The organism is Streptosporangium sp. NPDC050148, assembly GCF_055586505.1.
This window is the reverse complement of record NZ_JBVJIA010000047.1, coordinates 7796-50737: the sequence shown is the minus strand read 5'-3', so window position 1 is coordinate 50737 and position 42942 is coordinate 7796. Positions and strand designations below refer to the sequence as shown.

Here is a 42942-nt window from a genome sequence, read left to right as displayed (position 1 = left end):
CCGGCTGGCTTCGGGCAAACACGCCCCACTACACGAGGAGGACACTTTTTGTCGCCCCAAAATCTCATTGGGCGCCCCCCCCCCCCCCCCCCCCCCCGGCGCCCCCCCCCCCCCCCCCCCCCCCCCCCCCCCCCCCCCCTCGCGGCTACAGAAGACTCATCTGCGCCTGACGCGGCAACGCCAGCGGCAACGGCTGCTCGGGCCGCGCCGGCCCCATCCCGTAACGCGCCGCCAGCTGCAGCACCTGACCGGTCACCGCCCGCACGTACCCCTCCTCGGCGTCGGCCCCACGCCCGTACAGCTCCGCGTACCGCCCCACCAGCGCCGGATGATGCTCACCCAGCCACCCCAGGTACCACTCACGCGCCCCCGGCGGCAGCCGCAGCACGTGCGGCACCAGGCTGACCGCCCCGGCGTCGGCCACCCGCCGCACGGTCGCCGCCAGCTGGTCGGGGGAGTCGGTCAGCAACGGCAGCACCGGCGCCATCGCCACCCCGCACGCCACCCCCCGCTCGTTCAGCTCGGCCACCAGCTCCAGCCGCTTCTGCGGCCCCGGCGCACCCGGCTCCACACTGCGGCGGATACGGTCGTCGACGAACGCGATCGACACCACCACCCCCGCCCCCGGAGCCGCGGCCAGCAGGTCGGCGTCACGCAGGATCGACCGGCTCTTGGTGTACACCGTGAACGGGGCCCCGGCCTCGCGCAGCGCCGCCAGCACCCCCGGCATCAGCCGGTAGATGTCCTCGGCCCCCTGGTAACAGTCACCGCCCACACCAACGCTCACGTGCTCGCCGTCCCAGCGCGACCCCAGCTCGGCCCGCAACCGCCGCACGATGTTGGTCCGCACCACGATGCGCGAATCGAAGTCCGCACCAGCGTCCAGCCCCAGGTAGCGGTGCGCCCGCCGCGCCGAACAGTACCGGCACGCATGCGCGCACCCCCGGTACGGACTGACCGCCCAGCCCTGCGGGGTGCTCTCCAGCGCGGTACGCGCCTGCACCTCGTAGCAGGTCAGCGCCCCGTGAACCCTGGTCAGCGCGGAACGCTCGATCCGCGGCCTGACATCAGGCGGCGCGGAGAGCAGGACGGGCGCATCCCATGGCATACGGCTCAGTGGAACACGCTTTCGACACCACTCGCAAGTGGAGCAGGTCGCGGCCCGGATCCGCGCCGCCACCCCCGCGAGGCCGGACCCCCACGACCCCATGAAAAGGTACTGCTCACACTTTTCACCACTCAGGGGGAGACACCATGGCATGGCTGATCCTGGCCGCCGCGATCATCGTCGAGGTCGTGGCGACCACCGCGCTCAAACTCAGCGACGGCTTCTCCCACAAGGGCTGGGCCCTCGTCGTCGTGGCCGGGTACGCCGCCGCCTTCCTGCTCCTGGCCCAGGTACTGAAACTCCACATGGACGTCGGCACCGCCTACGCCGTCTGGGCGGGCGCCGGAACCGCGGCCGTCGCCGCCATCGGCGTGCTCTTCCTCGGCGAGAGCATCAACCTCGCCAAGGCCGCCGGCATCGCCCTGATCATCGGCGGAGTCGTCGTGCTCAACCTCGCCGGCGGCACCCACTGACACCCGCCCCGGCCCTCCCGGTCACCGGCCCCCGGCCGCCGCGACCGCCGTGACCCTCCCGAGCCACCGCGCCCCCCGGAAATCCGATCGCCTCCGACCACCCCTGACCCCTACCCTGACCCGGTGCTCACCCCCACCTACCCCATCAGGACCGAACGCCTGATCCTGCGCCCCTACACCCCCGACGACCTCGACGCCCTGCACGCCATCCAGCGCCTGCCCGAGGTGACCCGCTACCTGTACTGGGAACCCCACACCCGCCAGGAGAGCGAGAAGTCCCTGCACACCAAGATGACCCAGACCCGGCTGCTGGAGGAGGGACAGACCCTCACCCTGGCCGCCGAACTGGCCGCCACCGGCGAACTGGTGGGCGACGGCATGCTCCACTGGTACAGCCGCCCGCACCGCGGCGCGGAACTCGGCTACGTCCTGCACCCCGACCACCACGGCCACGGATACGCCACCGAGATCGGCCACGCCCTGCTGGCACTCGGCTTCGACGGCCTGGACCTGCACCGCATCATCGGACGCCTCGACGCGCGCAACCACGCCTCCGCCCGCGTCCTGGAGAAACTCGGCATGCGCCGCGAGGCGCACCTGGTCGACAGCGAGTTCGTCAAGGGGGAGTGGGCCAGCGAACTGGTCTACGCGATCCTGCGCCGCGAATGGCACCCCCGCCACTGAAGGCCCCGCCCGGCCGGACACGGCCACCCCGGCGACGACGCGACCACACCCGCCGGGCACCATGTGGCGATGACGATCCTGCACCTGGCCCTGGCCCGCGACTGGGAGAGCGCCCGCCCGACGGGGGAGTACCGCGTCTCCACCCTCGGCCACACCCTCGACGAGATCGGCTTCATCCACGCCTGCACCGGCCACGAACAGCTACGCGGCGTCGTCGAACGCTTCTACCGCGACGTCACCGACCCCCTCGTCCTGCTCACCATCGACCCGACCGGCCTGGACGTGCGCATGGAGGTCCCCCCGGGCTCCGGCGAGGCCTTCCCGCACCTGTACGGACCACTACCGGTGAGCGCCGTGACCTCCGCCGTCCCCTTCCCCCCGCCCGCCACCGCCCCCTGACCACCGCGCCCCCGATCCCCGTCTCCCACGCAATGACCATGAAGCGGTACGCTCTGCGCATGTCCAACCCGATCGTCATCCTCCTGCTGACGGCGGTCGTCGTGGCGGTCGCCATCGCTCTGATCGTCTTCGCGGTACGAGCCGCACAGCGCCCCCGAAACGCCCTGGTCGGCGGCGGCGTCAGCCCCGAACTCGTCGAGCGCATCCTGGAACTGAAGGCCTCCGACCAGTTCGACCAGGCCGTCTTCCTCGTCCGCGGCGAGACCGGCATGAGCCACCGCGCCGCCGCCCGCTTCGTCAGAAGACTCAAGCCCCTCGCCTGAGACCGCCACCTTGACCGGCAAGGGCTGATCCTCGCCGTACACGACCTCCGCGCGCTCCAGGCCGGCAACCCGGGGGAGCGGCCCCGGACCGGGGACGCGGGACGGGCATCGAGACCACCCCCCGGCCGCCCCCGGGGATCAGGGACCCCGCCTCCGCCACGGGCTCCGCAGGGACGACCGGCCAGGGGAGTGCGGTCACCCGACCGGCACCCGACACCCAGGACGACCGCGGCCCCATCCGCCCGGCCCGGTGCCTGACGCTCCGTTCCGTGGCCATGGGCGCCCGGACGCCACGAACAGGCGCCTCGCCGCCCCGTTCTTCAGGAAACGTTTTCACGGCGCTCTGGCCGACCACCGCGACAAGCGGACACCTCAAGGCCCTGGCCCAGGCCCGCACCGTGGCCGATCCGGCCCACCCGGCCGACCGAGGGACGCGCGACGCCGCCACGGACGATCATGCGATGCTCGGCCAGGCCAGAGAAACGGCCGGTGGCGACACGAACCCCGGCCATCCCCGGCCATCCCCGGCCATGACACGACCGCCCGCCCCGGCGGGTGAAACGTTCAGGACACTCCCATCGGCCCGGCCGGTCGGCGGTGGCCTTCGCCATGAGGCCATGACGGACGTTGACAGCCACTCACCCCATATGGTTAAAACGCTTTAACCATATGGGCCCCCTACCGTCACCACGACGAAACAGGTACCGACACACCACACCCTCCATCCGTGGATCACATCCGGCCCGGCCGGAGCACCGGTCGCGGCCCACCCGGCAGGAACCGTCCGCCCGCGGACCATCCCCACCCCGGTGTTCGCCCCCACCCGCACCCGGACGACCGGGACCACCTCCACCCCCACGGTCCCGCTGAACGCCGGCACCACCGTCCGCCTGGAGACCACCGCGGCCGGACCGTCCACCATCGACCACCTCGACGTCAACGGCCGAGCGCACGAAGCGCCGGCGCCACGAAACGAAAGGCGACACCATGATGCGCACCTCGGGCAGGACGTTGAAGCGGGGAGGGGTGGTCGCCGCGGCACTGTTGTTCATGTCGGCGGCACCCGGTGGCGTCGCCACCGCGGCCGGCCCCCAGACGGCCGCGGCCCCCTCCGGCCACGTCTCCGCCACCGCGGCCGCCCCTCGGACGACTCCCTCCGGCCACCTGTCCGGTCACTCCGCCGCGGACTACACCGCCGACTCGTGGGCGGCCTTCGCCTCGACCGCGAACGCGACGGCATCCACGCGACAGGAGGGCCAGGACGCGTCCGCACGCGCCCGACTCCACAAGGCCACCGACGGCCTGGTCATGGTCCGCGGCCTGAAGAAACTGGTCGCCGACTACAGCACCCGCTCCGCGAGCAGGTACACCACCGCCTCCTGGGCACCCTTCGCCAAGGCGCTGAACACCGCGGCCGACGTCACCACCGACGCCTCGGCGACCGCCGCACAGGTCGCCGACGCCAAGACGGCACTGGTGACCACCGCCGGAAACCTGACCGCCGCCGACGAGGGGACGTTCCAGACCATCACCAACGACACCTTCTGGAACGACACCGCCGGCAACCCCATCTACTCCCAGGGCGGAGGCGTCTTCAAGTTCGGCGACACCTACTACTGGTACGGCGTGCACTACACGGGCGCCGAGCTCTACCGCGCCAACCCCACCAGGAAGTACGACGGCGACGTCTCGTTCGTCTCGATCCCCGTGTACTCCTCCAAGGACCTGGTGAACTGGAAGTTCGAAAGCCGCGTCGCCACCCGCTCCACCGGCCTCACCGGCGGAGCCACCCTCGGCCAGGCAGGCTGGGTGGGACGCCTGGGCGTCTCCTACAACGAGAACACCGGCAAGTACGTCCTCCTCGTACAGGCCTACCTCCCGTCGATGGGCGGTGACGGAGTCCTGATCCTCCAGGGCGACTCACCCACCGACACCTTCGACTACGCCCACTTCCAGACCCAGATCGTCAACTCTCCCACGACGAGCACCGGAGACCAGACCGTCTTCACCGACGACGACGGCAAGGACTACCTGATCTTCTCCAACCGGCAGGGACGTTCCCGCGCCTTCGTCTCCAAGCTGAGGGAGTCCGACTCGCTGCGGATCGAGCCCGGGGTGCAGATCGGCCAGAACTCCTCCGGCCGCGAGGGCAACGCCATGTTCAAACTCGACGGCACCTACTACCACGCCGCCTCCGACCTGCACGGCTGGAACACCTCCGTCACCCACATCCTGGAGTCGACCACCGGAAACATCCAGGGCGCCTACACCGGCGAATACACCCTCCCCGGCACCGAGATGGACTACAGCCACGTGACCCAGACCGGCTTCTTCGTCACCGTCAAGGGCACCAAGCAGAACACGGTCATCTTCGCGGGCGACCGCTGGGCCGACTTCGCCTGGAACGGCATCGGCTACAACCAGTGGATGCCGGTCACCAAGTCCGGCACCCGGCCCCGGTTCCACTCCGTCAGCCAGTGGCAGTTCAACGTCACCACGGGGGAGTGGCGCGTCGGACCCGCCAACAACTACATCCTCAATCCCGGCTTCCAGGCCGACCGCATCATCGTCCCCCAGGTGCAGGGATGGACCAACCTCCGCGAGTCCGGGCCCACCTCGATCGTGACCAACGCCAACGGCGGCGCTAATGGCTCCCGCTTCGCCCTGCAGATCGGCGCCACCCAGTCCTACGCCGGCGGCGTGCGACAGCAGATCACCGTGCCGGCCGGCACCTACCGGCTGTCGCTGTTCGCCAGGACCACCGGCTCGCTCAGCACCGCACAGGTGACCGTCACCGACGCCGGCGGAACCTCCCGCACCCTCGACATCCCCGCCTCCACCGGCTGGACCCGGCGCGAACTCACCGGCATCCCGCTGTCGGCCGGCACCGCCACCGTCACCGTCCGCGCCGCGAGCGGCAACGGACACCTCTTCGTCGACGACCTCGAACTCGTCAAGACCTCCGGCGCCACCCCCTCGGGGCAGCGTTACGAGGTGGAGAGCGCGCCCGCGGTGTGCCAGGGCAGCATCGACTCCAACCAGGCCGGTTTCACCGGCAGCGGGTTCTGCAACGGTGATGCGGCCGTGGGTGCGTATGCGCAGTTCACGGTGAACGCCCCGGCCGCCGGCACCGCCACGATCGGCATCCGCTTCGCCAACGGCGCGAGCAGCGCCACCGCACGACCGGCGAACCTGGTCGTCAACGGCTCCACCGCGGGCACGGTCGCGTTCGCCTCCACCGGAGCCTGGACGACCTGGGCCACCACCACCCTCACGGTCCCGCTGAACGCCGGCACCAACACCGTCCGCCTGGACCCGACCACCACGGCCGGACTGCCCAACATCGACCACCTCGACGTCAACACCTCGGCCGGCTAGCCACGACCGGCCCCCACGGGGCCACGACACCGGCGACGACACCGGCGACGACACCGGCGACGACACCGGCGACGACCGGCGGAAACCGATCCGGAACGCCCGTCATTCCCGCACCACGGGAATGACGGTGCGCGTCACCGGGACCAGCGTGGCCGAGCGCAGCTCCACCAGCCCGCCGGGCCCGACATCCCGGCGGACCCCGGGGGAGAAGTGGACGGGCATCTCCGGCCCCAGCGGCAACAGCCGCAGCTCCAGCCCGTGACGGACGACCTCGTCGCGGAAGCGGCGCAGGCTGATCTCCCACACGGGGCCGTACCAGAACTGGTCGGCCACGAGCCGCCCGCCGACATAGGCGCGGCCCACGTCACCGATCCAGTCCAGGCGCAAAAGCAGTTCCTCGTCACCGTCGAAGTCACCGTCGAAGTCACCGTCGAACGCCTCCTCCGCGACGGTGAGGTGATACACGGCGGCGTTGCCGAAGTCCGCGTCCACCGGCGCGGACGCCCGCCCGGTCGCCTCGTCGATCACCGGTGCCCGTGGCGGACCGGCCTCGGCCAGACGGGTGACCTCGACCGGCATCGACGGGCGGCTCCCGCCCCTTTCTAGGGGAACCTCCAGGGCAGGGAAGACCTCAAGGGGGGCGTCACCGTACACGACCAGACGGTCACCGTCGGGCACCACGGGACTGTCGCACACCACCAGCCGGTCCCGGCCCGCCACGCGCGCCCGGACCGCCGCCAGCGCCGACTCCTCGTCGAGGACCAGGACGCGCGTGCTCGTCCCGTCCGGCGCGGTGATCCGCAGCAGGCAGTCCAGGCCGGGAACGAGGGCCGATGCGACGACGTCGTCACCGAGGCGGCTCACCGTCGCGGGGCCGTCGACGCAGGTGACCGTCGCCGCGTCCACCGCCAGCTCGACCGGCAGCCCCGCCGTCTGCGTCAGCACCAGCACCGGCTCCGGGCCGTCCAGGACGCAGACCACCTGCGCGCTGGCCCAGCGCAGCGCAGCACCGCCGAGGGGCCGGTTCAGCGGCCACGCGAAGTAACCGCCGCAGGGAATCGACACCGGTCGCGACGGCACGAGCAGCTCCCGGCCGCCGATCGTGATCGCGAACCGGACGTCGTCGTGCGCGGGCAGCGTCTCGACCGGCTGATGGTTGTTGACGAACAGGAAACCCGATTCACCGTCGGAGCGCACCGCCCAGCGCAGTGACGCGCGGTCGGCGGTGTCGGACGGCGCGTCGTCCGGCATGACCAGGCTCATCGTCGCCAGGGCGGCCCCGTCGGTGGCCAGCCACAAATGCTGCAGGCGCAGGTGCCGGTAGGAGTCGCGAAACTGGCCGTACTCACCCAGGGGAGCCTGGAAGTCGTAGTTCACCACCGGGCAGTCGTTGGGATAGCCCGTGGCGTGCGACTCCTGCAGCGTCGACAGCTCACCGATCTTCTGCGAGGCACCGTGATAGAGGTAATACCCCTGCCAGCACGAACCGCTGCCCAGCTTCACCAGGGCGAGCGCCGCCAGATCACGGGCCGCGACGATCGCGCGCCGGTGGTAGGAGATGTACATGCCGCCACCCAGCTCACAGGTGGCGAACGGGTAGTCGGCCAGGTGTTCCTCCCCTCCGGGCGCCGCAGCGGACCGGCCCGTGGCCGCGCCCGGAACGGTACCCGTCTCACGCAGGTCCGCCCCGATGGAGTCGTCGTCCCGGCCGGGCCCGAAGAAGTAGTGCGCCCGGCTCTGGTCGGGCCATCCGTCGTGCGCGTCGTCCCACGCCGCCTCCGGGTAACCACCGAAGACGGGCAGCACCTCACCGGGCGGCAGCCGGGCGTGCCCCCATCCGGTCGCCGTCCACACCGGAGCGTCGATGCCGCACTCCCGGGCGAGCCGCTTGATCGTCAGGAGATGACCGGGCCGGTCGTACAGCTCGTTCTCCACCTGGACCGCGACGACCGGCCCGCCGCCGGCGCGGGTGAGCCCCCGAAGCTGAGCACCGATCTGCTCGAACCAAGGACGGACCAGGGCCAGATAACGCGGGTCGTCGGTACGCGGCTCGCACCCGGCCGCCATCAACCAGTCCGGGAAACCGCCGTAGCGGGACTCGCCGTGCCCCCAGGGCCCGATACGCATCACCACGTCGAGCCCCACCTGCGCGCACAGCTCGACGAACCGGCGCAGATCGCGGTCGCCGCTCCAGAGATAACGGCCACGCACCTCCTCGTGGATGTTCCAGAAGACGTACGCGGCGACGACGCCCACCCCGCCGGCCCGCATCTTCAGCAACTCCTCCCGCCACTCGGCGGCGGGGTAGCGGCTGAAGTGGTACTCGCCCATGACCGGCAGCCAGGGAACCCCGCCCCTGCTCAGGTGACGAGAGTTCACCGTGACGGCATCCGGCCGGCCGGGCTCGTCGCCCATCGCCAGATGTCCCGTACGAGGTGGCCCGAAGTGTTCCGGAACGCTGAGTCGCAGCACTGCCCCTGTCCTCTCCCTTGTCCTGTTCCTGCCGGGCACCATGAAAGCGACGCACACGCCCGAGCACGAGTCCGCCGCCGGCTGAGCGTCCCGTCGATGAGATCACCGACCGGGGGAGCGGTCCACCTCGGATCCACAGTGGCTCACCGGTCGCGAGGAGCCTCGGCGGTGCCGAGCGCTCACGGACGGACACGGGGGAGAGGCCACCCGGGCGCCGACCTTGGGGACGATGACGACGGCCGTCATCGAACGATCAGGAAAATACCCCTAAAAAGGTAGCGAATAGGACAAACGTTCCAATGAGGTGAATCGCTCGAGGCGACCGCGATCATCGACCGGCTCGCACCGAGCAGGTCACTCGAGGCGAGGAACGGCCGGCGCGACCTCGCACCTCTTGATCGTTTCGGACGCTCCGGAGGCTGTGGATCTTGACCGGTGAAACGACCGAGCGGGGCGATCATGCCCGGAGGCCGGAAGGGGCCCTGAGCGTCACGGCATGCCCGGGGGGAGTCCGGGCGAGAAGAGGGCCGCGCCTTGCTTCGCCGCCTTTCCGCGACAGGAAGTGTTCGGCGGGCAAAAGTATGCACGTCACGTCAAGTGGCTCCTACCAGCACAGAACAGCTTTAACCATACAGAAGGGTAATTCTGTATGGTATAAGATTACCTTCCCAAAGCTACTTCATCACCGTTCTGCACGCGACGCATCGAACGACACACCACCGCCCCGTCGCGCACACGACCCACGACAAACCTCCGCGGCCACCGACGAACGACCCCCGCCCGGCCGATGCCCGGCGAACACGCTCCGGGCCTGCTCGGTCACCGGCTCAGGCGCGTCGCCCCCGATCGGGCCTTCACGACGGCCCTGCCGGTGCCAGGGTCCTCGCCGAGCACCTACGGGAACATCTGTGCCCGGTCATCGCCTCGGACGGACCACCGGAGCCGCTTGCCGGATCCGTCGACAGGACCACACCGCCGAAGGCGAACCTGAGACCATCGCCTGCACCAACACCTTCTGTCCGATATATAAGCATATGTCTCTATAACCTCTGAGAGGCGCGCGTACGGGACATCCGGCGGCCTGTCCCGATGCCCCCGTCCCGTTTCCCCGAGCGTCCACCACTCCCCCGGGCCCGTCCGTGGTGATGATCGACGTCGGGTCGATCCGCCGGTGTGTTCCGTGCGATGGTGGCGGGCATGAGCCTGCCCCCCACCGGTTCCGGTCGCGGTGACGAGGCGTCCGTGCCGCGCGCGACCTGTCCGCGACGGGTGGATGGGCGGGCGGCAGGGGGCATAGGAACGGGTGATCGGGTTAGCGTGGGGTGGCCGGGGTCGTCGCGGCCCGGCGGGTGTGGTCCGGATGCAGGAGAAGAGGTGTCGCGAAAGCCATGCGGCCGGCTGATCTGAATCGTCTCAGTGTGGGTGAGTGCGCCGATCGGTATGTGGAGCTGGTGCGGGCCAGGACGCTGACGGGGGCGTTGTCGGCGTCGACGGCGGAGGTGTACGGGCGTGATGTGGCGACGTTCGTGCAGTTGGTGGGTGAGGACGTCGTCCTGGACGATCTGACGGGTGAGGACGTGGACGCGGTGTTGCTGGCGTTCGCGCGTAAGCCCGACGGGCGCAGGCGGCCGGGGCCGACGGAGAACGGGGGGGACGGGGCGGGAGCCGGGGCGCCGGCCGGTGCGTCGGGGGTGTCGGGGGCGTTGCAGTCGGCCTCGTCGCAGGCGCGGTTCCGGCGGTCGGTGTCGGCGTTGTTCAAGCACGCGGTGCTGGTGGGGTGGGTTCAGGTCAATCCGATGGCGATGGCGACGGTGACGGCCAAGGAGCGCGGGGGGTTGCGTCCGCAGCGGCGGGCGTTGACGCGGGAGCAGGCGCAGGGGTTGATCGGTGCGGCGCGTGAGCTGGGTGAGACGGGGGCCGGCGGTGGTGGCGGGCCGGCTCCGGCCGATGCCGAGGGCGGTGGTGAGGGCGCGGGGCGGGGGCGGCGTCGTGACCAGCGTACCGAGTTGCGTGACGGGTTGATCGTGTTGATGTTGTCGACGATGGGTCCGCGGGTGTCGGAGCTGGTGCGGGCGAACGTGGAGGACTTCTACACCAATGACGGGGTGAGGTACTGGCGTATCTTCGGCAAGGGGGGCAAGACGCGGGACGTGCCGTTGCCCGGTGACGTGGCGGCGGCGCTGGAGGCGTATCTGGCGCGGGGGCGGATGGCGTCGCCGGAGAAGGCGTTGTTGCTGTCGTGGCGGGGCAGGCGGCTGGCGCGGGGTGATGTGCAGGCGGTGATCGACCGGGTGCAGCGGGGGGTGGAGGCCGATCGGCGCCGGTCGGTGACGCCGCACGGGTTGCGGCACACCACGGCCACGCATCTGCTGGCGGACGCGGTGGACATGGACGCGGTGCGCCGGGTGCTGGGGCACAGTGATCTGGCGACGCTGGGGCGTTACCGTGACGAGCTGCCCGGGGAGCTGGAGGTGGCGATGCGGTCGCATCCGTTGCTGAGGGGTCCGGGCAAGGGCTGAGGGGGTCCGTCGTGCTCTTCTCCCCCGCCTTGGCCAGATCGGCCCGTCGTGGGCGGTGGCCGTGGAAGGTCGTTCGTGCCCGTCGTTCGTGCCGGTGGGAGGCCGGTGGGAGGCCGGTGCCGGTGGGAGGCGTCCGTGGCGGGTTGACCCTGACGTAACGTGAGGGTGCACGCTGACGGGATGAGGCCGGGAAACACCATGGAGCAGGCGGTGGAGTACGCGGTCGGGCAGGTGGCCCGTATCGCCTCGGTGAGCGTGCGCACGCTGCACCACTATGACGAGATCGGCCTGGTGTGCCCGTCGCGGCGTACGGCGGCGGGGTATCGCCGCTACACCGAGGAGGATCTGCGGCGTCTGCAGCATGTGCTGTTCTACCGTGAGCTCGGCTTCGCCCTGGAGGAGATCACGGTGATCCTCGATGATCCCGCCACTGACGCGCGGGCTCATCTGCGTCGTCAGCACGAGCTTCTCAGCCGTCGTATCGAGCGGTTGCAGACGATGGCGGCCGCGGTCCAGCATGCTCTGGAGGCCGACATGCTGGACATCTCTTTGACGCCCCAGGAGCGGTTCGAGGTGTTCGGGGACTTCGATCCCGCCGAGCACGAGGCCGAGGCGCGTGAGCGCTGGGGTGAGGGTGAGGCCTGGCGGCAGTCGCGTCGCAGGGTGGCCGCGATGACCCGGCAGGACTGGGCGCGTTTCACCGGCGAGGCCGGCCGGACGGTGGAGGACTTCGCCGCCGCGTACCGGGCCGGTCTGCCGGCCGGTGGGCCGCGGGCGATGGAGCTGGCCGAGCGGCATCGTGAGCACATCACCCGCTGGTGTTACGACTGCTCGTACGAGATCCATCGTGCCCTGGGCGACCTGTACGTCGGGGACGCGCGGTTCGCGGCGCACTACGAGGCGGTGGCGGCGGGGCTGAGCCGTTACATCCGTGAGGCGCTGCACGCCAACGCCGACCGTGCCGAGGGTCTCCTGCCGCCCTCATGACAGTCCCCGTCTCCCCCGCCCGGTGCGGGAGAGACGGGAAGGACGGGAGGGAGAGGGGGCCGGGAGGGAGAGGGGGCCGGGAGGGTCAGCGGGAGGCCGTGACCCCGCCGGTGAGCTCCCCCGCCCCTGCTGTCGGCACCGTCGTGGCCGTGGTGCCGTGTGCGGTGCCGTGCGGCTCGAACTGGGTGCGGTACAGCTGGGCGTAGCGGCCCTCGGCGGCCAGGAGGTCGTCGTGGGTGCCGCGTTCGACGATGCGCCCGTCCTCGACCACCAGGATCAGGTCGGCCGCGCGGACGGTGGACAGCCGGTGGGCGATGACCAGGGCGGTGCGCCCGGCAAGGGCCTCCCCCAGGGCCTCCTGGACGGCCGCCTCGGAGGTGGAGTCCAGGTGGGCGGTGGCCTCGTCCAGGACCACCAGGCGGGGGCGGGCCAGCAGCAGGCGGGCGATGGTCAGGCGCTGGCGTTCGCCTCCGGACAGGCGGTAGCCGCGTTCGCCGACGACGGTGTCCAGGCCGTCGGGCAGGGAGGCGACCAGGTCGGCCAGGCGGGCGCGGCGCAGCACGTCCCACAGTTGTTCGGTGGTGGCCTGGGGGCGGGCCAGCAGCAGGTTGGCGCGGATGGAGTCGTGGAACAGGTGGCCGTCCTGGGTGACCATGCCCAGGGCCTGCTGGACGGAGGAGGCCGACAGTTCGCGTACGTCCACGCCGGACAGGCGTACGCTGCCGCTGTCGGCGTCGTACAGGCGTGCCGTCAGTTGCGCGATGGTGGACTTGCCGGCTCCGGAGGAGCCCACCAGGGCGATCATCTGCCCGGCCTCGGCGCGGAAGGACACCTCGTGCAGTACCTGGGTGCCGCCGCGGGAGTCGAGGGTGGCGACCTCTTCGAGGGAGGCGAGGGAGACCTTGTCGGCCGAGGGGTAGGCGAAGCCGACGCGGTCGAACTCCAGGCTGACGCCGCCCTCGGGGACGGCGCGCGCGTCCGGCCGGTCGACGATGAGGGGCTTGAGGTCGAGGATCTCGAAGACGCGCTCGAAGCTGACCAGGGCGCTCATCACCTCCACGCGGGCTCCGGCCAGGGCGGTGAGCGGCGCGTACAGGCGGGTCAGCAGCAGGGCCATGGCCACCACCGCGCCGGCCTCCAGGCGGCCGCCGAGGGCCAGGACGCCGCCCAGGCCGTAGACGAGGGCCAGGGCGAGGGCGGAGACGAGGGTGAGGGCGGTGACGAACACCGACTGCACCATGGCGGTGCGCACGCCGATGTCGCGTACCTTGCGGGCGCGTTCGAAGAACTCGGCCGATTCCTGGGCGGGGCGGCCGAACAGTTTGACCAGGGTGGCGCCGGGGGCGGAGAAGCGTTCGGTCATCTGGGTGCTCATGGCGGCGTTGTGGTCGGCCGCCTCGCGTTCCATGCGGGCCAGGCGGGCGCCGACGCGTCGTGCGGGCAGGACGAACACCGGGAGCAGGACCAGGGCCAGCAGGGTGACCTGCCAGGAGATGCCGAGCATGACGACCAGGGTCAGGGTGAGGGTGACGAGGTTGCCGGCGACTCCGGAGAGGGTGTCGCTGAAGGCTCGCTGGGCGCCGATGACGTCGTTGTTGAGGCGGCTGACGAGGGCTCCGGTGCGGGTGCGGGTGAAGAAGGCGATCGGCATGCGCTGGACGTGGTCGAAGACGGTGCCGCGCAGCTGCAGGATGAGTCCTTCGCCGATCCTGGCCGACAGCCAGCGGGTGGTCAGGCCCAGTGCGGCCTCGGCCAGGGCGATGACCGCGATCAGTGCGGCCAGGCCGGTCACCACGCCGTCGGCGGCGCCGGTGACGATGGCGTTTATCACGCGTCCGGCCAGCAGTGGTGTGGCCACGGCGAGCACGGCCGAGACCACGCTGAGCAGCAGGAACCAGACGAGCAGGGCGCGGTGCGGGCGGGCGAAGGCGGCGATGCGCCGCAGGGTGGCCATGGAGAAGGGGCGCCGGTCGCGCTGGGCGTTCATGGCGTTGTACAGCGAGTGCCAGGCGGTCATTTCCATGCTCATCGCGACACCATCACATCTTCCGTGTTCTCGGCGGGGTCCGCCGGGTGGGGGGTGGGGGGTGGGGGGTGGGCCGGTGGTGGCCGTCCGCGTGCTCGTCCCGGTGACGGGTGGTGCGGGCGGGGCCGTGACACGACCATAGAACCTCAAGATAACTTCAGGTCAAGGACGAGGGGCGCCCCTGCCGGCGCCGGGCGTCGCTCCCCCGCCGGGACGCTCCCCGTCGGGGACCCGGCCTCCCCCGTCGGGGACCCGGCCTCCCCCGTCGGGGACCCGGCCTCGCAAGAGGGGAAGCGTCGTCTCACAGGTCCAGGACGGCGCGGGTGGCCGCCCGGCAGCGGCGCGGGTCGGTCAGCAGGTCGGTGCTGTGCGCGAACTGGTCGATCGAGCCCACCCGGGGCAGTGCCCGCACCCGGGTGTCGGTGATGGCCCGGTGCAGCGCCTCGGCGAAGCGCCCGGCGTCCAGCACCGGGAAGGGCCGCCGGTGGTAGTCGCGCAGCCCGTCGTCCAGCGCCGCAGCCCTGCCCATCCGGTTGTGCAACGCCGCCGCCCGCCGGTAGACCACCCCCAGGTGCCGGTGCCGCTCACGCCACGCACCGGCCCCCACCCCTGCCGACACCGCCGCCGCCAGCTCCTCGGACACCTCGGCGGCGCCCGACACGCGGCCGAAGGCACTGCCCAGCCACTTGGCGTACGGCGGGTAGCGGCGCCGCATCAGCAGCCACAGGCACATCAGGTCGCGGGCCAGCTCCGCGGTGACCAGCGCCGACCCCAGCTCGTCGCCCACCTCACCGCACCGGCCGGGAAAGGCCTCCTGCTGGGCCAGGCGCCGCCACTGCCCGGCCAGCACGTAGCGTTCCAGGTCCGGCGGGTACCAGCGCAGCGCGGCCCGGGCCGGTTCCAGCACGTTCAGGCCGTCGTGGAAGACCTCCCCGCTGGTGACCTCGGCCAGGCGCTGCCAGGGGGTCGACAGCCAGTCCAGCACGCCCACCCCGGCCAGCGGGTCGAAGCCCAGGCGTTCGGTGAACCAGGTGGACGCCCGGCTCACCTGCACCCCGTGTGAGCCGCTCTCCCCCAGCTCGGTGCGGTAACCGCAGAAGACCTCCGGCAGGCCCTCGTCCAGGACGCGCCGTACCCGCCCTGTCTCCTGCGGGGTGACGAACAGCACCACCCGCGGTCCCCAGTCGTGATCGGTGGAGCGTTCGGTGTCGAAGGCCAGCACCTCCGATCCGGCACCGATCAGCGCGGCGCTGTGCGGCACCCCGGCCACCAGGGGCCGTACGGCCTGGAGGTAGAACGTACGTGAGAGCTCCAGGCCAGGTATGAAACTGGACATCATTTCGCCCACTCTGCCTGCCGGGGCGGCGTCTCGCATGTGGTTTTCCCGCCCGTACGCCCCCCGCCCGGCCCCTGCCCTTGCGCGCCCCGCGGGGGTGCTCGCCGGGAGCGGCGTGCGGGTGCGGGCGGGTCGGTGCGGGGCCGGTTCAGGGCTGCTCGGCGGAGGCGGCCGCGAGGGGGCGGCCGCGCAGCCCGAGCCGCTCGTACACGGCGATCGCGGCGTGGTTGTCGGTGTCGACCATCAGGGCTGCGCGGCCGTGCGCGGCCACCAGCTCACCCAGCGCGAAGCGGCACACCGCCTCCCCCAGGCCACGGCCGCGCCAGGCCACGGCGGTGGCCACCCCGGCGACGAAGCCGACCTGAGGGCTGGACCAGGCGTCGGCGGCCACCGCGACCAGCCCGCCCTCTGTGCCCTCTGTGCCCTCTGTGCCCTCTGTGCCTTCCGCACCGGCAGGGTGGCACACCCCGGCCCAGCGGCGTATCCCCGTCAGGCCCGGTACCGCCCAGGAGGAGGGAGCCGCGCACGCCAGCAGTGCGGCGACCTCCCCGTCGCGGGCCGGCGGCAGCCACCCCGCCCGCGCACCGCCGGCCCGCGCGGCGTGCCGGCCCGCGGGGGGCGGCGGGGGCCGGTGGGTGTCCATCCACTCGAACGAGCCCGCGATCCGCAGCCGCGGCCAGCCGGCCACGACCTCCTCCACCAGGGCGCGTGAGCCCACCATCCGGTAGGAGGGGCCCAGCTCGGCCAGGGCGTGCTCCACCAGTGCCCGCACCTGCCCGGCCGGGCCGCGCACGGTGATGCGGTCGCGGCGGTTGAGGTCGGCGCAGGTGACCGCGACCGCCTCCCCCAGCGCCCAGGCGCGCACGCCGGGCCGTAGCCCCTGCGCCCCCCACATCACGAGCGGGTCGTCGTCACAGGCCGCCGCGAGCTCGGTCACGTCCCGCAGTGCGACGGGCCCACCGTTCAGAGGATCGCCCCGGGCCGGTAGGCGGCCGCCCGCGGGTGGCGGCCGGTGATCTCCCCGATCCGTGCCACGACCGCCTCCACCTGGGAGGAGGCGGCGCCGGTGAAGGAGACCCGGTCGGCCAGCAGCGCCCGCAGCGCGGCCTCGTCGAGCGGGAAACGCTCGTCGGCGGCCAGCCGGGCCAGCAGCTCGTTGCCCGCGCCGTCCTCGCGCATCGCCAGCGCCGAGGCCACCGCGTGCTCCTTGATGAGCTCGTGGGCGCTCTCGCGGCCCACCCCGGCCCGTACCGTGGCCATCAGCATCTTCGTCGTCGCCAGGAACGGCAGGTAGCGCTCCAGCTCGGCCGAGACGACCGCGGGGAAGGCGCCGAACTCCTCCAGCACGGTCAGCATCGTCTCCACCAGCCCGTCGAAGGCGAAGAACGCGTCCGGCAGCGCCACCCGGCGCACCACCGAGCAGGAGACGTCGCCCTCGTTCCACTGGTCGCCGGCCAGTTCCCCGGCCATGGACGCGTACCCGCGCAGCACCACGGCCAGGCCGTTGACGCGTTCGCAGGAGCGGGTGTTCATCTTGTGCGGCATGGCCGACGATCCGACCTGGCCGGGGGCGAACCCCTCGGTGACCAGCTCGTGCCCGGCCATCAGGCGGATCGTCCTCGCCAGTGACGACGGCGCGGCGGCCAGCTGCACCAGCGCGCTGAGCACCTCGTAGTCCAGCGAGCGCGGGTAGACCTGCCCGACGCTGGTCAGCCGGTGGGCGAAGCCCAGGTGATCGGCGACCTCGTCCTCCAGGCGTGCCAGGGCCTCCTCGTCGCCGCCGAGCAGGTCCAGCATGTCCTGGGCGGTGCCGACCGGGCCCTTGACGCCGCGCAGCGGGTAGCGGCCGATCAGCTCCTCCAGGCGGGTGAAGCCGGTCAGCAGCTCGTCGGCGGCCGAGGCGAAGCGCTTGCCCAGCGTCGTGGCCTGGGCGGCCACGTTGTGCGAGCGCCCGGCCATCACCAGCTGCGAGTGCTCGGCGGCCAGGCGCGCCAGGCGGCCCAGCAGCGCCACGCACCGGTCGCGCACCAGCAGCAGGCTGTCGCGGATCTGCAGCTGCTCGACGTTCTCGGTCAGGTCGCGGGAGGTCATGCCCTTGTGGACGTGCTCGTGCCCGGCCAGGGCGTTGAACTCCTCGATGCGGGCCTTGACGTCGTGGCGGGTGACGCGCTCGCGGGCGGCGATGGACTCCAGGTCCACCTGGTCGAGGACCTTCTCGTAGTCGGCGATCGCCTGCTCGGGCACCGCCACCCCCAGGCGTGCCTGCGCGGCCAGCACGGCCAGCCACAGGCGCCGTTCGGCCACCACCTTGTACTCCGCCGACCACAGGCGGGTCAGCTCCGCGGAGGCGTAGCGGGAGGCCAGGACATTGGGGACACGCGGCTTGGCAGTCACGTTGCGTCAGTATATTCGGCCCCGCGCGCCCGCCCGGCGCAGGGGCCGCCGCCACGTGCGGACAAAGACCGGGGGGAGATCAGGGGAACGGCGAGAGCCGCGGGGGCCGGGCGGTGTGCCCGGGTCCCGCGGCTCTCGTGCGGCTCTCGTGCGGACGGGCCCCTGTCAGGGCGCCGGGGAGGGCGCCGGGGTCAGGTCGTCCCTGTCGTAGACCTTCGGCTCGGCACGGTGCTGCCCCTGGGCCGGGGCAGCGTCCCTAGCACCGTCCCCCGCGCCGTCCGCGGGACCGTCCGCGGGGCCGTCCGTGCCGTCGCCCGTGCCGTCGCCCGGGGTGGCCTTGGGCCTGCGCCGCAGCCGCTCCTTGAGCCGCTCCACGATCACGTACAGGGTCGGCACCAGCACCAGCGTCAGCAGCGTCGACGACAGCAGGCCGCCGATCACCACGATCGCCAGCGGCTGCGAGATGAACCCTCCCGAACCGGTCAGGCCCAGCGCCATCGGCACCAACGCGAAGATCGTCGCGACCGCGGTCATCAGGATCGGCCGCAGCCTGCGCCGTCCCCCCTCGATCACCGCCTCCACGATGCCCATCCCCTGCGCCCGGTACTGGTTGATCAGGTCGATGAGCACGATCGCGTTCGTCACCACGATCCCGATCAGCATCAGCATGCCGATCAGCGCGGGCACGCCCATCGGGGTCCCGGTGGCCAGCAGCAGCCCGATCGCGCCGGTCGCCGCGAACGGCACCGACACCAGCAGGATCAGCGGCTGCACGAAGCTCCGGAACGTCGCCACCATGATCATGAAGACGATCGCGATCGCCGCCAGCATCGCCAGCCCCAGCTGCCCGAACGCCTCGGCCTGGTCGGCACTGACCCCGCCCACCGTGAAGGTCGCCCCCGCCGGCAGCGACAACGCCTCCAGCTTCGCCGTCAGCGCCGTCGTGGTGGCACCCAGGTCACTGCCGGTCGCCGTACCCGACACCGTCGCGCTGCGCTCGCCGTCGATACGGGTGATCTGCGCCGGGCCCTGCGCCCTGGCCACCTCGGCCACCTGCGACAGCTTCACCACGCCCGCCGCCGTCGGCAGCTCCAGCGCCCGCACCTCCTTGACCGTCTCGGGCGCCTCCCCGCCGCTCAGCACCACCGCGCCACTGCGGCCGTCCAGCGTCATGTCGCCCATCGGCACCCCGCGGAACCGCTGCGCCACCAGCTGGCCGACCTGCACCTCGGTCAGGCCCCGGGCCGCGGCCTTGCGCCGGTCCACCCGCACCTCGACCCGCTCGGCGCCCGCCTCCAGGTTCGAGGTGACGTCACGCAACCCCTCCAGGCCCGCCATCGTCGTGCGCACCGACTCGGCCGCGGTACGCAGCGTGGCCACGTCCGGCGCCTGCACGATCACCTGCAGCTGATCGGTCGCGCCGCCCGTCGGACCGCCCTGGCCACCGCCCACGGTGACCTCCCCGACCCCGCTCAGCTCCTTCAGCCGCGCGCGCAGCGTGTCCTGCAGCACCCCGGCGTCGCTGCCCTCCTCGACCGTCAGCGAGTACGACGCCCGGTCCCCGGCGCCGCCGCCGAGCCCGCCCAGGAACCCGCCGCCACCGCCGACGTTCACCTGGTAGTCCTTGACCCCCTTGAGGGAGGCCAGCACCTCCTCCACCTTCTTGGCCGCCGCGTCCGTCGTCGCCAGGTCCGTGCCCGCGGGCATCTTCTGGCTGAGCGAGACCGTGTCCTGCCCCGAGGAGTCGATGAAGTTGGTCTCCAGCCGCCCGGCCAGGCCCATCGTCACGGCGAACACCACCAGGCCCACCAGCAGCGTCACCAGCCGCCGCCGGGTGGCGAAACGCAGCACCGGCAGGTAGGCCCGCTGCAACGGGCTGCGCAGCTCCTTGGCCTCGGCCTTCTCCCGCGCGGCACGCGCCTGCTCGGCCGACAGCACCGGCGCCCTCAAGAACCAGTACGCCAGCACCGGCACCACCGTCAGCGACACCAGCAGCGACGCCAGCAGCGCCACCGTCACCGTGATCGCGAACGGCGCGAACAGCTGCCCCACCATGCCGCCCACCACCGCGATCGGCAGGAACACCGCCACCGTCGTCAGCGTCGAGGCCGTCACCGCGCCGCTGACCTCGCGCACCCCCGCCAGCACCGCCTTGCGCTTGGCCTCGCCGTACTCCAGGTGACGCTTGATGTTCTCCAGCACCACGATCGAGTCGTCGACCACCCGGCCCACCGCGATCGTCAGCGCCCCCAGGGTCAGCAGGTTCAGCGAGTAGTCCCCCACCCACAGGGCGATCAGCGCGATCACCACCGACAGCGGGATCGAGGCGGCCGTCACCAGCGTCGAGCGCACCGACAGCAGGAACACCAGGATGACCAGCACCGCGAACGCCAGCCCCAGCAGACCCTCCGTCGTCAGGTCCTCGATCGAACGCTCCACGTACGGCGCCTGGTCGAAGACCACCGTCACCTCAGAGGAGTCACCGATCGCCCGCACCAGCTCCGGCAGCTTCTCGCGCACCTCGTGCGAGATCGCCACCGCGTTGCCGCCCGGCGACATCGTCACCGACACCCCCAGGCTCGGCTGCCCGTTGGTACGCGTCAGCGACGTGCCCTCGGCCAGCTCGCGCTCCACCGTGGCCACGTCCTGCACCCGTACCGGCTTGAGAGCAGGCGGCGCCACCTGCCTGCGCGCCGCCTGCGCCGCCTGGGCCTGCTGAAGCTGCGCCTGCTGCGCCTGCTGGGCGGCTCCTCCCCCGCCACCGGGCGCCTGCCTGCCCTGCTGCTGGCCCTGCTGGGGCTGCTGCGCCGGCGCGGCCGGCGTCAGGTACAGCTTCTTCAGCTCCTCCAGCGTCGTGACCCGCTTGCCCACCTGCACCGTCAGCGACATCTTGTCCTCGGTCAGGCTGCCCGCCGGGACCGGCTGGCCGTTGGCGCGCAACGCGTCCGCCACCGCCGACGCCGGCAACCCCACGATCGCCAGCCGCTTCGGGTCCGGGGTGATCGTCACGACCTCCTCGCGGGTGCCCGTCACCGACACCTCGCGCACCCCCTCGATGGCCTGCAGCTGCGGCACCATCAGCCGCTCCAGCCGCTCGGCCATCACCCGCTGGTCACCGGCGTCGCCCACCGCCAGCTGCATCACCGGGATGTCGTCGGTCCCGCCGGTCACGACCTGCGGATCCACCCCCTCGGGCAGCTGCGTCTCGATCCGCGACAACGCCTGCTGCATGTCCGACACCGCGGCGTCGATGTCGGTGCCGTACTCGAACGCCACCTGCACCTGCGACATCCCCTCCCGGGACGTCGAGGTCATCTCCTCCATGCCTTCCAGCCCCTGGAAACTGTTCTCGATCGGCTCGGTGACCTGCTCCTCGACGATCTCGGGAGAGGCGCCGCCGTAGGGAGCGATCACGAAGGCCCCCGGAAACGACAGCGACGGCAGCAGCTGCTGTTTCAGCGACGGGATCGCGAAGACGCCGAACGCGCTCAGCACCAACGCGATCATTATGACGAGGCTGCGGTTGGCGAGGCTCAACCTGGCCAGGGAGGTCATGGGGGCGGACTCCTAAAGGGATGTCACGACAAGATTTGCCCCAGACTAACACTTCGCCTGATACGAATATTTAACGAAGCAAACCATCCTGATAACCTTCTCAGGAACCGAGAGGTGAGAGTGAACGACGAACGCGAACAACTGATCCACCAGATCGGCGCCATCCAACGCGACCTGGGACGACTGTTCGCCCAACAACGCCCCTCCTCACCCCTGTTCGACTCCAACCTCACCATGCGCCAGCTCAACGTCATCATGCTGCTGTCACTACGCCGCTCGGCCACCGGCCAGGAACTCTCCCACCACCTCGACGTCGGCCTCGGCACCGTCACCGGCATCGTCGACCGCCTCGTCGCCCACGGCCTCGTCACCCGCCGCGAAGACCCCCACGACCGCCGCATCCGCCGCATCGAACTCACCCCCGCAGGCCACACCCTCATCGAGCAGATCGCCGACGCCGGCCTCAACGAGTTCCGCCGCGTCCTGCAACACCTCGACACCCCCACCCTGCGCGACCTGTCCACCGTCATGGACAAACTCCAGAACGCCGCCCTCACCCTGCACGAGACCTCCCCCCACCCAAACATGGGATGATAGGTTCCTTCGCTGTGAGCACACCCTCCAACGACCTGTTCTCCCTCACCGGACGCACCGCCCTCATCACCGGCGGAAGCTCCGGCATCGGACACGCCATCGCCCACGCCCTCGGCCGCGCCGGCGCCAACGTCGTCATCACCGCCCGCCGCCCCGAACCCCTCACCCGCACCGTCACCGAACTCCACCACCACGACATCCAGGCCGCCTCCATCACCGCCGACCTCGCCGACCCCCACGACCTCGACCGCGTCATCGAACAAGCCCCCACCCTCTTCGGCGACATCGACATCCTCGTCAACAACGCCGCCAACAACATCCGCCCCCACATGAACGACCTCACCCCCCACGACTACCAACAGACCATCAACCTCAACCTCACCACCCCCTACCTCCTCGGCCAGCACTTCGGACCCCGCATGGCACGACGCGGCTGGGGACGCATCATCAACATCGGCTCCCAGCAATCCCACCGCGCCTTCGGCAACAGCGGCGCCTACGGCATCTCCAAAGCCGCCATCACCGGCCTCACCCGCTCCCAGGCCGAAGCCTGGTCCCCCCACGGCGTCTGCGCCAACACCATCATCCCCGGCTTCGTCCTGACCCCCCTCACCGAACCCGCACAGGCCATCCCCGGCCGCGTCGAAGCCCTCGCCGCCCGCACCATGATCGGCCGCAACGGCCTCCCCGCCGACTTCGCAGGCATCGCCGTCCTGCTCGCCGGCGACGCCTCCGCCTACATCACCGGCCAGACCATCTGCGTCGACGGAGGATTCTCCGTCCACTGACCCACCCACTGACCCACCGACCCGCTCACCGACACCGCACCACCCACCCCGCACCACCGACCCGCACCACCGACCCCGTACCCCACGCGCACCCGACACCCCCCACCGACGGCGCGCACCCACACAGCCGGGACCACCGTGACCACCACCCCCACCCGCCGCCACACCAACGCCCGCGCCGCCGTCTGCTACTTCTTCATCCTCCTGGGCACCGTCTCCGGCGCCTGGGCCGCCCGCATCCCCGACGTCAAGAACACCCTCCACCTCACCGACGGCCAGATCAGCTACGCCCTCCTCGCCGCAGCCCTCGGCCTCGTCCTCGGCATGCGCTTCGCCGGACACCTCAGCGACCGCCTCGGCAGCGCCCGCCTCCTGCCCCCCGCAGCCATCGCCACCGCCCTCGTCATCACCCTCCCCGGATACGCCCCCGACCTCCCCGCACTCATCGCCGCCCTCTTCCTGTTCGGCCTCATCAGCGCCAGCGTCGACGTCTCCATGAACGCCCACGGCGTCGAGATCGAACGCGCCTACGGCCGCCCCCTGATGTCCTCCTTCCACGGCATGTTCAGCATCGGCGTCCTCGCCGGCGCCGCCATCGGCGGCCTGTTCGCCTGGCTCGACCTCAACGCCGCCGCCACCCTCACCGCCGTCGGCCTCCCCCTCGCCCTCGCCACCCTCTACGTCCGCCGCCACCTGCTCCCCACCACCCCCCACCCCACCGACCCGAACGGCGACCCGCACACCCCCACCCCACGACGCGCCCCCTGGAACCGCTGGATCATCCTCATGGGAGTCGTCTCCTTCGCAGGCCTCGTCGGAGAAGGCGCCGCCAACGACTGGACGGCCGTCTACCTCTTCCAGAACCTCCACGCCTCCGAACCCGTCGCCGCCGCCGCCTTCGCCGTCTTCTCCGCCACCATGACCATCGGCCGCTTCGCCGGAGACCACCTCGCCCAGCGCCTCGGACCCACCCGCCTGGTCCGCTACTCCGGCCTCATCGCCGCCCTCGGCCTGGGCGGCGCACTCCTCGGCGCGCAGATCCCCATCGCCTTCGCCGGATTCGCCCTGTTCGGCCTCGGCCTGGCGCCCATCGTCCCCCAGGTCTTCTCCGCAGCCGGGAACCAGGACCCCGTCACCGCCGGCCGCGCCATCGCCCAGGTCGCCACCGTCGGCTACGCCGGCCTCCTGGCGGGCCCCGCCATCATCGGCGCCGCCGCCGAACTCGTCGGCCTGCCCGCCGCCCTCGGCATCCCGGCCGTGCTCGCCCTCTTCATGGCCGCCTCCGCGGGAGCACTCCGCACCCCCGCGCCCCGATGACGGGCCTTGTTTCTTAGGTGATGAGTCTTTAGTCCACTGTAAATGATCTTGAACTTCAGGGATCGCCTTTACAATGTAGATTAATAAGTTGCCGTCGGGGCGCGAACGGGCCCGAGCCCACCCGCGCCCCCGCACGGCCCGCCTGAGCCTCATGCCCGTCCAGAACGACGTGCCCGGCGCCGAGCCCGGCCCGCCCCCGGCGCCTCTCGTCCAGGGCGGGGCGCCCCGCCGTCGCCCGCGCCCCTCGTGCGGTCAGTCGAGGACCGCGGTGGCCTCGACCTCGATCAGCAGGTCGGGCTCACCCAGGGCCGCCACGCCCAGCAGCGTGATCGGCTTGACCGGGTCGACGCCCAGCCGGGCGGCCGCGCGGGCGACCCCCTCCCCCAGCAGGGGCAGCTTGTCGGGGCTCCAGTCGACCACGTAGACGGTCAGCTTGGCCACGTCGTCGAAGGAGCCGCCGACCGCGGCCAGCGCGGTGGCGACGTTGAGGTAGGCCTGCTCGGCCTGAGCGGCGAGGTCGCCTTCGCCGACCTTCCCCCCGTCGGCGTCGCGGGCGACCTGACCGGCCAGGAACACCAGCTTCGATCCGGTGGCGACCGACAGCTGCCGGTACACCTCGGGCTTGGGTAGTCCGTCCGGGTTGATCAGGGTGACGGCCATGACCTGCTCCTTCGTCTGCGGGGGATACGCGGGGTGTTCATCGAAACCATAGCAATGCCATGCATAGAAAACCATAGCATCGCTATATATTGTGGTGTCATGGCGAGGACGAAGAACCCCGCGGCCCGCTCGCTGCTCATCGAGCGCGCCGCGCAGATGCTCCGGTCCCGCGAGCCCGTCACCCTGCGCTCCCTGGTGGCCGGGACCGGGGTGTCGACCATGGCCGTCTACACCTACTTCGGAGGCATGGACGGGGTGTGGAAGGCGGTGCGCCAGGAGGGCTTCTCCCGCCTGGCGGTCCGGCTCGCCACCGTCACCGTCACGGCCGACGCGGTACGGGACCTGGCCGCCCTGGGCGCCGCCTACCTGTCCAACGCCCTGGACAACCCCGACCTGTACCGGGTCATGTTCGACGCCACCTTCGACCTGGAGGACTCCCGAGCCGCCGACGAGAGCCTGCACCACCTGGTCCGCGCCGCCGAACAGGCCAGGGACGCCGGCCGCTTCCGCGGCGACGTCGACCCGCTGGAGCTGGCGACGCAGAGCTGGACCATCGGCCACGGCCTGGCCTCCCTGGTCGCCACCGGCCCCCTGCCGCGCCAGGCGCTCGCCCACGGCGTCCCGCTGCTGACCGCGCTGTTCGTCAGCGCCGGGGACGACCCCGGCCGCTGCCGCTCGTCGGTCGAGCAGGGCTGGAACCTGCCCCCCTCTCCCCCGCGCGACGACGAGCCCGGCGGCGAACCCTGAGAAACGCGCCGGGCGCTCGTGCACGATCACGTCAGGCCCGGCGCGTCCCACCCCCGGCCCTCCGCCGGAGGCGACGCGTCAGCGCGGTACGGTCAGCCGGTCCCGGCCTCCTCCAGCGTCCGCTTCATCTCCTGCGCGCCCCGCTCGACGCGCACGCGGGTCTGCGCCGCCAGCGTGTGCGGCAGCAGGTCGGTCAGCCAGACGAGCCGGCTGCGGTCCGGCCCCTCGGCGAAGACCTGGAACGAGGCGTGGTGGTGGGTGACGGCCTGCCGCGTGCCGCCGATCACCGCGTAGGCGAGCCGGCGAGCGGTGTCGTCGACGTCGACGATCAGCTCCCGGACGACCGTCCCGCCCGGGAGGAGCAGGATCCTGACGTCGCCCTCCATACGGGTGTCGACGACACGGCCGGGCAGCAGGCGCCGGTGCACCGCGCCCACGTCGCGTATCGCCTCCCACACCCGCTCGGGGCGGGAGTCGATGACGACCTCCGTGCGGATGGAAGCCATGTGCCGGTCTCCTGACTGCGTGACCCTCGGGATCCTCGGTCAGCGGTGAGCGGTGAGCGGTGAGGGCCCGGACGTGTCCGCCGGGCCCGGGGAACACGCCGGGATGTGCCGCACCGGCCGGTCGGCGGGCGGGTGCGGCTCAGGGCCGATCCCCCGGCGCGTCGCCGGGGTGGTCCGGCCGTCCCGCGAGGGCCCGGCCGAGGTGTTCCGAGACGCGGTGCTGGTTGTCGGCCAGCAGCAGGCACAGGTGCCGCAACCCGGTCAGCTCGGCACGCGTGAAGCCCTGGAAGATCGCCGCCATGGCGGCCTGGGTCGGCCGGCGGAACGCGTCGATCCACGCCCGTCCGGCGGGGGTGATCCGGACCAGGACCGAGCGCCGGTCGCGCCGGCCGGGAACGCGCCGTACCAGCCCGTCGCGCTCCAGGGTGTCGACCAGGCCGGTGACGTTGCGCGAGCTCACCCCGGCCGACCGGGCCAGCTCGCCGATGGTGAGCCCCTCGTCGTCCGCCCCGTCGCCCCCGTCGCCCCCGTCGGCCGTGCCGGCCGTGCCGGTCGCGTCGGCCGTGGTGTTCAGGCGGAGCAGGACCTCGAGCGCCCCCGAGCTGAGCCCGCGTCCTTGGGCGCCGTGGGCGCGCATGCGCTCGACGGCGTGGAAGGCGGTGCGGACGGCGCTCGCCGCCTCCAGGGCGAGGGTGTCCTCCCCCGCGGCGAACCGGGTCATCGCGGCCCTGGCCCGGGGGTCGAAGAGCGAGCCGTCGGGATCGTGTTCGAAGCCCGCCACCGACTTGTGTACGTCATTCATAATAAATAAAGAGATTAGTACGTACTTCACTACCTGTCGAGTCCGAGAAGTCCGGCAACCCCGGGAACGCGAAAGGCGGTGGCCACCGCCCGTGGTGACCACCGCCTGCCACCGCCGAACCGATGGGATCAGGGCTTGAGGATGACCTTCTCGCAGTCGTCCTGCTTGTTCTTGAAGATGTCGAAGCCGTGCGCCGCCTGCTCCAGCGGCAGGGTGTGCGTGATGATCCGGGTCGGGTCGATCTCACCGCGCTCGATGCGCTGCAACAGCGGCTTCATGTAACGCTGCACGTGACACTGGCCCGTGCGCAGCGTCAGGGACCGGTTCATCCACGCCCCGGCCGGGAACTTGTCCAGCAGCCCCCCGTAGACGCCGATCACCGACACGATGCCACCGCTGCGGCACGACATGATGGCCTGCCGCAGCGCGTGCGGGCGCTCGGTCTCCGAGCGCACCGCCTGCTTGACCCGGTCGTAGGCGCCGATGTGGGCACTGCCGTGCGTCGCCTCCAGCCCGACGGCGTCGATGCACTTGTCCGGGCCGCGCCCGCCGGTCAGCTCCAGCAGCTCCGAGCGCACGTCGGTCTCGTCGAAGTTGACGACCGTGTGACCGGCCTCCTCGGCCATGCGCAGCCGGTACGGCTCCTTGTCGATCCCGATGACCTTCGCCGCCCCCAGGGCCCTGGCGCTGTCCATGGCCAGCTGCCCCACCGGCCCGGCACCCCACACCGCGACCACGTCACTGGAGCGGATGTCGCACATCTCGGCCCCCATGTAACCGGTGGGCAGGACGTCGGACAGGAACAGCACCTGCTCGTCGCTCAGCCCCGACTCGATCTTCAACGGGCCGACGTCGGCGAACGGCACCCGCGCGTACTGCGCCTGCCCACCGGCGAACCCGCCGGTCAGGTGCGAGTACCCGAAGATCCCCGCGACCGGGTGACCGTACATCTTCTCCGCGATCCCGGCGTTGGGGTTGCTGTTCTCACAGCAGGAGTACAGCTCGGCCGCGCACGCCGCGCAGGCGCCGCAGGCGATCGGGAACGGCACCACGACGCGGTCACCGACGCGCAGCCTCTCCGGGGCGACCGCGGAACCGACCTCCACCACCTCGCCCATGAACTCATGGCCCAGGATGTCGCCGTCCTGCATCGTCGGCACGTACCCGTCGACCAGGTGCAGGTCCGAACCGCAGATCGCCGTCGAGGTGATCCGCACGATCGCGTCACGGCCACTGAGGATCGTCGGGTCCGGCACGTCGCGGACCTCGACCTTGTTGCGCCCGGCCCAGGTGTTGGCCCTCATGCCAGTGCCCCCTTCTCCAGTTCCTCGGCCGACAGCGGCTGCGCCGGACGCTGCGGGAACTCCTTGCGGGCCTGCTTGCCCCACGGAGCCCCGTCCGAGCGCACCACCTCACCGGTCTCCAGCACCTGCTTCAGCCGGCGCAGGTCGTCGTCGATCTGCTGGTGCGGCTCCTCACCGAAGTACGTGGCGACCGCCTTGCCCAGCGCGCCGCCGGGGATGTCGTAGACGAGCAGCACGTGCACCTCGGTGCTCTCACCGTCCGGCGCGGGAACGAACCACACCTTCCCGGCGTTCGGCACGTCGGCGTCGGCGCTCGAACGCCAGCCGATCCGCTCGCCCGGCACCTCGTCGGTTATCTCGGCGTCCCACTCGACCGTGCGGCCGAACGGGGCGCTCGCCGTCCAGTGACTCGTCCGCTCGCCCGTCGACCGCACCTCGTCCAGGTGGGACATGAACGTCGGGAGGTTCTCCAGGCGCCGCCAGAACGCGTACAGCTCGGACGCCGGCTTGCGGATGGTTGTCGTGGCAGTCAGATCCATCGTTCCTCCTTTCCCCCGTGCTACCGGCCTGAGCTGGAATTACACCTCCCTGGCGAAAAAATAACCGGCCACGTCCCCGAACGGGGCGCGGACTTCGGACGCCCCGGCGCGGTGAGCTGGACCTGGCCGCTGAAACCGCCATCCTCGCCCCCTCGGAAGCCGTCCTGCGTCTCCGGCCGGCCTCTCCCTCCCTGTCGGCGCTCTTGTACATGATCTTGAAATCGACAGATCGCCTTTACAATGTAGATTAATAGAGGGGGGGCCGGACCGCTGAACCGGCGGCCCTGACGGAACCGTCGGGTCCTCTCGCGGCCGGCTCCCTCGCGGTCAGCGCACCAGCCCCGCGACGACGGTCGCTCCCGCCCTGCGAAGCGTGCGCAGTTCCCTGCCCCGGCCCGTCCGCACGTCCACCGCGTAGAGCACCGACGGCCGGCCCGGCTCCTCCGCCGTGGCCAGCATGGTCACCTCCGTGGCGTTCAACCAGGCACCCAGGTGTCTGGCATGAAACCCTTCCGGCATGCCGGATATGCGGTTACGCCTCTCCCGGCCGCCCCGTATCGCGTCGAAGACGACGATCGAGCCGCCCTGCCGCAGGGTGGCCGGCCGTTTCGGATCGCCGCTCCTCTCCACCCGGGCCAGGGTCCTCCCGTCAGGAGCGAGCGCGCTGTAGTCATACGTGAAGTGCCCGATGGTGATCGGCTCGTGGCCGAGCACCCACACCCGGCTGGTCATGTCATAGGGCATGGCCAGGACGACGGGCCCGGACCCGTCCCCCACACTCACCGGCCACCACCCGCGCCCGAGGTCGGTCACGGTCCCCCGCTCCACGTCCACCAGCTTGTTCGGCTCCCGCCTTCCGCCCCATCCCGACACGATGAACCGCAGCCCGCTGGGGGACAGCCGCAGGGAGAACTCGACCGCGAAGTCCTCGGCGGGCTGCTTCAGCGGCGCCTTCCACACCCTGCCGCTCGCCAGGTCCCGCACCACGATCCTGCGGTGTTCCGCGCTGAAATAGGCGATCCTGCGGCCGTCCGCGGTGATCGCCAGCGGCCCCTGCGAGGACACCTCGGGCAGCTCGTAGGTGGTGTCGCCCCCGTCCGTCACCAGCAGCCAGACGTGCCTGCCGCACGGCTCGAAGCCGACTCGGCACACCGGCATGTACGCCTGGACGGCCGGGCCGACCCCCCTGGCGGGGAGCGGAACCGTCCTGGCCGGCGGCGGGGTGAGCACGACCGGGGGCTCGGGGCGTACCTGCTGGACCAGCGCGGCGCCACCGCCCGCGATCAGGCAGGTCACGGCCGCGGCCGCCACGGCCAGACGGGTCGCGCGCCTCCTGCGCGCGCCCCGCACCGCCCGGGCCGCCAGGTCGACGGCGGGCGCCTGCTCGGCCAGCGCGTGCAGGTCCTCACGAAGCATGTTCATCGGTACACCTCCTGGGGGGTGAGCGCGCGCAGCTTCGCCAGCGCGTAGTTCGTCTGGCTCTTGACGGTGCCGACCGAGACGCCCATGAGCCGGGCGGTCTCGTGCTCGGAGCAGTCCTCGTAGAAGCGCAGCACGATCACCGCCCGCTGCTTGGCGGTGAGCTGGGCCAGGGTGCGGAGCAGGACGAGACGGCGCACGGTCGTCTCGTCGTGCGGCTGCCGGGACTCGGCGAGCTCGGGCAGTTCGGCTCCGAGCAGCTCGACGTGCCTGCGCCGGCGCCAGGACAGGCTCTGGTTCACCAGGGCCTTACGGGCGTACGCCTCGGGGTTGCCGCCCTTGGCGAGCTTGCCCCAGTGGGAGGCGACGCGGATGAGGACCGTCTGCAACAGGTCCTCGGCGAGATGGGCGTTCCCTGTGAGCAGGTACGCCGTCCGCATCAGCGACTGCTGGCGAGCGCGTACGAACTCGTGGAACCCCTCGTAACGGTCCATGTAAGGAAACAACTCCGCCGAGGGGCTCCAGGTTGGAACACCGGCGTGGACAGGGGCGCGCGGTCAGGTGCAGGTTACCGGTCGCCGACGGCCTGCGCGGGGGCGGCGGCCGAGCGCGTCCCCGTCCTCGTTCTCGTCACTCTCGCATGGGCCGTGTCGGGGCCGTCGTCATTCGATGGGATCGGGGTCCGCGGGACGGTCACGCGTCCCAGGTGACCGGGAGGCTCTTGACGCCGTAGATGTCGGCGGCCTCCGGGCGCAGGGCGATCTCCTCGGCACCTACGGCCAGACGCAGCGTGGGGAAGCGGTCGAACAGCGCGGGCAGGGCGACGCGCAGCTCGACGCGGGCCAGCTGCTGGCCCAGGCACTGGTGGACGCCGTGGCCGAAGGCCAGGTGCCCGCCCTGCTGCCTGCGCAGGTCCAGCGTGTGCGGGTCGGTGAAGCGCTCGGGATCACGGTTGGCGGTGTTGTACGACAGGATGAGCGTCGTGCCGGCCTCGACGGTGTGGCCGCCCAGTTCCACGTCCTCCAGCGCGACCCTCGTGAACTGCTTGGCGACGGTCAGGTAGCGCAGCAGCTCCTCGACGGCCCCGTCGATGAGCGCGGGCTCGGCGCGCAACGCGGCCAGCTGACCGGGGTTGCGCAGCAGGGCGAAGGTGCCCAGCGCGAGCATGTTCGCGGTGGTGTCGAAACCGGCCGACAGCAGGATCAGGGCCATGCCCTTCAGCTCCTCGTCGGTCAGGTCGCCGTCGAGCAGGTCGCTGAGCACGTCGTCGGTGGGGTTCGCGCGCTTGGCGGCCACCAGCTCGGCGAGGTAGGCCTGGGTCGCGGCGTAGGCCGCGATCAGCTCCTGGTCACCGGCCTCCCCGCCGAGGAAGGTGTCGATGTTGTCCTGGAAGGAGCCGCGGTCTGCGTACGGGACGCCCAGCAGCTCGCAGATGACGACGGAGGGGATGGGCCTGGCGAACGCGGTCACCAGGTCCGCCGGGGGCCCGGCCTGTTCCATCGCGTCCAGGTGCTCGGTGGTGATCTGCTCGATGCGCTCGGTGAGCCGGCGCATCCGCCGCACGGTGAACCTGCCCACGAGCGGCCTGCGGTAGCGGCCGTGCTGTGGCTCGTCCATCAGCAGGAACTCGCCGGGCGGAGCCGGGGGGACCTCGATGTCGCCGTAGTCGACCAGCGGGTGGTGGCGCATGAGCTCCCTGCGGGAGCTGAACCGCGGGTCGGCCAGCACCGACCGGACCAGGTCGTACCCGGTGACCAGCAGGCCCCGGTGCCCGTCGGGGAAGGGGAGGCGGCTGATCGGGCCGTGCTCGCGGGCCTCGACCAGCTCCGCCGGTGGGTCGAAGGGGCAGCCGGGCCGGCGCGCGGCCGGCATCGTGGCGACGGTGTGCAGGGACTCGCCCATGATCGTTCCTTGTCTCGCGGTGGCAGGTGTCCGGCACGGCTCGGGGGCCACGCCGCGCCCGGGGTCCGGGCCGGCCGCCGGAACCGTGTCCGTGCGGGTGACGCACCGACTCGTGACCCCGGGGCCGTGCCCGCCGAGCCGTTCATGACGCCCACCATCGCCGACCGCGCTGACACGGGGCCGTCACCGTGCTGACACGGCCACCGACGCCGCACCGGGCCGCGGGCACCGCGTCCGGTGGACGCCACGCCTCACCGGCGGCGACCCGATCGGCGAGGAGGGGCCCGGCCGCGCCGGGACCCAGGCCGGCCGGCCCGGCGAGCGGCCTCGCGACCGGCCGCGCGACCGGCTCGGGCGCCACCGCGGTTCGGCACAATGGCCGGTGTGCGAGTTGAACTGCTCGGGCCCTTCGCGGTCCGTACCTGCGACGGGGCCGTGGTGGAGGTGCCCGGGGTCCGGCTGCGCGCGCTGCTGGCCGCACTCGCCCTCGAACCCGGCCGGATCGTCTCGCGTACGAGGCTGGTGGACTGGATCTGGGGGCGGCGGCCCCCCGCCGACGAGGCGAACGCCCTGCAGGCCCTGGTGTCCAGGCTGCGCAGGGTCCTGCCGGACGGCGTGATCAAGGCCGAGGCCGGCGGCTACCGGCTGGCCGTGCCCCCCGACGCCGTGGACGTGTGCCGGTTCGAGCACCTGGTCGGCCGGGCCCGTGCCACCGGCCCCGCGCAGCTCTCGGGGCTCGCCGGGCTCGCGGAGCGGGCCGATCTGCTGCGCTCGGCCCTGGCACTGTGGCGCGGTACGGCCATGGCCGACATCGCGCTGCGCGACAGCGACGCGTTCGACGCCGCGGTCGCGCGGCTGGAGGAGCTCCACGTCACCGCGCTCGGCGACCGGGTGGACGCCGACATCCGCCTGGGCCGCGGCTCGGAGCTGGTCCCCGAGCTGACCGGGCTGGTCGCCGCCCACCCGCTGCGGGAGGGCTTCGTGGCGGCCCTGATGCGGGCGCTCGCCGAGGCGGGGCGTACGACCGAGGCGCTGACCGTCTACCGGCGGACGCGCGAGCTGCTGACCGAGGAGCTGGGCACCGATCCGTCGGCCGAGCTCTCCGCGCTGCACACCGCGTTGCTGCGGGGCGAGCTGGGCGAGCGGGCGGAGCATCGCAGGACGAACCTGCGCGCCGAGCTGACGAGCTTCGTCGGCAAGGACGGCGACACCGCCGCGGTCGCCGCCCTGGCCGACGGGCACCGGCTGGTCACCCTGACCGGGCCGGGCGGCTCCGGCAAGACGAGGCTGGCCACCGAGACCGCGCGGACGATGCTCGCCGGGCTGCCGGACGGGGCGTGGCTGGTCGAGCTGGCCTCGGTACGGGCGGGCGGTGACCTGGCGCAGGCCGCCCTCACCGCGATCGGCCTGCGCGACCAGGCACTGCTCGGTGGCGCGCGGGGCGGGGAGGCCATGGACCGGCTCGTCACCGCGCTCCGGGATCGCGCGATCCTGCTGATCCTGGACAACTGCGAGCACGTGATCGAGGCGGCCGCGGCCTTCACGGACCGGCTCCTGGGTGAGTGCCGCAGGCTGCGGATCCTGGCCACGAGCAGGGAACCGCTCGGCATCACCGGGGAGGTGCTGTGGCAGGTCGAGCCGCTGGCGCTGCCCGCGGCGGGAGCCGGCCCCGCCGAGGCCGGCTCCTCCCCCGCGGTACGGCTGCTGCGCGACCGCGCGGAACTGGTCCGCAAGGACATCGGCTCCGACGCGCACACCCTGGCGGCCATGGCGCGCATCTGCCGGGCGCTCGACGGGATACCGCTGGCGATCGAACTGGCCGCGGCACGGCTGCGCACCATGTCCGTCGACCAGCTGGCACGCCGGCTCGACGACCGGTTCCGCCTGCTGACCGGCGGCAGCCGTACGGCGCTCCCCCGGCACAGGACGCTGCGCGCGGTGGTGGACTGGAGCTGGGACCTGCTGACCGGGACCGAGCGCGCCGTGCTGCGGCGGCTCTCGGTGTTCTCCGGCGGGGCGAGCCTGGAGGCGGCCGAACGGGTGTGCGGGGACGCCGAACCCGGCGCGCCCGGTGGGCCCGGCAGGCAGCAGGTGCTCGACGTGCTGACCGCGCTGATCGAGAAGTCGCTGCTGGTCGCCGACGGCGAGGGCACGCCGCGCTACCGCATGCTCGACACCATCAGGGAGTACGCGGCGCACCGGCTCGCCGAGGCCGGGGAGGCCGAGGCGGCGCGCCGGGCGCACCTGGCCTATTTCGTCGAGCTGGCCGAGACGGCCGATCCGCACCTGCGCCGGGCCGGTCAGCTGGAGTGGCTGTCCGTGCTGGAGGCCGAGCACGACAACATCGGCGCGGCCCTGCGCGGGGCGATCGCCGCCGGATGGGCCCGGGAGGCGATGCGGCTGGTCGCGGCCGCGGGGTGGTACTGGTTCCTCACCGGGCACCGGGTCGAGGGCACCGAGCTGAGCGTCGCGGCGACCTCGCTGCCCGGTGAGGTGCCCGACGAGACACGGGCGATGGCGTGCACCATCGTGACGGTGTTCATGACCTCCGGGCCCGGCGGCGACCAGTACCAGGCACGGGAGTGGATCCACGAGGCGCACCGGCTCACCCGGCGCGGCGGCTACCGGAACCCGCTGCTCGGGTTCGTCGAGCCGCTGGAGCGGATGCTGCGGGATCCGGCGGAGGTCCTGCCCGCGTTCGAGCCGCTCATCGCCGACGACGATCCATGGGTGCGCGCGCAGGCCCGGCTGGCCCGTGGCCGGTGGCGGCTCACGCTCGACGGCGACGAGACCGACGTGGACACCGACATCCAGACCGCCCTGGCCGAGTTCCGCACACTGGGCGACCGGTGGGGGATCTCGCTGGCGCTGACCTTCCTGGCCGACCGGCTCGCCATGCGCGGGGAGTTCGCACGCGCGTGCGAGCACCACGAGGAGGCGGCCACGGCGCTGACCGAGGTGGGCGCGACCGAGGACGTGGTCATCCTGCGGGCGCGGCAGGCCCAGCTGTACTGGCTGCTCGGCGACGAGCGCTCCTGCGCCTTCGCCATGGCCGAGGCGCAGCGGTGCGCGGGCGGGATCACCTGGCCGGACGTGCCGGTCGAGCTGGCGCTCTCGAAGGCGCAGCTGGCGCGCTGGCGCGGCGAGCCCGAGGCGGCGCGCCGGCACCTGGCCACGGTACGGACCGTGCTGGGCGACGGCGCCTCCTTCAACGTCAAGGCCAGGGACCTGTACGGCTACCTCACCGAGGACCTCGACGAGGCCCGCGCGCACCGGAGCGAGGCGTTCCGTGTGGCGGTGGGGTACGGGTACCCGCCGCTGATCGCCGAGGTGCTGGTCGGGATCGCCGATCTCGCCCTGCGCCAGGGCCACCACGAGCGGGCCGCGCGGCTGCTCGCGGCCGGCGACGTCGTACGCGGCACGCCGGACCGTTCGCTGCCGGACGTCTCCAGGATCGCCGCGGAGGCGCGGAGGCGCCTGGGTGAGGCGGCCTTCACCGAGGCGGTCCGTGCCGGTGAGCGGGGGGACTGGCGCGAGCTGGCCGAGACCACGCTCGCGCCCTGACCGCCGTACCCGCCCGCGGGTGTCCGGCCGGTCAGTCCGGCCGCACCCCGTACAGCCGCGCCAGACCGGCGATCGCGGTTCTCATCAGCTCCCGCAGCTCGGCCGGCTCCAGCACCTCCACCTGGGTCCCCATCCGCAGCAGCAGCCAGCGGGCGTGCGTGACCGACTCGATGGGCAGGCGCAGCACCACCCGGCCGTCCCGGTCGGGCGGGCCCGCCGCCGCCAGCGCCGTGTCGACGATCTCGCGGCCCACGGTGTGGCGCAGCAGCTCGTCGGCGCCGGGCTCCAGCCGCACCACGGCCTCGCCGTTGTACATCCGCCGCTCGCGGAACTCCGTCGCGTACCCCTGCCAGAAGGCCGCCAGGTCGAACCGCTCGGGACGCTCGAAGCGGCCCTCCAGCAGCTCGGCCGACAGGATCCGCGCCACCCGGTAGGTGCGCGGCCCGCCCGCCCCGGCGGAGGCCACCATGTACCACGCCCCGCCCTTGATGACCAGGCCGTACGGGTGCGCCACGCGCTCCACGTCGCGCGGCCCCCAGCGGCGGTAGGTCATGCGCAGCGGGCGCTGCTCCCACACCGCCTCGGCGACCTCCCCCAGGAAGGGCGTCTCGTCGGCGTCCCCGTACCAGCCGGGGACGTCCAGGTGGAAGCGCTCGCGCATCCGGGAGGCGTGCGAGCGCGGCTCGGGAGGGAGCGCGGCGAGCATCTTCATCTCCGCGTTGGCGGCCATCTCGGCCAGCCCCAGCTGGGCGGCCGGGCCGGGCAGCGCGGCCAGGAACAGCGAGGACGCCTCGGCCGGGGTCAGGCCGTTCAGGCGGGTGCGGTAGCCGTCCAGCAGGCGGTACCCGCCGGCCGGTCCCCGGTCGGCGTAGACCGGCACCCCGGACGACGACAGCGCCTCCACGTCCCGGTAGACCGTGCGGACCGACACCTCCAGCTCCTCGGCCAGCTCGGGGGCCGTCATCCGTCCCCTGGTCTGCAGGAGCAGGAGCAGGGAGAGCAACCGACTCGCGCGCATGCCCCATTGTCCCGCACGTTTGCGAAACGAACGCAGTCCATGTTCAAATGAACACGTGGAGAGTAACGATCGGATCCGGGAGATCATGTCGGCGCTGCGCGTCACCGACGTCGTCTCGGTGGCTGAGCTCGCGGCCGCGCACGCCGTGTCGGAGATGACCATCCGCCGCGACCTCGACGAGCTCGCCCAGCAGGGCGTGGTCAGACGGGTCCGCGGCGGCGCGGTGAGCCTGCTGCTGCGCGGCGAGGAGCCCCCCTTCGCGGTACGCGAGCGCGAGGCCCTGGAGTCCAAACGCCGCATCGCCGCCGAGGTCGCGGCCCTGCTCGCCGACGGCGAGGCCGTGCTGCTCGACAGCGGCACCACCTGCCTGGAGATCGCGCGCGCGATCCGCGGCCGCCGCCTGACGGTCCTGCCGCTCTGCCTGCAGTCGGCCGCCGAGCTCAGCACGGCCCCCCGGATCCGCCTGGTGCTCCCCGGCGGCGAGGTCCGCCCCGGCGAGCTCAGCCTCACCGGGACGCTCACCGAGAACGCCATCCGCTCCCTGCGGTTCGACACCGCGATCATCGGCTGCTGCGGCCTGTCGGCCGAGCACGGCCTGACCGCCCACGACCTGTCCGACCTCGCCGTCAAACAGGCGGCGATCTCCTCCGCCCGCCGGGTGATCGCCGCCACCGACTCGGGCAAGTTCACCCGCACCGCCTTCGGCGCGGTCTGCCCGCTGGACCGGCTCGACACGGTCGTCACCGACACCGCCCTGCCGCCCGGCGAGCACGAGGCCATGACCGCGGCGGGCGTCACCGTCCGCACCGTCTGACCCCCTCGCCGGTACGCCCCCCTCGGACGGTCACCGCCCACGGCCCCAGCCCCCACGCCTCCCGCCGCGTCCCCTGCCGTCTCCCCCGCCTTCCCGTCTCCCCTGTCCCCCGGCGGCGTCCCCCGACGCGGCGATCTCCTCCGCCCCGCTCCCCCGCCTCTCCGCGTCCCGATCCCCGCACCCCCAGACCCATGTCCCACCACCCACCCGGATCCACCCGGTCCGACGGCCGACGGGAGTCCCTCCCATGCACGTCACCTCATCGGAGCCGGCCACCCTGCTCCGCGGCAGAGTCGCGGTCTGCCTGCTGTTCCTGCTGTCCGGCATGGCCATCGGCACCTGGACGGCGCGCATCCCCTCGATCAAGCAGAACCTGGACCTGAGCGACGGCGAGCTCAGCATCGGCCTGCTCGGCATCGCCGCCGGGGCGATCGCCGGCATGCAGGTCGTCGGCCGCCTCGTCGACCGCTACGGCAGCGTCAGGGTGATGCTGCCGATGGCCTTCGCCCAGAGCGTCGTGCTGATCCTGCCCGCCCACATGCCCGGCCTGGCCGGCCTGACCGTCGCGCTGTTCGCCTTCGGCCTGGTGCACGGCACCCTGGACGTGGCGATGAACGCCAACGGCGTCGAGGTGGAGCGGGCCCTCGGCCGACCCATCATGTCCTCCCTGCACGCGGTCTTCAGCATCGGCGGCTTCCTCGGCGCCACCACCGGGGGGCTGCTCGCGCAGGCGGCCTTCGGCCCCGGGGCGACGTTCGCCGCCGTCGCGGCCGTGATCGCCGTCCTCGCGTTCTGGGCCACCCGCTGGGCCCTCTCCCCCACCCCCCACCCCACCGCCCCCGCGGCCACGCCACCACCGGCCCGCGGCGGCCGCGGCGTACTGCTCCTGGGCGTGCTGGCCTTCTGCTGCATGATCGGCGAGGGGGCGGTGGCCGACTGGAGCTCGGTCTACCTGAGCCAGGACCTGGGAAGCTCCGAGGGGTTCGCCGCGGCCGCCTACGCCGCCTTCTCGATCATGATGACCGCGGGACGCCTCGCCGGGGACAGGCTGGCCGCCCGGCTCGGACCGGTGACGCTGGTGCGCGCGTGCGGCACGCTGGCCGCCGGCGGCCTCGGCCTGGCCCTGCTCGCCGGTCACCCGGTCGCAGCGGTGATCGGGTTCGGCTGCTTCGGGGCGGGACTGTCGTGCATCGTGCCCCAGGTCTTCTCCGCGGCCGGGCGCCACGATCCGGCCCGCGCCGGGCGGGCGCTGGCCCGGGTGGCGAGCCTGGGGTACGTGGGCTTCCTCACCGGGCCCGTGCTGATCGGCGGGATCGCCGAACTGATGGGCCTGCCGCGCGCCCTGGCCGTTCCCGCCCTGCTGGCCTTCTTCGTCGCCTTCGCGGCGGGTGCTCTCCGGACCCCCGCCTTTACAAAGTAGATCAGCAAGGGGTCGGCCGGACCGGATCCACGGCCGTCCCGCCCGCGCGAGCGGACTCACGCGGGCGGGACGGGCGCGCGGCGTCCGGGCGGACACGCGCGGGCAGGACGCGCGGGCCGCTCGGGCCGTGCGGACCAGGTCTGCGGATCAGGCCTGTGGATCAGGCCTGTGGATCAGGCCGTGCGGAGCCAGGCCGCGGTGTCGCCGGGAAGCGTCCCTCCCTCCAGCGGGCCGCTGGCCAGCAGCACCGACTCGTGCTCCGGCAGCGGCACCGGCTCGGTGCCGAGGTTGACCACGCACACCAGGCCCGAGTCCCGGCGGAAGGCCAGCACCTCCTGTGGGGCGTCCAGCCAGGTCAGCGTGCCGTCGCCGAGCAGCTCGCGCCGCAGGCGCAGGCCGTTGCGGTACAGGGTGAGCATCGAGCTGGGGTCGCCCGCCTGCACCTCGGCGGTCAGCGCCTTCCACTCCGGCGGCTGCGGCAGCCACGGCCGCCCCGTGCCGAACCCGAACGGCGGCTCGTCGCCCGACCACGGCAGCGGCACCCGGCAGCCGTCGCGGCCCAGGTCGGTGTGGCCCGACCGGAACCAGATCGGGTCCTGGCGCAGCTCGGCGGGGATGTCCTCCACCTCCGGCAGCCCCAGCTCCTCGCCCTGGTAGACGTACAGGCCGCCGGGCAGGGCCATCGCCAGCAGCGCCGCGGCGCGGGCCCGCCGCTCGCCCAGCACCGGGTCGGTGGGCATGCCGTGCTTGCGGTCGGCGTGGTCGAAGGAGGTGTCGGGCCTGCCGTACCGGGTGACCGGGCGGGTCACGTCGTGGTTGGACAGCACCCAGGTGGGGGGCGCCCCCAGCGGCAGGTGCGTGGCCAGGGTCAGGTCGATCGACCGGCGCAGCGCGCCCGGCTCCCAGGCGCACGCCAGGAAGTCGAAGTTGAACGCGGTGTGCATCTCGTCGGGGCGCAGGTAGAGGGCGAAGCGCTCCTGGTCGGGCAGCCACACCTCGCCGATCAGGATGCGGTCGTCGTACTGCTCGGCCACCTGCCGCCAGCCGCGGTAGATGTCGTGCACGCCGTCGAGGTCGGTGTAGGCCTCCGGTCCTCCCCCGCCGTCCATCTCCTTGACCAGCAGGGCGGCCGAGTCGATGCGGATGCCGTCCACCCCCCGGTCGAACCAGAAGCGCAGCACGTCGTGGAACTCCTCGACGACCCGCGGGTCGGCCCAGTTGAAGTCGGGCTGCTCGGGGGCGAACAGGTGCAGGTACCACTCGCCGTCGGCGACCCGGGTCCACGCCGGCCCGCCGAAGATCGACTGCCAGTCGTTGGGCGGGAGCTCGCCGTCGGTCCCGCGGCCGGGACGGAAGATGAACCGCTCGCGCTCGGGCGAGCCGGGTCCGGCCTCCAGGGCCCGCAGGAACCACTCCTGGCGGTCCGAGCCGTGGTTGGGGACGATGTCGGTGATCGTCTTGATGCCCAGGGCGTGCGCCTCGGCGATGAACGCCTCGGCCTCGGCCAGGGTGCCGAACGACGGCTCGATGTCGCGGTAGTCGGCCACGTCGTAGCCGCCGTCGGCCATCGGCGAGGGGTACCAGGGGTTGAGCCAGATCGCGCCGATCCCCAGGTCGGCGAGGTAGGGAAGGCGCGCGCGGAGTCCGGCGAGGTCGCCGATCCCGTCGCCGTTGCCGTCCGCGAAGCTGCGCAGGTAGACCTGGTAGATCGCGGCCCCCCTCCACCACGTTTCGGGGTCCGGGGTCGCTTCCGGGAAGATGCTGCCGGACATGCTGGAACAACTCCTTGCGGTAAGGGGCGGTCGAGGATCGGTGGGCCCGGTGACGCCGGTGGCACCGGTGACGGGGTCAGCCCTTGAGGCTGCCGGCGGTGAGACCGGCCATGATGCTGCGCTGGAAGATCAAAAAGACGATCATCGTCGGGATGCTGGCGATCACCAGCGAGGCGATGAGCACGTTCTGCGGCATCTGCGCCGACAGCGAGGCGATGCCCACGCTGATCGTCATCTTCTCCCCGTCGGGCAGCACCAGCAGCGGCCAGACGAAGTCCTTCCAGACGTTGACCACCGACAGGATGGACACCACGCCCAGGATCGGACGGGAGACCGGCAGCACGATCGACCACAGGATGCGCGCGGGCGAGGCGCCGTCGATCTGCGCGGCCTCCAGCAGCTCCTTGGGGATCGAGTCGAAGAAGCGCTTGAGCAGGAAGATGAAGAAGCCGTTGGCCGCCGCCGGCAGCCAGATCACCCAGGGGGTGTTCAGCAGGTCCCAGCCGAAGATCGGCATGTCCTTGACCGTCAGGTAGGCGGGCAGCAGGATCACCATCGGCGGGATCATCAGGGTGGCCAGCATCAGGCCGAGCACCGCCTTGCCCAGCACCGGGCGCAGCTTCGACAGCGCGTAGGCGGCCGAGACGTCGATGGCCAGGGTGAACAGCCAGGCGCCGCCTGCGTAGATGACGGTGTTGGTCAGGAAAAGTCCCAGGTCGAGCTGGTCCCACGCCTCGGCGTACACCCCGAAGTCGAGCGAGGTGGGGAAGAAGCTGGGCGGGATCTGGGCGAGTTCCTCGGGCGACTTGAGCGCGCCGGTGACCATCCAGTAGAGCGGGAACACGAACACCGCGGTGAAGGTCACCACCACCAGGGTCAGCACCAGGCGGTAGAGGAACCGCCCGCGCGGGGTGGTGAGGGTGTGCGGGGAGACCAGGCTGCGGAACTGCCTGTCGGGCTCCCTGTTCCGGCGCCGGCGCGGGCGCCGGGGCGGGGCGGCGGGGCCGGGTCCCGGGTCCTTCACGAGGGTCGGGCGGCTGGGCCGGGCGGTGAGGTTCGACATCGGCGCTACCTCCTCAGCTCTGGTCGTCGCGCGACAGGCGCAGGTAGAAGGCGGAGAACACCATCAGCACGACCATGAGCATCAGCCCGAGCGCGCCTCCGGCGCCGAAGTCGCCGAAGTTGAAGGCGTACTGGTACATCAGGTAGGCGACGGTGAGCGTGGAGTTCTCCGGGCCGCCGCCGGTCAGCAGGTAGGGCTCGATGAAGACCTGCATGGTCGCCACGATCTGCAGCAGCAGCATCACCAGCAGGATCAGCCGGGTCTGCGGGATCGTCACGTGCCAGACGCGCTTGAACAGCCCGGCGCCGTCGAGCTCGGCGGCCTCGTACAGCTCGCTGGGGATGCTCTGCAGGGCGGCCAGGTAGATCAGGGTGCCGGTGCCCAGGTTCATCCAGGTGGAGACGATGACGAGCGAGATCAGCGCGGTGTCGGTGGAGTCGAGCCAGCTCAGCGCGGGCAGGTGCGCCAGCTCCAGGATCTGGTTGAACAGGCCCGCGCCCGGGTCGTAGAACCACTTGAACAGCAGCACGCCCACGGCCGGGGGCAGCATGACCGGCAGGTAGACGATGAAGCGCAGGTAGGCCCTGGCGTGGCGCAGCTCGTTCAGCACGATCGCCGCGAAGAACGGGATGACGTAGCCGAACACCAGGGCCAGGCCGGTGAAGGCCAGGGTGTTGAGCCAGGCGTCGGCGAAGGCCGAGTCCTCGGTCACCGTGCGGAAGTTGTCCAGGCCGACCCAGACGGGGTCGTCGACGAAGTTCGTCTGCTGGAAGCTGAGCAGCACCTCCCGCACCATCGGGTACCAGGAGAAGAAGGCGAAGCAGATCAGCGCCCCGCACAGGAAGCCGTACGCGGTGAGGTTGCGCCGCAGGCCGCGCCGGAAGGCTCCCGGTCTCCGCCCGCGCGGACCTTTCACGGTCCCTTTGGCGGTCATGGTGGTCATCGGTCGACTCCCGATTTCGACATGGGTGTCGGGGGGGGGGGGGGGGGGGGGGGGGGGGGGAGGGGGGGGGGGGGGGAGGGGGGGCGCATATCCCCCCCTCTCCTCCTCGCTTTTTC

At 72.1% G+C, this 42942-nt stretch carries 33 protein-coding genes; 14 read left to right on the top strand and 19 right to left on the bottom strand.

Translation table 11 applies throughout. The features are described 5' to 3' along the window. Nucleotides 1-145 precede the first annotated feature (145 nt). Nucleotides 146-1108 carry a radical SAM protein gene (locus ACZ6RT_RS34310; protein WP_399192739.1) on the bottom strand — a complete coding sequence of 321 codons (963 nt, stop codon included), beginning with the start codon at nt 1106-1108 and terminating at the stop codon, nt 146-148. Nucleotides 1109-1254: 146 nt separating this feature from the next. On the opposite strand from ACZ6RT_RS34310, the gene ACZ6RT_RS34305 reads away from it, so the two are divergent. The 5 genes from ACZ6RT_RS34305 to ACZ6RT_RS34285 all read left to right on the top strand — a co-directional run bounded on the left by ACZ6RT_RS34305 (nt 1255) and on the right by ACZ6RT_RS34285 (nt 6365). Beyond that, complete coding sequence (locus ACZ6RT_RS34305; RefSeq protein ID WP_399192741.1) at nt 1255-1581, top strand: DMT family transporter; 327 nt, start codon at nt 1255-1257, stop codon at nt 1579-1581. A 123-nt stretch (nt 1582-1704) separates the two neighbouring features. Beyond that, nucleotides 1705-2265: a GNAT family N-acetyltransferase gene (locus ACZ6RT_RS34300; RefSeq protein ID WP_470158122.1), complete on the top strand. Its 561-nt coding sequence runs from the start codon at nt 1705-1707 to the stop codon at nt 2263-2265. A gap of 69 nt (nt 2266-2334) precedes the next feature. After that, the gene (locus ACZ6RT_RS34295; RefSeq protein WP_470158121.1) at nt 2335-2664 is read left to right on the top strand and encodes a DUF952 domain-containing protein; all 330 of its coding nucleotides are present in this window, start codon (nt 2335-2337) and stop codon (nt 2662-2664) included. A gap of 59 nt (nt 2665-2723) precedes the next feature. After that, nucleotides 2724-2987, top strand: a complete 264-nt coding sequence (locus ACZ6RT_RS34290) for a hypothetical protein (RefSeq protein ID WP_344907355.1) — start codon at nt 2724-2726, stop codon at nt 2985-2987. A 987-nt stretch (nt 2988-3974) separates the two neighbouring features. Continuing rightward, a complete protein-coding gene (locus ACZ6RT_RS34285) occupies nt 3975-6365 on the top strand; it encodes a family 43 glycosylhydrolase (protein WP_470158119.1) in 2391 nt (796 codons plus the stop codon). Between the two features lie 102 nt (nt 6366-6467). Here the strand turns inward: ACZ6RT_RS34285 and ACZ6RT_RS34280 are convergent, their stop codons facing one another. Next, entirely contained in the window at nt 6468-8744 is a 2277-nt protein-coding gene (locus ACZ6RT_RS34280; protein WP_470158118.1) for a beta-galactosidase, read from the bottom strand. 1481 nt (nt 8745-10225) lie between these two features. Here ACZ6RT_RS34280 and ACZ6RT_RS34275 point away from each other — a divergent pair. Both ACZ6RT_RS34275 and ACZ6RT_RS34270 read left to right on the top strand, forming a co-directional pair. Further along, nucleotides 10226-11356, top strand: a complete 1131-nt coding sequence (locus tag ACZ6RT_RS34275) for a tyrosine-type recombinase/integrase (RefSeq protein WP_399192751.1) — start codon at nt 10226-10228, stop codon at nt 11354-11356. Nucleotides 11357-11536: 180 nt separating this feature from the next. Further along, entirely contained in the window at nt 11537-12343 is an 807-nt protein-coding gene (locus ACZ6RT_RS34270; protein ID WP_399192753.1) for a MerR family transcriptional regulator, read from the top strand. Nucleotides 12344-12428: 85 nt separating this feature from the next. On the opposite strand, the gene ACZ6RT_RS34265 is transcribed toward ACZ6RT_RS34270, so the two are convergent. The 5 genes from ACZ6RT_RS34265 to ACZ6RT_RS34245 form a co-directional block, all read right to left on the bottom strand. Next, a complete protein-coding gene (locus ACZ6RT_RS34265; RefSeq protein WP_470158115.1) occupies nt 12429-14372 on the bottom strand; it encodes an ABC transporter ATP-binding protein in 1944 nt (647 codons plus the stop codon). A gap of 298 nt (nt 14373-14670) precedes the next feature. Next, nucleotides 14671-15708 (bottom strand): DUF4037 domain-containing protein, encoded by a 1038-nt coding sequence (locus ACZ6RT_RS34260; RefSeq protein ID WP_470158114.1) that lies wholly within the window; start codon nt 15706-15708, stop codon nt 14671-14673. A 145-nt stretch (nt 15709-15853) separates the two neighbouring features. After that, nucleotides 15854-16642: a GNAT family N-acetyltransferase gene (locus tag ACZ6RT_RS34255; protein WP_470158112.1), complete on the bottom strand. Its 789-nt coding sequence runs from the start codon at nt 16640-16642 to the stop codon at nt 15854-15856. 26 nt (nt 16643-16668) lie between these two features. After that, nucleotides 16669-18099, bottom strand: a complete 1431-nt coding sequence (gene purB, locus ACZ6RT_RS34250; protein WP_470158111.1) for an adenylosuccinate lyase — start codon at nt 18097-18099, stop codon at nt 16669-16671. Nucleotides 18100-18264: 165 nt separating this feature from the next. Beyond that, on the bottom strand, nt 18265-21654 hold the full coding sequence (locus ACZ6RT_RS34245) for an efflux RND transporter permease subunit (RefSeq protein ID WP_470158109.1): 3390 nt from the start codon (nt 21652-21654) through the stop codon (nt 18265-18267). Nucleotides 21655-21768: 114 nt separating this feature from the next. On the opposite strand from ACZ6RT_RS34245, the gene ACZ6RT_RS34240 reads away from it, so the two are divergent. The 3 genes from ACZ6RT_RS34240 (at nt 21769) to ACZ6RT_RS34230 (ending at nt 24353) form a co-directional block, all read left to right on the top strand. After that, a complete protein-coding gene (locus tag ACZ6RT_RS34240) occupies nt 21769-22248 on the top strand; it encodes a MarR family winged helix-turn-helix transcriptional regulator (protein WP_399192765.1) in 480 nt (159 codons plus the stop codon). A gap of 14 nt (nt 22249-22262) precedes the next feature. After that, on the top strand, nt 22263-23036 hold the full coding sequence (locus ACZ6RT_RS34235) for an SDR family NAD(P)-dependent oxidoreductase (protein ID WP_470158107.1): 774 nt from the start codon (nt 22263-22265) through the stop codon (nt 23034-23036). Between the two features lie 138 nt (nt 23037-23174). Further along, entirely contained in the window at nt 23175-24353 is a 1179-nt protein-coding gene (locus ACZ6RT_RS34230; RefSeq protein ID WP_470158105.1) for an MFS transporter, read from the top strand. Between the two features lie 252 nt (nt 24354-24605). On the opposite strand, the gene ACZ6RT_RS34225 is transcribed toward ACZ6RT_RS34230, so the two are convergent. Further along, nucleotides 24606-25013 carry a RidA family protein gene (locus ACZ6RT_RS34225; protein WP_399192771.1) on the bottom strand — a complete coding sequence of 136 codons (408 nt, stop codon included), beginning with the start codon at nt 25011-25013 and terminating at the stop codon, nt 24606-24608. A gap of 99 nt (nt 25014-25112) precedes the next feature. On the opposite strand from ACZ6RT_RS34225, the gene ACZ6RT_RS34220 reads away from it, so the two are divergent. Continuing rightward, nucleotides 25113-25760 carry a TetR/AcrR family transcriptional regulator gene (locus ACZ6RT_RS34220; protein WP_470158103.1) on the top strand — a complete coding sequence of 216 codons (648 nt, stop codon included), beginning with the start codon at nt 25113-25115 and terminating at the stop codon, nt 25758-25760. Between the two features lie 92 nt (nt 25761-25852). On the opposite strand, the gene ACZ6RT_RS34215 is transcribed toward ACZ6RT_RS34220, so the two are convergent. From ACZ6RT_RS34215 to ACZ6RT_RS34185, 7 genes are all read right to left on the bottom strand, one after another. Continuing rightward, nucleotides 25853-26266, bottom strand: coding sequence for an SRPBCC family protein (locus tag ACZ6RT_RS34215; RefSeq protein ID WP_399192775.1), 414 nt, complete (start codon nt 26264-26266; stop codon nt 25853-25855). Nucleotides 26267-26405: 139 nt separating this feature from the next. After that, nucleotides 26406-27068 carry a MarR family winged helix-turn-helix transcriptional regulator gene (locus ACZ6RT_RS34210; protein ID WP_470158101.1) on the bottom strand — a complete coding sequence of 221 codons (663 nt, stop codon included), beginning with the start codon at nt 27066-27068 and terminating at the stop codon, nt 26406-26408. A 128-nt stretch (nt 27069-27196) separates the two neighbouring features. Next, nucleotides 27197-28372, bottom strand: a complete 1176-nt coding sequence (locus tag ACZ6RT_RS34205; RefSeq protein WP_399192779.1) for a zinc-dependent alcohol dehydrogenase — start codon at nt 28370-28372, stop codon at nt 27197-27199. After that, nucleotides 28369-28911: an SRPBCC family protein gene (locus ACZ6RT_RS34200; RefSeq protein ID WP_344907417.1), complete on the bottom strand. Its 543-nt coding sequence runs from the start codon at nt 28909-28911 to the stop codon at nt 28369-28371. Before ACZ6RT_RS34200 ends, ACZ6RT_RS34205 begins: the two co-directional genes overlap by 4 nt. 327 nt (nt 28912-29238) lie before the next feature. Next, nucleotides 29239-30333 (bottom strand): WD40 repeat domain-containing protein, encoded by a 1095-nt coding sequence (locus tag ACZ6RT_RS34195; protein WP_470158099.1) that lies wholly within the window; start codon nt 30331-30333, stop codon nt 29239-29241. After that, a complete protein-coding gene (locus ACZ6RT_RS34190; protein WP_399192783.1) occupies nt 30330-30824 on the bottom strand; it encodes a SigE family RNA polymerase sigma factor in 495 nt (164 codons plus the stop codon). The genes ACZ6RT_RS34195 and ACZ6RT_RS34190 overlap by 4 nt, the downstream gene beginning before the upstream one ends. Nucleotides 30825-31023: 199 nt before the next feature. Continuing rightward, nucleotides 31024-32232, bottom strand: coding sequence for a cytochrome P450 (locus ACZ6RT_RS34185; protein WP_470158097.1), 1209 nt, complete (start codon nt 32230-32232; stop codon nt 31024-31026). A gap of 384 nt (nt 32233-32616) precedes the next feature. On the opposite strand from ACZ6RT_RS34185, the gene ACZ6RT_RS34180 reads away from it, so the two are divergent. Continuing rightward, entirely contained in the window at nt 32617-35796 is a 3180-nt protein-coding gene (locus ACZ6RT_RS34180) for an AfsR/SARP family transcriptional regulator (RefSeq protein WP_470158095.1), read from the top strand. A gap of 31 nt (nt 35797-35827) precedes the next feature. Here the strand turns inward: ACZ6RT_RS34180 and ACZ6RT_RS34175 are convergent, their stop codons facing one another. Next, complete coding sequence (locus ACZ6RT_RS34175; RefSeq protein WP_470158094.1) at nt 35828-36814, bottom strand: helix-turn-helix transcriptional regulator; 987 nt, start codon at nt 36812-36814, stop codon at nt 35828-35830. A 55-nt stretch (nt 36815-36869) separates the two neighbouring features. On the opposite strand from ACZ6RT_RS34175, the gene ACZ6RT_RS34170 reads away from it, so the two are divergent. Then, nucleotides 36870-37628: a DeoR/GlpR family DNA-binding transcription regulator gene (locus ACZ6RT_RS34170; protein ID WP_470158092.1), complete on the top strand. Its 759-nt coding sequence runs from the start codon at nt 36870-36872 to the stop codon at nt 37626-37628. Nucleotides 37629-37875: 247 nt separating this feature from the next. Then, the gene (locus ACZ6RT_RS34165) at nt 37876-39048 is read left to right on the top strand and encodes an MFS transporter (RefSeq protein WP_470158091.1); all 1173 of its coding nucleotides are present in this window, start codon (nt 37876-37878) and stop codon (nt 39046-39048) included. Between the two features lie 173 nt (nt 39049-39221). Here ACZ6RT_RS34165 and ACZ6RT_RS34160 read toward each other — a convergent pair whose 3' ends face one another. The 3 genes from ACZ6RT_RS34160 to ACZ6RT_RS34150 form a co-directional block, all read right to left on the bottom strand. Beyond that, nucleotides 39222-40820 (bottom strand): glycoside hydrolase family 13 protein, encoded by a 1599-nt coding sequence (locus ACZ6RT_RS34160; RefSeq protein ID WP_470158089.1) that lies wholly within the window; start codon nt 40818-40820, stop codon nt 39222-39224. A gap of 76 nt (nt 40821-40896) precedes the next feature. Next, nucleotides 40897-41883 carry a carbohydrate ABC transporter permease gene (locus ACZ6RT_RS34155; RefSeq protein WP_399192797.1) on the bottom strand — a complete coding sequence of 329 codons (987 nt, stop codon included), beginning with the start codon at nt 41881-41883 and terminating at the stop codon, nt 40897-40899. Between the two features lie 13 nt (nt 41884-41896). Continuing rightward, the gene (locus tag ACZ6RT_RS34150) at nt 41897-42826 is read right to left on the bottom strand and encodes a carbohydrate ABC transporter permease (RefSeq protein WP_470158088.1); all 930 of its coding nucleotides are present in this window, start codon (nt 42824-42826) and stop codon (nt 41897-41899) included. Nucleotides 42827-42942 lie beyond the last annotated feature (116 nt).

Coding starts and splice junctions, on each gene's coding strand:
- ACZ6RT_RS34310 (WP_399192739.1), bottom strand. CDS start 1,108: ATGCCATGGGATGCGCCCGTCCTGCTCTCCGCGCCGCCTGATGTCAGG.
- ACZ6RT_RS34305 (WP_399192741.1), top strand. CDS start 1,255: ATGGCATGGCTGATCCTGGCCGCCGCGATCATCGTCGAGGTCGTGGCG.
- ACZ6RT_RS34295 (WP_470158121.1), top strand. CDS start 2,335: ATGACGATCCTGCACCTGGCCCTGGCCCGCGACTGGGAGAGCGCCCGC.
- ACZ6RT_RS34290 (WP_344907355.1), top strand. CDS start 2,724: ATGTCCAACCCGATCGTCATCCTCCTGCTGACGGCGGTCGTCGTGGCG.
- ACZ6RT_RS34285 (WP_470158119.1), top strand. CDS start 3,975: ATGATGCGCACCTCGGGCAGGACGTTGAAGCGGGGAGGGGTGGTCGCC.
- ACZ6RT_RS34275 (WP_399192751.1), top strand. CDS start 10,226: ATGCGGCCGGCTGATCTGAATCGTCTCAGTGTGGGTGAGTGCGCCGAT.
- ACZ6RT_RS34270 (WP_399192753.1), top strand. CDS start 11,537: ATGAGGCCGGGAAACACCATGGAGCAGGCGGTGGAGTACGCGGTCGGG.
- ACZ6RT_RS34265 (WP_470158115.1), bottom strand. CDS start 14,372: ATGAGCATGGAAATGACCGCCTGGCACTCGCTGTACAACGCCATGAAC.
- ACZ6RT_RS34260 (WP_470158114.1), bottom strand. CDS start 15,708: ATGATGTCCAGTTTCATACCTGGCCTGGAGCTCTCACGTACGTTCTAC.
- ACZ6RT_RS34245 (WP_470158109.1), bottom strand. CDS start 21,654: ATGACCTCCCTGGCCAGGTTGAGCCTCGCCAACCGCAGCCTCGTCATA.
- ACZ6RT_RS34225 (WP_399192771.1), bottom strand. CDS start 25,013: ATGGCCGTCACCCTGATCAACCCGGACGGACTACCCAAGCCCGAGGTG.
- ACZ6RT_RS34220 (WP_470158103.1), top strand. CDS start 25,113: ATGGCGAGGACGAAGAACCCCGCGGCCCGCTCGCTGCTCATCGAGCGC.
- ACZ6RT_RS34215 (WP_399192775.1), bottom strand. CDS start 26,266: ATGGCTTCCATCCGCACGGAGGTCGTCATCGACTCCCGCCCCGAGCGG.
- ACZ6RT_RS34210 (WP_470158101.1), bottom strand. CDS start 27,068: ATGAATGACGTACACAAGTCGGTGGCGGGCTTCGAACACGATCCCGAC.
- ACZ6RT_RS34205 (WP_399192779.1), bottom strand. CDS start 28,372: ATGAGGGCCAACACCTGGGCCGGGCGCAACAAGGTCGAGGTCCGCGAC.
- ACZ6RT_RS34200 (WP_344907417.1), bottom strand. CDS start 28,911: ATGGATCTGACTGCCACGACAACCATCCGCAAGCCGGCGTCCGAGCTG.
- ACZ6RT_RS34195 (WP_470158099.1), bottom strand. CDS start 30,333: ATGAACATGCTTCGTGAGGACCTGCACGCGCTGGCCGAGCAGGCGCCC.
- ACZ6RT_RS34190 (WP_399192783.1), bottom strand. CDS start 30,824: ATGGACCGTTACGAGGGGTTCCACGAGTTCGTACGCGCTCGCCAGCAG.
- ACZ6RT_RS34185 (WP_470158097.1), bottom strand. CDS start 32,232: ATGGGCGAGTCCCTGCACACCGTCGCCACGATGCCGGCCGCGCGCCGG.
- ACZ6RT_RS34175 (WP_470158094.1), bottom strand. CDS start 36,814: ATGCGCGCGAGTCGGTTGCTCTCCCTGCTCCTGCTCCTGCAGACCAGG.
- ACZ6RT_RS34165 (WP_470158091.1), top strand. CDS start 37,876: ATGCACGTCACCTCATCGGAGCCGGCCACCCTGCTCCGCGGCAGAGTC.
- ACZ6RT_RS34160 (WP_470158089.1), bottom strand. CDS start 40,820: ATGTCCGGCAGCATCTTCCCGGAAGCGACCCCGGACCCCGAAACGTGG.
- ACZ6RT_RS34155 (WP_399192797.1), bottom strand. CDS start 41,883: ATGTCGAACCTCACCGCCCGGCCCAGCCGCCCGACCCTCGTGAAGGAC.
- ACZ6RT_RS34150 (WP_470158088.1), bottom strand. CDS start 42,826: ATGACCACCATGACCGCCAAAGGGACCGTGAAAGGTCCGCGCGGGCGG.